The following is a 55,202-nucleotide window of genomic DNA, read 5'->3' on the forward strand; positions in this document are numbered from 1 at the left end:
CTAGTGGCCCGAACGTGCTTTTCGCGCCAACAGGAACAGCAATGGACACGACTGGCTACCTGCGAAACTGCCCATCGCGTTCTGCCGCGAGCTCCGGATCGGCGTAGGCCTCGGAGAACTCGGCGAGCACGGTGGGCAGTTCCTCGTCCCACGCCGCCCGCGCCTCGTCACGCGGCAGACCCCGTGCGTCCACGGTGAAGTAGGCCCACGCCCGCACGATCTCCGGGAACAGCGCGAGGTCCTCTTCGGACACGTGCAAGCGCGCGGCCACGTTCAGGATCAGCACCGCCGTGAGTGACGCCGGCCCGTACACGACGGGGTCCCGGTTCTGCTCGACCGCAGCCGAAGCGACGACCCTCGCGAACGCCCGCGCGGCCTCGACGTCGGCGATCCCGTGCTCTGAAGCCAGGAACGCCTCGACCACCTCGTCCGTCCTTTCCGGACTGATGGTGGCGATCTCGTACTCGTCGGGCACCAGCACGCTCACGCGCGCGTCGGCCAGGGCGATCAGCTGGACGGGGTGCCGCACGTCCTCCTCGCCCATCAGGCCCTCTTCGGCCTCCTCGTCGGGCCCGTCCGCCCAGAACTGCTCGATGTCGGGCCACACGCGGTCGTAGACGTCGCTGGCGCTCAACGGCGTGATGGTGTCCTGGAACGCGTCGGGCGTGGAGGCGATCATGTCCTCCAGCAGCGCCACGGTGCCCTCGTCCGGCGTGTGGAACAGCTCGATGGCCGTGGCGCCGAGCACCGGCTGGCGCATGAACAGCACGGTCTCCCCGACACCGGCGCGCTCCTGGGTGAACGCGACGACCTCCACGTCTCCCAACAGGTTCGTGACGAGGAAGGCGTCGCGGAAGTCCGCAACGGTGCCGGCGACGTACCACGACGGCTCGGCGGCACCGCGTGCCGCAACGGCTTCCGCGGCCTCGAAGGCGGCCTTCCGGTGCTCCGCGGAACCCACACCGGACAGCGCCCGCAACGCGGTGAGCGCCGCCGGGTCGTCCATCGCGGCGAGCGCGTCGACCAACGGCGCGTGGCCGGATCCGGCGAGCCAGAGCGTGGCGTAGAGCTCGCTCGCCCAGGCGTCCGCGAGCAGCCAGGACTCCGAACGCAGCGCGGCCGCCGACTCGAGCAACGCCCCGTACGGGGACTGCTGCTCGGGCCTGCGGCCGGGTGCCTTGCCTTGCTTCTTCTTGCGGGACTTGCTCTGCGGGCTCACCCGCAGCAATTTAGCCGAACCGGCCGGAGATGTAGTCCTCGGTCGCCTTCTGGCCGGGGTTCGAGAAGATCTTCTCGGTGTCGTCCACCTCGATCAGCTGTCCGGGCTGACCGACACCCAGCAGGTTGAAGAACGCGGTCTGGTCGGACACGCGCGCGGCCTGCTGCATGTTGTGAGTCACGATGACGATCGTGTACTCCTTCTTCAGCTCCGTGATCAGGTCCTCGATCGCCAGCGTGGAGATCGGGTCCAGGGCCGAGCAGGGCTCGTCCATGAGCAGCACGTCGGGCTGCACCGCGATGGCACGCGCGATGCACAGACGCTGCTGCTGACCACCGGAGAGGCCGCCGCCCGGCTTGTCGAGGCGGTCCTTGACCTCGTTCCAGAGGTTGGCGCCGCGCAACGAGCGCTCCGCCACCTCGTCGAGCTTCTTCCTGTCCTTCACGCCCGCGAGCCGCAGGCCCGCCACCACGTTGTCGCGAATGGACATCGTGGGGAACGGGTTCGGCCGCTGGAACACCATGCCGATGGTGCGGCGCACCTCGACCGGGTCCACAGTGGACGCGTAGATGTCCTCGCCGTCGAGCAGCACCTTGCCCTCGACGCGGGCACCGGGCGCGACCTCGTGCATGCGGTTCAGCGACCGCAGCACCGTCGACTTGCCGCAACCGGAGGGGCCGATGAACGCGGTGACGTTCTTCGGCGGCACCGCGAGCGAGACGTTCTCGACGGCGTGGAACTTGCCGTAGAAGAGGTTCAGGTCCTTGATGTCTAGTCGCTTGGCCATGTCCGCCCGCTCACTTCGTCTTCGGCGCCAGCACCCGCGAGATCACGGTCGCCAGCAGGTTGAACAGGGTGATGATCAGCACGAGCGTGATCGCCGCGCCCCACAGTCGCTCGAAGCCCGCCTGGGTCGGGTTGTTGCGCTCGTTCACCATCATCAACGGCAGCGAGGCCATCGGGCCGCTGAACAGGTTGTAGTTGATGAACGGCGCGTACGCCGCGAGCACGAGCACCGGCGCGGTCTCACCCATGACGCGGGCGAGGGCCAGCATGATGCCGGTCAGGATGCCGGAGAGCGCCGTCGGGATGACGATCTTGACGATCGTCTTCCACTTGGGGATGCCCAGCGCGTACGAGGCCTCGCGCAGCTCGTCCGGGACGATCTTGAGCATCTCCTCGGTCGTGCGCACCACGACCGGAACCATCAGCAGCACCAAGGCGATCGACACCGCGAACGCGCTGCGGCCCATGCCGGCGTAGGTGATCCACACCGTGTAGATGAACAGCGCGGCGACGATCGAGGGGACACCGGTGAGGATGTCGACCATGAACGTCGTGGCCTTCGCGAGCTTCGAACGGCCGCCGTACTCGACGAGGTAGATCGCGATCATGATGCCGATGGGCACGGAGATGATGCCGCACACCAGGCCCTGCACCAGGGTGCCGTAGATCGCGTGGTACGCACCGCCGCCCTGCTGGCGGGCGAGCAGGCCGGAAAGCGACTTCTGCCACCAGTCACCGTCGAGGATGACCGGGAAACCGCGCTGCACCACGGTGTAGAGCACCCACACCAGCGGGATGATCGCGATCAGGAAGGCACCCCACACGAGCGCGGTGGCGAAGCCGTTCTTGATCCGGCGGCTGAGGCTGACCGCCTGGAACGTCGGCGGCGTCGCGAGGCGAGTGGGGTCGGCGAGGTTCGTGCTCACTCGTACTCCTTGTGGCCGGCGACGATCGAGCGCGCGATGGCGTTCACGACGAAGGTCAGCACGAACAGCACCAGACCGGCCGCGATGTAGGCACCGGCCGAGCGCGTGTCGTTGAACTCCGGCGCGGCCAGGGCGATCTTCGAGGCGAAGGTGGCGCCACCGTCGAAGAGCGACCAGCCGAACGCGGCCGACGTGGTGCTCAGGATGATCATGACGGCGATGGTCTCGCCGAGCGCGCGGCCGAGGCCGAGCATCGAGGCGCTGACGTAGCCGGCCTTGCCGAACGGCAGGACGGTCGTGCGCACGACCTCCCACTTGGTCGCGCCGAGCGCGATGGCGCCCTCGACGTGCATCCTGGGCGTGCGGTCGAAGACCTCGCGGCTGACGGCCGTGATGATCGGCAGGATCATCACCGCGACGACGATGCCCGCGGTGAAGATGGTGCCGCCGAGCTGCACGTTCACGTTGCCCTTGGCGAAGATCGGGATCCAGCCGAGGGTGTCGATCAGCCACTCGGAGAACGGGTACAGCACCGGGCCGAGCACGAACAGGCCCCAGAGGCCGAAGACGATCGACGGCACCGCGGCGAGCAGGTCGATGACGTACGCGAACGGCCGGGCGAGGTTGCGCGGCGCGTACTGCGTGAGGAACAGCGCGATGCCCAGGGCGATCGGCATCGCGATCAGCAGCGCGACGATCGAGACGATCACCGTGACCAGCAGCAGGTCCAGGATGCCGAACCGCAGGTTCGCCGGGTCCGAGGTGTTCCACTCGCGGCTGGTCAGGAAGTTGACGTTGTCCAGCCCGAGCGACGGGATGGCCTGCAGGATCAGGAACAGGCCGATCGCGCCGATGAGGACGACGATGAAGACACCGGACCCCGTCGCCAGGCCGCGGAAGATGCGGTCACCGGGCCGGACGTGCGGTGCCTTGGGGGTTTCTGGAGCTTCCGTTGTCGGGGGAATCGGAGCCTCCGAAGCGGTGGGAGCAGCCGCTGCGCCCCGCTCGGCTCCGGGGTCACCGGAGCCGGCGGGGCGCTTGGCCACGACGGGATCGTTCATCGCGTCAGCGTTGGTCGCAAGAGTCCTTCGCAGTCTCGCATCAACCTCAGGCGATCGCCTTCACGGCGGTCAGCAGCTTGTCCTGGAACGCCTTGGGCAGCGGCACGTAACCGGCTTCGGCGAGCTGCGCCTGGCCGGTGGTGGCGGCGACGGTCAGGAACGCCTTGACGGCCTTCGCGGTGTCGGCGTCGTAGCCCTTGGAGCAGACGATCTCGTAGGTCGCGAGGAGCAGCGGGTACGCACCGGCGGCCTTGGAGCCGTAGATCGAGTCGAGGTCGAGGATCAGGTTGTTGCCCTCGCCCTTGACCTTCGCACCGTCGATCGCCTTGCCGGCCGACTCCGCGCTCAGCTCGACCGCACCGGCACCGGAGTCGATCTTGGCGATCGAGAGCTTGTTGTCCTGCGCGAACGACCACTCGACGTAGGTGATCGCACCGTCGATCGAGCCGACGGCCTGCGCGACACCGGCGGACTTCTCCTTGCCCTCGCCGACACCGCCCTTGAACTGCTTGCCGTCACCCTTGGTCCAGCCGCCGGCGACCTTCAGGTACTTCTGGAAGTTGTCGGTCGTGCCCGACTCGTCGGAGCGGTAGATGACCGCGATGTCCTTGTCCGGCAGGTTCGCGGAGCCGTTCAGCGCCTTGATGGCCGGGTCGTTCCACTTCTTGACGGCGCCGGAGAAGATCGCGGCGGTGGTCTTGGCGTCCAGGACGAGGCTGTCCACACCGGACACCTTGTAGCCGATGGCGACCGGGCCGAAGACCAGCGGGAGGTTCCACGCCGGGTTGCTCTGGCAGCGCTTGGCGGCCGCCTCGGTCTCGGCGCCCTCCTTCAGCGCGGAGTCGGAACCACCGAAGTCGACCTGACCGGCGTTGAAGTTCTTGACGCCCGCACCGGAACCGGACGGGTTGTAGGCGAGGTCGACGCCGGGGCAGGCGGCCTGGTAGGCCTGCACGAACGCGTCGACCGCGTTCTTCTGCGCGGAGGAGCCCTCAGCGTTGAGCTTGGTCTTGCCACCACACTCGACAGGCACAGAGGCAGCGTTCGAGGTGGTGTTCCCACCCGCGGCGCCCGTGTTGTTGTCACTGCCACACGCACTGAGAAGAAGCGCGCTGGCCGCGACGAGGCCGAGCACGGCGCCGTGCCGCTGGATCTTCACCTTGGTCCTCCACCTTGCGGAAGCATTCGCGGTTTCGCGACGGACGTCGCCGCTCGCTTCGGAAGGTAGGTATCCATGGTGGACAGCCCACCTAGACGAGGTGAACGGCAGGTGAACACCGAACGGGAAGTGACGGGTCACACGGCCGAAAGAGTGATGGCGTGACCAGCGCGTATGCGTTTTGTGACGGTCCGTTGACTACCGGGCGTACTGGACGTCGGCGTCCCAGAGCGTGAAGCCGAGCTTGGTGTAGACGCGCACAGCGGGTGCGTTGTCCGACTCGACGTACAGCATGACCTCCTTGACCTGCTGTTCCCGCAGGTGCTGGAGGCCGGCGAGGGTCAGCGCCTTGCCGAGGCCACCGCCCTGGGCGTCCGGGTCGACGCCCACGACGTAGACCTCACCCAGCACGGGCGTGTGCACCTTCGTCCAGTGGAAGCCGACGAGCCTCTCGTCGGCGTTGAACGCGAGGAGGAACCCCTTCGGGTCGAACCAGGGCTCTTCTTCTTTGGCGCGGACGTCCTCGATGGACATCGAGCCCTGCTCGGGGTGCCAGTCGAACGCGCGGTGGTTCACGTAGACGACCGCTGCCTCGTCCTTGCCGGGGACGAACGGCCGGATGGTGATGCCCTCGGGCAGCTCGGGCTGCGGCAGGTCGTTCTCGACGCGCAACCGCATCCGCAGCAGCTCGCGGACCTTGCGGAAGCCGAGCTTCTCCGCGAGCTTCTCGGCGTCGGGGTGGCCGCCGTGCGCCCACATCCGCAGCGACTGCTCGGGGAGCGCCTTCACCAGCGCCTCGCCGACGCCGTGGTGGCGGTGCTCCGGGTGCACGGCGAGCTCGGCGACCTTGTTGCCACCGGAGTCACCGAGCACGTCGACGTGCGCGTACCCGGCGAGCTCGCCGTCGCGGCGGGCGAGGAGGTGCCTGCTGCCGGTGGCGCCGGGGCGCATCCGCAGTCGCACGGCCTCGCCGACCGGTGCCACGCCGTCGGTGCTCTCCGCAGCCTCCAGCAGCCGCCCGACCTCGGCGGCCTGCTCGGCCGTCAGCTCCTCGTACCAGCTCAGTTCCGCCACACAGGCGAACCTACCGCGCGATCAAACGCTCATCCAGAACGCGGACAGCGTCACCCATCTCGTCGACCTCGGTCATCTCCGCCGGACGACGGGACGAACCGGGCCGCGGAGGGCGGACGAACTTGTAGCCGACGTTGCGCACGGTGCCGATCAACGCCTCGTGCTCGGGGCCGAGCTTGGCGCGCAGCCGTCGCACGTGGACGTCGACGGTGCGGGTGCCACCGAAGAAGTCGTAGCCCCAGACCTCCTGCAGCAGCTGCGCACGGGTGAACACCCGGCCCGCGTGCTGCGCGAGGTACTTGAGCAGCTCGAACTCCTTGTAGGTGAGGTCGAGCGGGCGGCCCTTGAGGCGCGCGGTGTAGGTGGCCTCGTCGATCACGAGGTCGCCGAGCTGCAGCGCGCCGTCGCCACCGGGCTGGGCGGCACCGCGGCGCGACCGGACCAGGCGGAGACGGGCGTCGATCTCGGCGGGGCCCGAGTTCGGCAGCAGGATCTCGTCGACCGACCAGTCGGAGTTGACGGCCACCAGACCGCCCTCGGTGACGATCGCCACCACGGGCACGTCCACGCCTGACGAGTCGAGCAGGCGGCACAGCGAGCGGGCGCCGACGAGGTCGGTGCGCGCGTCGACCAGCACGATGTCGTGAGGTCCGGCTTCGAGGAGTGCGGAGACCTCCGGCCGCAACGGCCGCACGGCGTGCGGGAGCAGAGCCAGCGCCGGAAGCACAGCCTCCGAGTCAGGGTCTGTCGTCAGCAGAAGCACGTCGATGCTCATCGCGGCGCCCTCCTAATCGGCCGTGGTCAGGTCACCTCGACCAGACCAGCGGCGTACGGTGACCGGGCCCCGTTGCCTGCGGATGACGGAGACAATACCGGTGCACCCCCAGAAAGTCCCAGGTCAAGAAGCCGTGCTCACACTTGTTTCCACAAGCGTCACGCCTGTTACATCCATGTCACACGACGGCGTACGCCTGCACGGTGTCCACTACAAGGGTGAAAGCGACCTCGCTTTCGTTGTGGGACATGGGTTCACGAACCACGTGCGCAAGCCGTACGTCGCACGTCTGCTGGCCCGTTTGGCCACGCACGCCGGTGTGGTCGCGTTCGACTTCCGCGGCCACGGACGGTCGGAAGGACGCTCGACGGTCGGCGCGGACGAGGTCCACGACATCGAGGCGGCCGTGCTCAAGGCACGCGAGCTCGGGTACTCGAAGGTCGCCACGGTCGGGTTCTCGATGGGCGCCTCGGTGGTCCTGCGGCACGCCGCACTGGGCGAGACCAGGCCTGATGCCGTCGTCTCCGTCAGCTCGCCCGCCAGGTGGTGGTCGCGAGAGACCGCACCGATGCGAAGGGTGCACTGGTTGCTGGAGCAGCCGCACGGGAAGCTGGCGGCGCGGGCGATCGGGGTTCGGCTCGGCGACAGCTGGGTACAAGCGCCGGAGAGTCCCTTGGAGGTCGTGGCGCGCATCGCTCCCACCCGGCTGCTGATCGTGCATGGTGACCTGGATCACTATTTCGGGGTGGAACACGCCATGTCACTGCACCGCGCGTCCTTGGGACATGCCGAGATGTGGATCGAGAGCGGCATGCGGCACGCGGAATCGGCCGCGACCGAAGACCTGGTAGACCGGATGGCGGCATGGGTCGCCGACGAAGCCGAGGACGAGGAATGACTGCGCACACCCCTGCACGGCCGCGAAAGAAGAAGTCCCGGCGCGGGAAGTTCCTCGTCATCATCCTGCTCGTGCTGGGCGTGCTGCTGGTGGCGGCCGACTTCGCGCTGGCCGCGGCGGGCGAGTACCAGATCGCGCAGCGGATGCGGGAGAAGCTGCAGCTCGACGAGGACCCGTCGGTGCGGATCAACGGGTTCCCGTTCATCCTCCAGGCGTTGCGGGGTGACTACAAGCACGTCGAGATCCGCGCGTACGGCGTGCCGATCAAGGACGAGCAGCAGGGCGTCGACCTGCGCGACCTCGACATCGAGGCCGACCTCCGGCACACCCACGTCGAGCTCGCGGACCTGTTGGCGGGCAACGTCTCCAAGGCCACCATCGACCAGGTGGACGGCAGCATCAAGATCAAGGCGCTGGACCTGAACAGGCTCGCGAACCAGGTCACGCCGTTCGACAAGCTCTCGATCGAGCCGGACAACCGCGCGGCCGCCACGCAGACGCCGACCCCGGACCCCAAGGCGCCCAAGACGACCGCCGCGATCAAGCTCTCCGGCCAGACCAACGTGGCCGGCAAGGTCGTCACGCTCACCGCGTACGGCCAGATCGCGCTCGTCAGCGGTGCCATCCAGATCAACATCGACGACATCGAGCTGGACGACAACTCGCTCAAGCAGATCATTCCCCAGCTGCGCCAGGCACTCGCGATCAAGATCGACCCCGGCACGCTGCCGTTCGGCGCGAAGCCCACCGCCGTTGAGGTGGAGAGCGGTGCGTTCAAGCTCAGCGGCCTGATCACGGATGTACCGTTGGTCCAACGATGACTGGTGTGTGGGCGCTGCTGGGCGCGCTGGCCGTGGCCGGCGCGATCGGCGTGCTGCTCAAGGTCCGCGAGGGCCGAATTTCTCGTCGTTCGTCCGTCGACCTGCCGGCCCCCGTGCGCGACCTGCTCGTGCCGGGGGTGACGCTGGTCCAGCTCTCCACCACGTTCTGCGCGCCGTGCCGGCACGCGAAGGTGATCCTGCGCGATCTCGCCGACAGGACCGAGGGCCTGTCGCACGCCGAACTCGACGTGACCAACCTGCCGGACGTCGCCGCTGCGCTCGGTGTGATGCGCACCCCCACCACGTTGGCCCTGACGGCCGAGGGCGTGGAGGTGTTGCGAGTCGGTGGCGTGCCGAAACGCGACTCGTTGCTCGCCGCGCTGCAACCACATTTGCCCTAATCCGGTCGAGTGAACCTGCGTTGTTCCACCAGATGGACATACCTCCCGGACCGAGGGATTGAGGGCTACCCTCGCTGGCATGACCATGCTGCTCACGAAGCGACGCGCGGTTGACCTGTGCCGCGTGCGCAGCAGCCTGTGTCGCACGACGAGCTGATTGGGCCGCTTGACGCCCAGCAGCCACCTCTGACGGACTGAATTTCTCCTCGTCCGAATGCCCGGAGGTCGTCGTGCCCAAAGATGCCCCAGTAGACCCGCGCGGACCGCGCTTCACCGCCTGGATGACCACAGTCGTCCTGGCCGTCGTGTTGCTCACCGGCTGGTGGCGGCTCCTCGCCGCCCAGACGGTTCTGTTCGCGATGTGCGCGTTCATCTCGCTCAAGCTCAACCCGTGGGGTCACGTCTACCGCTACGCGATCCAGCCGAAAATCACCCCGACCACCGAACGCGAAGAGGCGGCACCGCTGCGCTTCGCCCAGGGCGTCGGCTTCGTCTTCGCGCTGATCGGCACCCTCGGTTACGCCACGGGCCTCACCACTCTCGGCATGGCGGCAACCGCCCTCGCACTGGTGGCAGCGCTGCTCAACGCCGCGCTGGGCCTGTGCCTCGGGTGCGAGATGTACCTGCTGCTGCGCCGGTACGCACCCGCCCTAGCACGTCCGCAATCGCAATAAAGCCACGCACTACCAACAGGAGCAACTTCCCATGAGCCGTGAGAACGTGCTGGTCTCGGCCGCCTGGTCCGAGGAGAACCTCCAGACGCCCGGCGTCGTCTTCGCGGAGGTCGACGAGGACACCACCGCGTACGACGGCGGGCACATCCCCGGAGCCGTGCGCATCGACTGGAAGACCGAACTCCAGGACCAGGTCCGCCGCGACTTCGTCGACCGCGAGGGCTTCGAGAAGCTGCTCTCGGCCAAGGGCATCTCCAACGACGACACCGTCATCCTCTACGGCGGCAACAACAACTGGTTCGCCGCCTACGCGTACTGGTACTTCAAGCTGTACGGCCACAACGACGTCAAGCTCCTGGACGGCGGCCGCAAGAAGTGGGAGCTCGACGGCCGCCCCCTGGACAAGGAGAAGGTCACCCGCCCCGCGACCTCCTACAAGGCGCAGGAGCAGGACCTCTCGATCCGCGCGTTCCGCGACGAGGTCGTCGATGCCATCGGCAACAAGAACCTCGTCGACGTCCGCTCCCCCGACGAGTTCTCCGGCAAGCTCCTCGCCCCGGCCCACCTCCCGCAGGAGCAGGCTCAGCGCGCCGGCCACATCCCGTCCGCGGTGAACGTCCCGTGGTCGAAGGCTGCCAACGAGGACGGCACCTTCAAGTCCGAGGACGAACTCCGCGAGATCTACGCCGAGGCGGGCTTCGACGGCTCCCGCAAGACCATCGCGTACTGCCGCATCGGCGAGCGCTCCTCGCACACCTGGTTCGCCCTGCGCGAGCTGCTCGGCCACGAAGACGTCAAGAACTACGACGGTTCTTGGACGGAGTACGGCTCGCTCGTCGGCGTGCCGATCGAACTCGGTTCCGGCAAGGAGGCCTGATCATCATGAGCAACGGCTGCGGCGCACCCGCCCAGGGCGGTTCGGTGGACGTCAACACCACGGAAACGGTCCTGGAAGGCAAGGTCCTCTCAGAGGGCACCCCGGTGGGCGGCGCCTTCGTCCGCCTCCTCGACGCGACCGGCGAGTTCACGGCCGAGGTCGTCTCCTCCCCGGAAGGCGACTTCCGCTTCTTCGCGGCCCCCGGCTCCTGGACCGTCCGCGCACTCCACCGCACGGGCAACGGCCAGGCCGACGTGTCGGCCACGGGCCCCGGCGTGCACGCGGTGGAGATCGCGGTCGCCTGACACTCTCGGTTGGTATGACGAAGGCCCCGGCGGTGCACACCGCCGGGGCCTTCCACGTGCGGGGGCGCGCGGGGCTGCAGGGGAGGGACGGGCCGGAGCTGGGGCTGGGGCCAACCACCCGCTCAAGGCCGAGGCCGCAGGCGAGGCGACGCGAAGGCGAGCAGCCCTTGCTTGAAACGAAGGTTCCGGCGAACCGCACCGACCCACGCAACGCACAGCCGCCGTGAGCAACAGGCGTGCCATCAACCCGCGCATGGCGCTGGCCGGTCTTTGATCAATTGGCGGGGTAAGGGCAGAGCCCCAATCTTTGAACAGGAACGCGACACGGCAAGGCGACCACCGCACCCCAGGCCGTGACCACGACACCGACACAAGAGCGGTGACCAACGCACCCCCGGTGTCCTCCACCACCACAACCCTGCACGTCAGCCCCCGCGAGATATCCTGACCCCCGTGGCACACATTTTCACAGGACTCCTGGTACTAGTGACGATCGCCGTGATGTGGTTCGCCGGCTACGTCGTCTACCGCCTCTACTCAGACCAGCGATGACCACGAGCAACGCCGTCCCCGGCAGCGGCGACGAGGCCATCCGCCTGGCCGAGGAACGAGCAGCGGCGACCAGGGAACGCAACCTCCCCCAGTTCACCGACATGCCCATCCCGGGCGACACGGCGAACCTGCGGGAAGGCGCGAACCTCAACGACGCCCTCCTCGCCGTCCTCCCGCTGGTCGGCGTCTGGCGAGGCGAGGGAGAGATCGTCTACCCGACGATCGAGGGCCCGTTCCGCTTCGGCCAGCAGATCACGTTCGCCCACGACGGCCGCCCGTTCCTCGTCTACGAGGCCAGGTCCTGGCTGCTCAACGAGGCCGGCGAAGTGATCCGCCCGGCCGCCCGCGAGCAGGGCTTCTGGCGCCCGCAGCCGGACGACAGCATCGAGCTGCTGCTCACCCACAACACGGGCATCGTCGAGTTGTACTACGGCAAGGTGCGCACGCAGACCTCCTGGGAGTTCGAGACGGACGCGGTCATCCGCACCGCCACCGCCAAGGACGTCAAGGCCGCTCAGCGCCTGTACGGCATCGTCAACAACGGCGACCTCGCGTACGTCGAGGAGCGCGCCATGGTCGGCCAGGAGATGCAGCCGCACGCGTCGGCGCACCTCAAGCGCGTCGTCGGCTAGCTCGGTCGCGGGGATCGTTCAACGATCCAACACCCGGATCGCAGGATCGTGGGATCGTTGAACAATCCAACACGCAGATCGCTGGATCGTCGGATCGTTGAACGATTCGACACGCCCGTCACCGCCGGTACGCGCAGGTCGTGGGGCAAGATCGTTGAACGATCCAGCGCTGGTCACCACCACGGGCGCCCAGGGCCCGCCGATCGGCTCGACGCTCGTCGCCGCCACCGGCGACCAAGGGGCGTTGGTCGACTCCAGCCCTGCTCGCCGCCACAGCGCGCCTCGAGGGTGTCCAGCGATCCGATGCGGGCGTGTCGGATTGCGGGATTGTTGAACGATCTGCGCGTGGGATTGTTCAACAATCCCACGATTCCCCGTAGCATGTGCCCATGTTGCTCCGGCCCTGCGGAACCGACGCCCTCCTCGTCGAGGTCGACTCACTGACCGAGGTCGCGGCCGTTCGCGCAGCCCTCCAAGGGCTCGACGGCATCGAGGAGCTGGTCCCCGCCGCCAGGACCGTGCTGGTCAAGGGCGCGCTCCACCAGGTCAGGGAAACGCTGAAGACCGTCGACCTCACCAAGGCACCCGCCACGCACCCCAGAGAGATCACCATCCCGGTCACCTACGACGGCCCCGACCTCGACCTGGTCGCGGAAACCGCCGGAGTCAGCCGAGAAGAGGTGGTGAAGCTCCACACCGGAGCCACCTACGAGGTGGCGTTCTGCGGCTTCGCGCCCGGTTTCGGCTACCTCACCGGCCTCCCGCAGAACCTCCAGCAGCCGCGCCTCGACTCGCCGCGCACGAAGGTTCCCCGAGGGTCCGTCGGCATCGCGGGCGAGTTCACCGCGGCCTATCCCAGGGCGACGCCGGGCGGTTGGCGGTTGATCGGGCGCACCGAGATCACGCTGTTCGACCCCGAGGCCGAGACCCCCGTGCTGCTCCAGCCCGGCGACCAGGTCAGGTTCGTGATCGCATGAGCCGCAGCGTCACGATCATCCGGACCGGACCGCAGGCGCTCGTCCAGGACCTGGGCAGGCCCGGGAACGCGCACCTGGGCGTGCCGCCGTCGGGCGCGGTCGACGCGCACTCGCTGAAGCTCGCCAACCGGCTTGTCGGCAACGACGAGACCGCGGCCGGGCTGGAGGTCCTGCTGGGCGGCCTCACGGCCCGAGCCAACGCCAGTTGCACGGTTGCCGTCACCGGACCCGCCGTCGAGGTTCGGATCGATGGCAGGCTCGTCGACTCGCACCAACCCGTGCACCTCGCAGCGAACGCGACCCTCGAGATCGGCACCCCGCAGAACGGGCTGCGCACCTACGTCGCGTTCTCCGGCGGTGTCGACGTCGCGAAGGAGCTGGACAGCCGGTCCACCGACCTGCTGTCCGGAATCGGTCCAGACCCGTTGCGGGACAACGACGTCATCGAGCTCGGGGCCCCGAATCCCGCCACCGGCGCAGACGTCGTGCCACCGGTCCAGGTCCTGCAAACGTTGGTCATCCCGATCAGGCTCGGCCCTCGCGACGACTGGTTCGAGGACGCCGAAACCCAGCTGCGGCAAGGGTCCTGGACGGTCTCGGACCGCGGCAACCGGGTCGGCGCGAGGCTCCACGGCACGAAGCTGAATCGTCGTGACGGGGAGATTCCCAGCGAAGGGATGATCACCGGCGCGGTTCAGGTGCCGCCAGACGGGCAGCCCGTGGTCTTCCTCAACGACCACCCGACGACTGGCGGCTATCCCGTCATCGGTGTGGTCGACTGCGATCACCTGCGGTTTCTCGGCCAGGCACGGCCGGGGACGACGGTGCGGTTCCGTCCGATCGACTGAGGACCACGGCGTTGACGTAAGTGGTCCAGACCAAATACCGTAACAGCCAGGCCGCCGCGGAACCTCTACCAACCTGGAGTTCCGCATGCGCCGAATCCCTGCCCTGCTGGTAGTTCTGGTCGCTGTGCTGGCACTGGCGGTCCCTGCCAGAGCCGCCACCGGCATCACCGCGACCTTCTCCCGCACCGGTACGAGCGCCAAGTTCGTGGTCGCCAACGCGAGCACGGCCGCGCTCAACGGGTGGTCGATCAAGTTCGACCTGCCCGCCGGTGTCACGGTCAGCAACGTCCAGAACGCCACCACCACCCAGAACGGCACGCGAGTGACGCTCACGCCTGCCTTCTACATCAACAACATCCCCGCCGGACGCAACACCGAGCCGTACAGCCCGACGTTCTCCCTCAGCTCGGCCGCCGACCCGACCGCCTGCACGATCAACAACATGGCGTGCGACGGCTCCGGTGACCCGGCGCCGCCCGCGAGCGGGGTCACCGCCGACTACTCGGTCGCCGGCGGCACGGCGAAGTTCATCGTGCGCAACAACACCACCGCGGCCATCTCCGACTGGTCGATCGTCTTCACGCTCCCCGCGGGCGTGACGGTCAGCAACGGCCAGAACGGCACGGTTTCCCAGTCCGGCAACACGGTCACGCTCACTCCCGTCTACTACAACAAGAACGTCGCGGCGGGCGGCAGCACCGAGCCGTACAGCCCGACGTTCTCCATCAGCTCCAACGTCGAGCCGGCCACCTGCCGCATCAACAACGCGAACTGCAGCGGTGCCCCGGACACTCCGCCAAGCGCGCCAACGGGCCTGACCTCGCCGAGCAAGACCACGCGCACGGTGACGTTGCAGTGGAACGCCTCCACCGCGGGTTCGCTGCCGATCGCGGGTTACGACGTCTACAACGGCTCGACCCTCGCGACGAGCAGCAGCACGACGTCGGCGATCGTCACCGGCCTGAACCCGAACACCGCGTACTCCTTCACCGTCAAAGCCAAGGACTCCAAGGGAACCCAGAGCACCCCGAGCCCAGCGCTGAGCGTCACGACCAACAACCCCGCCAACGACACCACCCCGCCGACAACACCGGGCAGCCTGCGTTCGACCGCCAAGGACGCGGGCAGCATCACGTTGGCGTGGAACGCTTCCACGGACACCAGCGGCGTCGCGAACTACGACGTCTACCAGGGCTCGAGCGTGAAGATGACGGTCTCCGGCACCACGGCCACCGTCAGCGGCCTCGCGCCGTCGACCAGCTACACCTTCACCGTCCGGGCCCGCGACACCTACGACAACGTGTCCGGGGCGAGCAACGCGGTCACCGCGACCACTAGTGACATCGTCGGTGGGTACGCCCGTGTCGGGTACTTCGTGCAGTGGGGCATCTACGGCCGTCAGTACTTCGTGAAGGACATGGACGCCGCCAAGCTGACGCACGTCAACTACGCGTTCGGCAACATCGACCCGGTCAACCTGACGTGTCTGCACGGCGTCACGAAGGGCACCACGCCGAACCCGCAGGACCCGAGCCAGGGTGACGGTGCGGGCGACGCGGAAGCCGACTACAGCAGGCCCATGAGCGCGGCGCAGTCGGTCGACGGCGTCGCGGACTCCGGCTGGGAACCGTTGCGCGGCAACTACAACCAGCTCCGCAAGCTCAAGGTCAAGTACCCGAACCTCAAGGTGCTGATCTCGCTCGGCGGCTGGACGTACTCGAAGTACTTCTCCGACGTCGCGGCGACCGACGCCTCACGCAAGAAGTTCGTGTCGTCCTGCATCGACGTCTACCTCAAGGGCAACCTGCCGACCTACAACGGCGCCGGCGGACCCGGCACCGCCGCGGGCATCTTCGACGGCTTCGACCTCGACTGGGAGTGGCCGGGCGCGGAAGGCCACGCGGGCAACCACTTCGGGCCGCAGGACAAGGTCAACAACAGTCTGTTGATCGAGGAGTTCCGCCGCCAGATCGACGCCTACGGTGCCACCACGGGCAAGCGCTACCAGCTCACCGCGTTCACGCCCGCCGATCCCGCCAAGATCGCGGCTGGCTGGGAGCTCGGGCGGGTCGCGCAGTCCATGGACATCTTCAACGTCCAGGGCTACGACTTCCACGGCTCCGGCAGCGACAACTCGTGGGAGCCGAACAGGACCGGCCACCAGGGCAACCTCTACCCCGACCCGGACGACCCGTACCCGTTCCACTTCGACGTGGCGAGCACGGTGCAGGCCTACCTCGACGCCGGGGTGCCGTCACGCAAGATCACGCTCGGGCTCGCGTTCTACGGCCGCGGCTGGCAGAACGTGGTCGACGGCGGCAAGAAGGGCGAGTGGCAGCAGGCGGGTGGAGCGGCGCCGGGCCAGTTCGCGGAAGAAGCGGGCACGCGCGGGTACGCCAACCTCGTCGCCTCCGTGCCGAACTGCACCGTCCACCACGACGAAGTCGCCGTGGCGACGTCCTGCTACACCGGCAACCAGTGGTGGACGTTCGACGACGCCTGGTCGATCCAGAAGAAGACCGCGTGGCTGAAGTCGAAGAACCTGCTGGGCGCGATGTTCTGGGAGATGTCCGGTGACCGCGGCCCGTTGATGGCCGCGGTCGACGCCGGACTCCGGTAACGATGAACGGCGCTTTTGTGCACCTGAGGTGGACAAAAGCGCCGTTCATCGAGATCAGTACTCGGACTCGTAGAGGCCCTGGAGTTCGGTCAGCAGGGTGGACGAGTCGGGGAGTTGTTTGCCGTCGAGGGTGGTGACGCGCGTGATCTTGCGGACGCTGGACGCGAGGAACACGCCCTCGGCGTCGTAGAGCTCGCCGGTCTGGATCGGCTCCACGAGCACGGTCCAGCCGGCGCGCTCGGCGGCGCGGAACAACGCGTACTGCGTGGTGCCGGGCAGGATGCCGAGCTTCGACGGCGGCGTCACCAGCGTCTTGCCGCGCACCAGGATCACCGTGGAGGTCGGGCCCTCCAGCACGGAACCGTTCGAGGTCGTGAAGATCACCTCGGCGGCACCGCGGCGCTCGGCCTCGCGGATCGCGGCCATGTTGATCGCGTACGACAACGACTTCGCGCCCAGCAGCAGCCACGGCGCGCGGTCGGCGAGGTCCGGCTCGATGCCGCGGTCCAGCGTCACCGCGGAGAGGCCCTCCGCGCGCTGCTTGAGCACCTTCGCGCCGATCTCCATGCCGAGCGCGAAACCGGTGGGCGTGCCGTCGCCGCCCTCGACACCGCGGGTGTAGACGAGCTTGAGGGCGAACTCGCTGCCACCGGTCCAGTTGCCGATGACGAGCTCCACGGCGCGCTCGAACTCCGCACGCGGCGGGGGCAGCATGTCCAGCATCGCTGCGGACCGGTCGAGCCGGTCCAGGTGCGGCGTGAGTTCGCGGGGCTTCCCGTCGACCACGAGGATCGTTTCGAACACGCCGTCACCGCGCATGAGTCCGAGGTCGTCGACGCGGATCAGCGGCGAGTCGGGGTCAGCGAGGGTTCCGTCGAGCAGTGCCAGCACGCGCATGGACCGAGCCTACTAACATCGGTGGTGTGGAGACCGCAAGAGGCCTGCGCAAAACGCTGCACGACCGCGGCATGAGGATGACGCCGCAGCGTCAGCTCGTGCTGGACGCGGTCAGGTCGCTGGAGCACGCGACGCCGGAACAGATCTGCCAGCGCGTCCAGGAGACGGCGCCGACGGTCAACATCACCACGATCTACCGCACGCTCGACCTGCTCGACCGGCTCGGGCTCGTGCGGCACACGCACCTGGGTCACGGCGCGCCGAGCTACTCGGTCGACGACCACCAGCACGTGCATCTCGTGTGCCACGTGTGCGGGCGGATCGACGAGATCCCGTGTGAGCTGCTCGACCCTCTGGTCGGAACATTGCGGCAACGCGACGGGTTTGAACTCGATGCGAGCCACCTCGCGCTGTCAGGCACGTGCCGTGACTGTTTGAAGCAGGAGCAGGAGACCGAGTGACCCAAAGGGATCGAACACTGCCCGGAGCCGTCCCACCGCCCGACGATTCCACCGACGCGGGTGTCGCCTGGCACTACGGCGACCCGTTCGCGGAACAGCGCTCGGCAGCCCGGTCCGTCGTGGTTGTCGACCGCTCCAACCGCGGCATCATCGCGATCCCGGGCGAGGACCGGCTCACGTGGCTGCACCAGCTCACGAGCCAGCACTTCGAGCAGCTCGGCGAGGGCGCCGGCACCGAGGCGCTGATCCTGGACGCGCAGGGGCGCCTGGAGCACCACATGGTCGTCGCGAACGTCGGCGGCACGGTGTTCCTCGACGTCGAGAAGGCCGACGACCTGTTCGCGTACCTGAAGAAGATGGTCTTCTGGTCGAAGGTCGAGCCGCGGGACGCCACGGGCGAGTTCGCGCTGCTGTCGATCATCGGACCGGACACGCCCGCCCTGCTGGAGAAGCTGAACGTCCCATTGCCGGCGAACGTCGAGGCGCTGGGCGAGGGCTTCGTGCGCAGGCGGTCGTGGCCCCAGAACTCGGTCGACCTGCTCGTGCCGCGCGCCGAGCTCGCCGGCTGGTGGCAGCGGATCACGGACGCGGGCGCACGTCCCGCCGGCAGCTTCGCGTACGAGGCGCTGCGGGTCGAGGCGCTGCGAGCGCGCCAGGGCGTCGACACCGACGAGCGCACGATCCCGCACGAGGTCAACCTGATCGAGAGCGCGGTGCACCTGAACAAGGGCTGCTACCGCGGCCAGGAGACGGTCGCGAAGGTCCACAACGTGGGACGCCCGCCGCGCCGGATGCTCCTACTCCACCTGGATGGTTCTGCGGACGCCCAGCCGGAGACCGGTGACCCGGTCACCCTCGACGGACGGACCGTCGGCCGGGTGGGCAGCGTGGCACTGCACCACGAGCTGGGACCCGTCGCGTTGGCGCTGGTCAAACGATCTGTTCCGATCGAGTCGAACCTGGTCGCGGGTGCTCCCGAACGCGAGGTCCAGGCGCGGATCGACCCGGACTCGGTGCCGCCGGACACCCCGGGTCTGGGCCGGGAAGCCGTTCGCAACCTGCGGGGCTGACACCCTAGAGTCCCGGGACATGTCCCAGGGCACGCTCATCACCGTCGCTCCCACCGGAGCGGAACACGCGAAGGCCGACGTCCCGCAGCTTCCAGTGACCCTGGAAGAGCTGGTCGCGACGGCGCAGAGCTGCGAGCAGGTCGGCGCGGCCATGATCCACGTCCACATCCGCGGCGAGGACACCAAGCCGTCGCTGGACCTCGGCCGTCTGAAGGCCACCGTCGAGGCACTGCGTTCCGAGACGAACCTCGTCGTGCAGCTCTCCACCGGCGGGTCGGTGCACGACCCGGAGGAGCACCGGCTGCGCGTGCTCGAGGCGATGCCGGACTCGGCGTCCTGCACGATGGGCACCGTCAACTTCGGCGACGACGTGTTCATGAACCGCTGGGAGTTCATCGTCGCGCTGCACAAGGGCATGCAGGAACGCGGGATCGTCCCGGAGTACGAGATCTTCGACATCGGCCAGCTCGCGTCGTTGAAGCGCCTGCTGGACCAGCACGGCCTGCCCGCGGGCGGTCACGTGCACGTCGACTTCGTGATGGGCGTGCCCGGCGGCATGCCCGGCGACGCGGCGACGCTGGTCGCCGCAGTGAACGCTCTGCCGGACGGGGCAACGTTTTCCGCCACCGGCATCGGTCGCACCACCATTCCGGTGATGTTCACCGCACTGGGTGCGGGTGGTCACCTCAGAGTGGGTATGGAAGACACGATCAGCTACTCGCGGGGCGTGCCGGTGCGGGACAACGCACAGTTGGTGGCACGCGCGGCGGGCTTGGCCAAGATCGCGCAACGACCTGCTTTGTCACCAGATGAGACGCGAAAGCTCTTGGGCGTGCACATTTGAGACAAGTTTGGTGCATGGGATGTGTTGGCGGGTGAGGAGGATCTACCGCAGGATGGACACGTGATCGAGGTGCGTCCTGGCGGGCGCCGCCGAATCGACAGGGTGCTCGCCCCCGACTACACAGAGGGCGTCGAGCAGCGCCCGCTCGTCGAGGTGCGCGAACTCCGCGACGAGGCAGCGCAGGAAGAGACCGACCTGTCCTACCTGCGGCGGCTGTTGCACGCGCGGATCGACATCGTGCGCGCGGAGCAGGAGCGCCGCAGTTCCGGTGGCTCGGCGGTGGTCGAGCAGCTGGCCACGATCCTGTCCACGAACGCCGTTGGTCCGGCGACCGGTCTCGGCCGGTACCAGACCCATGAGCCGTCACGCGCTGATGCACATCAACGGCACGTCGAGGCGCTCATCTCCGACGTGGACCTCTCCGACGTGAGCAAGTTGTCCGACTCCAAGCTCGGCGAAGTGCTGGAGACGTTCATCGCGGAAGAGGCCTCGGTGTCGGTGCGACGGCGCGAGGTTCAGGTGGTCGTGGACAAGCTCAACGCCGAGATCGCCTCGCGCTACCAGCGTGGGAGCGCGTCCGTGGACGAGCTGCTGGCGGCCGAGCGCGGACACCACCACCGTCCCAAGAGGTAAGACAGGCGTTCCACTTTCTGAGCAACGGACCTAGCGTGCCCCCATGGGGTACCGCTGGGTCGTGCTGTGCATCGGAGCTTTGGCTCAAGGCACGAACGCGGCCGTCTTCCTCGGCCTGCCTGCGATCAGCCCTCAGCTCCAGCAGCACTTCTCTCTCTCGTTGCCCCAGGTCGGGCTGCTTCTCGGCGCCGTCAACCTCGGCACGATGATCGCCCTCGTACCGTGGGGAGTCATCGCGGACAAGCGCGGTGAACGACTCGTGATGACCATCGGTGGCCTCGGGGCCGCCGTGTGCCTGCTCTCCGTGGCGCTGGGCAACGCCTGGATCGCCGGTCTCGCTCTGCTGGGCGCCGGGCTCTTCGGGGCGAGCGTCAACGCGGCGAGCGGCCGCGCGGTGATGTCGTGGTTCAGCAGCGGGTCCCGCGGGCTCGCGATGGGCGTGCGCCAGACCGCCACGCCGCTCGGGGCAGCCCTCACGGCGGCCTTCCTGCCCGGCATCGCGATCTCGTCCGGGGTGCCGGTGGCGTTCGTGGCCCTGGCGGGCGTGACGGCGTTCGTGGCGCTCGCGGTCGCCGTGCTCGTGCGGGAACCACCCGGAGCGGTCCGGGGGAGCACCGACCACGGGCTGGTGCTCAAGGACCCCCGGTTGCTGCGGCTCTCGCTCGCCAGCGGGCTGCTCGTGGTGCCCCAGTTCACCGCGACCGCCCTGCTGGTGCCCCTCCTGCACGAGCACCGCGGCATGAGCGTGACGGCGGCCGCCGCCGTCTTCGGTGTCGCTCAGGCGCTCGGCGGGGCCGGACGGCTGGCGGTCGGCGTGTGGTCTGACCGGGTGCGCAGCAGGATCGGGCCGTTGAAGATCGTCTCGATCATCACCGCGACCGGGTTCGTGCTGGTCGCCGTGCTGGACCAGGCACCGCTGCCGCTGCTCGTGGCGGTCCTGGTGCCGGCGAGCGTGTTCGCGTTGTGCTGGAACGGCCTGGCCGTCACCGAGGCGGGCGAGCTCGCGCCGGACGGCCGCAGCGCCACCGCGATCGCGATGCAGAACTCCGCGAACTACCTCAGCGCGGCGATCACGCCGTTCGTGGCGAGTTTCGTCGCGGTGCACGTGGCGTGGCCCGCGGCGATGGCGCTGGCAGCCGCCGCGGCCGTGACCGCGCGGGTGCTGCTTCAGCCGTGGCGTTCCCTGCGGGCCAGTTCGCCCCAGAACTCGCGCAGCGTCTCGTAGCGCAGCGCGACCTCCTCGGCGTCACCGGTCTCCAGGGCGTCGACGATGGCGTTCACGTCGGCCGCGGAGGTGTCCTCCAGCAGGTCCTTGTCCTCCAGCAGCTGCACCAGGCCGCCGTAGTCGAGCTCGACGGCCGAGTGCGGGTGAAAGTGCTCCAGCCAACGACCCGTGTCGGCGAGGACCGTTGCGGGCCCGTCCTCGCCCAGCGCGCCCTTCACGACCTTGAGGGCCCTCGCCACCCTCCGCCGGGCGTCCGCCATCGCCACGCGCCACGACACCTGCCGTTCCGGGTCGTCCTGGGCGCTGGCCAGCACCACGCGGCGCTGCGCCGGGTCGACGAGGGCGAACCACGGCAGCGGCACCGTCCAGGTCGTGGAGATCACGTGGACCGCTCCCGCCGCGAGTTCGGCCATCACGGCGGACGCGCGCGCTCGGACCGTTTCCGGGGCGACGTTGAGCGCCGCGTCCTGGAGGATCGGTGGTGCGGAGGCCAGGAAGCCCACCAGAGCGGCGGCCGAGCGGGCCCTGAGGTCCAGTGGGCAGACGAGTGGCCCCGGACCGACACGGGCGGCGTCAGAGGTCGGAACCTCGGCCGGACTGATCGTCATCACGTCGAACGACTCGCCCGGGAGCAGCTTTTGTCTCAACTGTGATCGCAACCACAGCTCCCGTTCCCGGTCACCCACCTCCGCGCGGGGGATCGCGCCCGTTTCCAGGGCTTTTGTCACCTTGTCCGCTAGCGGTGCGTCCAATACCGATAACGGTTCGTACACCCTCAGGTAGGCGACGAACGGTCTGGGCACCTGTGCATCCTTCCACGCGGGGGCGGCCATGAGATTTGGCGGTACGTGTCACGCCTACCGCGTCGCGAGGAACCCCATCGGCACGGTACGGTAGTTACCAGGAACTAGTTGTCGAGACGAGTGGGGCCGCCGTTCCCCCGGCCGCCCCCGTCCCTGTGCGAGGGGGTCGAGCCATGGGGCGCGGCCGAGCGAAGGCCAAGCAGACGAAGGTCGCCAGGGAGCTCAAATACAGCTCTCATGAGACCGACTTCGCTGCTCTGCAGCGCGAGCTGTCTGGTGGCGAAACGTCGCCGAACGGACGTGGTGGCGAGGAGAGCCACGACGATCCGTACGACGACTACGACGACTACCGTCGCTGAATTCAGCCTGAAGAGTTCAAGGGCTGGGCAACCGGATCACCGGTACCCAGCCCTTGAACTCTGAGGGCTGCTTCAGAACGCCCTGGCGTACTGCCTCGGTGCCCGAACCTCCACACCCAGTTCTTGTGCCGCGCGCAGCGGCCAGTACGGGTCGCGGAGCAGTTCGCGCGCGAGCAGGACCAGGTCGGCGGAACCGTCCGCAATCACTTGTTCGGCCTGACTCGCCTCGGTGATCAGGCCGACCGCACCCGTGGGCACGTCTGCCTTGTGTCGCACCGCCTCGGCGAGCGGCACCTGGTAGCCGGGCCCGATCGGGATGTCCGCCTGCGCGGCGTTGCCCCCGCTGGACACGTCGATCAGGTCCGCACCCGCGGCCTTGAGCGCCAGTGCCAGCACGACGCTGTCGTCGACGGTCCAGCCTTCCTCCACCCAGTCGGTGCCGGAGATCCTCACGATCACGGGCACCGCGGGGCCGACCGCTGCCCTCACGGCGGCGGTGACCTCGACGGGGACGGCGATGCGTTCCTCGATGCTGCCCTCGTTCGTGAGCGGCGAGTAGTACTCGTGGAGCAGGTAGCCGTGGGCGGCGTGGATCTCGATGACCTCGAAGCCGGCCTCGACCGCCCGCAGGGCACCTTCGACGAACGCCTTGACGACGCCGCCGTGGCTCTCGAGCTTCTCCGGCGTGTTCAGGCCGGGGAACGGCTCGGTCGTGGGCGCGACCGGCACCCAGTCGCCGAACGCCTTGCGCCCGGCGTGCGCGAGCTGGACACCGGGGACCGAACCCTGGTCCTTGATGAACGTCGTGATCCGCTTCCAGGCCGCGACCTGCTCGTCGTTCCAGATGCCGACGTCCTGCGCGGAGATCCGGCCGCGCGGCTCGACCGCGGTCGCCTCGGCGATGACGAGACCGGCGCCGCCGACCGCACGCGAACCCAGGTGGACGAGGTGCCAGTCGTCCGGCAGGCCATCGGTGGCCGAGTACTGGCACATCGGGCTCACCGCGATGCGGTTGGGCAGCGTGACCTCGCGCAGGGTCAGCGGGGAGAAGAGCAAGCTCACGGGGGACTCCCTTGAACGGTTCGTAGGTCTACGAAGGTTCAAGGAGGCGCGCCGGACGCGTTGTTCCCCGTGGCGAGGTCGTCTCAGTCACTGGGCGGGGACTCGGCCCTCCGGTAGCTGTAGAAGATGAACCCGTCGTGGTACTTGCCGATCCGGTCGTACAGCGCGCGGGCCGGGGCGTCCTCCAGCGTGTTCCAGTACAGACGGCCGAAGCCGTGCTCCTCCGCGTCCCGCGCGACCCAGTTGATCACCGATGTCGCGACGCCCTGGCGCCGGACCCCGGCGTCGACGAACAGGTCGGCGAGGTAGCACCGGCCCGCCGTCCCCCAGACGCTCGCGTGGAACACGTAATGCGCGATCCCGACCATCGCGCCGTCCAGCCACGCGGCGATCCCGCGCGTCTGCCCGCCGTCGAGCAGACGCCACCAGGTCCGTTCGTAGTCCTCGTCGGTGCGCGAGGTGTCGAAGTACGCGTCCTTGCCGCGGGCCAGCACTTCCCAGCGGTCGCGGTCTGCCTCGGTCAGAAAGTCGATCTCCACCACGCCGCCATCGTGCCGGGTTCAGCCCAGGTAGCGCACCTGCTTCGCCTTGCCCTCCAGCACCTCGTCACGAGCGGCAGTGATCTCCGCCCGGTGCGACACCTCGGGCACGCCGACCTCCCACCACGCGCCGGCCTCGGTCCACGACGACGGGTGCGTGCGGATCACGACGACGGCAGGGCGTTTCTCGCCGGCCGCCACCTCGCGCGCCTTGCGGTAGGCGCCTTCGAGGTCGCCCAGCGACTCCGCGGGGAACACCGCGCAGCCCATCGCCGCCGCGTGGGCCGCGAAGTCCGTGCGCGGGGGTTCGGTGTGACCGGTCGTGCAGTCCGGGTAGAGGTTGTTGAAGCCCGCGCCGCCCTGGCCGGTCTGCAGGCGGTGGATCACCGCGTAGCCGTCGTTGTCGCAGACGACCGCGACGAAGCCGTGGCCCGCGAAGGCCGCGGAGAAGAGCTCGGAGTTCAGCATCAGGTACGAGCCGTCGCCGAGCAGCGTGGTGACGACGCCGTCGGTGTGGGCGATGGCGGCACCCCAGGCGCCGGCCAGTTCGTAGCCCATGCAGGAGAAGCCGTACTCGACGTCCATGGTGGACTCGCCGGTGGCGCGCCAGCCGCCGATCAGCTCGCCGGGCAGGCCGCCGGACGCCGTCATCACGTAGTCGGTGGGGCCGCTGACGTCGTTCACGACGCCGACGACCTGGGCGTACGTCGGGAGGCCCTCGCCGGGCGCGCGCAGGGCGGTGATGTGCTGGTCCCACTTGGTGCGCTCGGTCAGCGCGCGGCGAGCCCAGTCCGCCGGGGCCTGCCACGAGCCGAGCACGTCCGTCAGTTCGCGCAGGCCCTCGTCGGCGTCCGCGACCAGGGCGAACGAGCCGTGCTTCACGGCGTCGAAGCGGGCCGCGTTCAGCGAGATCATCCGCGCGTCGGGCGAGAAGACGGTCCAGGACGCCGTGGTGAAGTCCTGCAGCCGGGTGCCGACGGCGATGACCAGGTCGGCTTCGCCCGCGAGGACGTTGGCCGAGGTGGAGCCGGTGATGCCCAGCGGGCCGGCGTGCAACGGGTGCTCGTGCGGGACGAGCGTGCGGCCCGCGGTGGTCTCGACGATCGGGATGTTGTGCTGCTCAGCGAACCGCAGCGCGCGGCCCGCGGCACCGGAGTAGCGGACGCCACCGCCCAGCACGAGCAACGGGCGGGACGCACTGCGCACCGCACTGGCCGCCTCCGCCAGCGAGTGCAGGTCCGGCCGCTGGCGCAACGGGCGGTGCACCACCGGCTCGAACAACGCCGAGGGGAAGTCGTAGGACTCGGCCTGGACGTCCTGCGGCAAAGCCAGGGTCACCGGTCCGCAGTCGGCCGGGTCGGTGAGGACCCGCGCCACCTGCGGCAACGTCGACAACAGCTGCTCGGGGCGGGTGATGCGGTCGAAGTAGCGGCTGACCGCGCGGAACGCGTCGTTGACCGTCGTCGTCGGGTCGTGGAAGTGCTCGACCTGCTGGAGCACGGGGTCCGGGGCGCGGCCGGTGAAGGTGTCGCCGGGCAGCAGCAGGAGAGGCAACCGGTTGGCGTGCGCGACACCGGCGGCGGTGACCATGTTCAGCGCGCCGGGGCCGATCGACGACGTGGCGACGCCGACCTGGCGGCGGTGCGAGGCCTTGCCGATGCCGACCGCGGCGAGCGCCATGCCCTGCTCGTTGTGCCCGCGCCACACCGGGACCCGGTCGCGGACCTCCTCCAGCGCGTTGCCGAGGCCGAGCACGTTGCCGTGGCCGAAGATCGCGAACACGCCGGGGAACAGCGGCGCGTGCGAGCCGTCGAAGAGTTCGGTGCGCTGGGCCAGCATCCACCTGACCAGCGCCTGTGCGGTCGTCAGCTTCACTTCACTCGCCCCTCTGCGGTCGTGACCGGGCAACGCGGGTCCAACTCCTGCGTCGCCCAGCTGTCGCGGACCCAGGTGTGCGCCGGGTCGTCGCAGAACGCCATCGAACGCTCTGAGCCCGGTCCGGCGAGAACGTTCAGGTAGTACATGGGATAGCCCGGCGCCGCGACGCACGGACCGTGGTAGCCGCGCGGGATCAGGAAGACGTCACCGTCCCGCACGGTCACGTCCTCGTCGATCGTGCCGTCGTCGGTGTACGTGCGGTGGAAACCGAAGCCGGTGCGCGACGGCGTGACCTGGTCGCGGTCGGCGATCCGGAAGTAGTAGATCTCCTCGTTGTCCACCTCGCACGGCTCCGACGAGTCGTGCTTGTGCGGCGGGTACGAGGACCAGTTGCCGTCCGGGGTGATCAGCTCGCACGCGTTGAGCTTGTCCGCGTGGTCCCACACGCCCGGCACGCCGAAGTTCGTGACCTGACGGGTGGCGTTGCCGGAGCCGCGCACCTCGACGGGAACGCCGTCGGCCGGGCCGTACCTGGGCGCCAGGCGGTTCTCGCAGCGCGCCATCGGCAGAGCGACCTCACATCCGTCCACAGAGGACAGAACAACCGACGCGTCCCGTGGCACGTAGGCGAAGTCCGTGACGCGGGTGAAGACCGAGTCACGGCCCTGCAGCTCGTACCGTTCACCGTCGACCTCGACCGCGAGGGACCCGGCCAGCGGCAGCACGAACGCCTCGAACTCGCCGGTCTCGACCGTGCGCGACCCGCCGGCCTCGATCCGCAGCACGCGCAGGCCGGTGTAGGCCCAGCCCGCGTCCTCCGGTGTCAACGAGATGACGTCGCCGGAGGTCGAGAGCGTCCCGTGTGGACGGTGCAGGGTCATACCGTGACTCCCTTTGCGGTGCGCAGGATTTCGGCGGCAGCGGCAACGGCGGCGGCGACATCACCGTCCGGCGGGTAGAGCAACGCACGACCGACGACCAGACCGCGCACGGTCGGGTGGCGCAGCGAACGGCCCCACGACGCGAGGTCGTCCTCCGGGTTCGCCGACGGCACACCGCCGAGCACCAGCGCGGGCAGCGCCGTGGTGTCCAGCACGACCTCCGGCTCGTCCGGCGCGGGCAGCTTCAGCCACGTGTAAGCCGACGTCGAACCCAGTCCTGCGGCAACGGCCGAAGCACGGGAGAGCGCCGCGGAGTTCTTCTGCAGCACCAGCTTGTCGTTGTGATCACGCTTGTACGGCAACGGTTCGACCATCGCCATCAGGCCGTGCTCCGCCAGTTCGGTGACGGCCCGCGCGCAGCCTTCCAGCGTGGGGATCGTGCCGGGGTCCGAGTCGACCAGGCGCAGCAGCATCTTGCCGCCGTCGAGACCGAACGTCGCGATGGACGCCGCGTCGTAGGCGGTGAACCTGTCGTCGATCTCCCAGTCCGCACCGGCCAGGCCGCCGCGGTTCATCGAGCCGATGACCACGCGTTCGTTCAGGCCGTCCAGCAGCAGCAGGTCCTCGATCACGTCCGGTGTGCCGAGCACGCCGTCGACCTCCGGGTTCGCCAGCGCCGTCAGCAACCGGGCGAGCAGCGACCGCCGGTCGGCCATCGCCAGCGGGTCGCCGCCGACACCCAGCGCGCCACGCGCCGGGTGGTCCGCCGCGACCAGGAACAGCGTGGACTTGCCGTTCAGCAACGACGTCCGCCGCCTGCGCGCCTGGTACGCGCGCCGGACCGCACCGGGGTCGGTGGCACGGGTCTCCAGCAGCGATGCCCACTGCTCGTCGGTGATCACAGGAGTTCCTCGATCTCTTTCTGGTCGGGCATCGCGTCGGCGCAGGCGAGCCGGGACGCGACGATCGCGCCGGCCGCGTTGGCGTAGCGCGCGATCTTCACCGGATCCCAGCCCGACAACAGGCCGTGCACCAGCGATCCGCCGAACGCGTCACCGGCACCGAGCCCGCAGACGACCTCGACCGGGTTCGGCTCGACGGTCCACCGCCCGTCGGGGGTGGCCACGAGAACGCCCTCGGCGCCCTTCTTGACCAGTGCCAGGGAGATTCCGCGGTCCAGCAACCGGTCAGCGGCGTCGTCCGGATCCGACGTGCCGACGGCGACCTCGACCTCGGTCCGGTTGCCGACCGCGACCGTGACGTGGTCGAGCATCCAGTTGATCTCGGCGTGCGCGGTCTTCACGTCCGGCCAGAACATCGGCCGGTAGTCCAGGTCCAGCACCGTGTGCTTCTTGCGCCCGCGGTTGGCCAGCATCATCCGCTGGGTCCCACGGGCGGGCTCCGCGGAAACACCTGTTCCCGTGACCCACAACAACGGGACCTCACGGGTGAGAGCCCACGGCACGTCTTCTTCGCCGAGCGTCAGGTCCGGCGCGGTCGGCAGCCGGTAGAACAGCAGCGGCGGGTCCGCGGGCGGGTTGAGCTCGCAGAACACCACCGGTGTCAGCAGGTCCGGCGAGGTGCCGACGTGTTCCGACGACACCCCGAAGCCTTCGAGCGCCTGCCGGACGTAGGTGCCGAACCCGTCCGGCCCGACCTTCGTCAAAACGCCCGCGCGACGACCGAGCCGCGCGGCGGCGACCGCGACGTTGGTCGCGGTGCCGCCGAGCGACTTGGCGAAGGTGCTGACCTCGGCCAGCGGCACCCCGGACTGCTCCGGGTAGAGGTCGACACCGACCCGGCCGACGGTCAACACTTCCAGCGACGTCACGCCTCGACACCTCGCAGCTCGTGAGCCAGCGCTTCCAGTTCCGCGCCACCGGCCATCTGCTTCGTCAGTTCGCCGATGTCGATCTCGGACTTCTCGTAGCTGCCCAGCGCGCGACCACGCTTGAGCAGCAGGAAACGGTTGCCGACCGGGTACGCGTGGTGCGGGTTGTGCGTGATCAGCACGACGCCGAGGCCACGATCACGGGCCTGGGCCACGTACTTCAGCACCACACCGGCCTGCTTCACGCCGAGTGCCGCGGTCGGCTCGTCGAGGATCAGAACCTTGGCGCCGAAGTACACGGCACGCGCGATGGCGACGCACTGCCGTTCGCCACCGGACAGCGTGCCGACGGGCTGTTCCACGTCCCGCAGGTCGATGCCCATGTCGGACAACGCCTTCTTGGTGATCTCCCGGCCCTTCCTGCGGTCCAGGAACCCGAACTTCGTCGTGGGCTCCGAACCCAGGAAGAAGTTGCGCCACACCGACATCAGCGGCACGACCGCGAGGTCCTGGTACACGGTCGCGATGCCGTGGTCCAGCGCCTCGCGCGGTGACGAGAACCTGATCTCCTCGCCCTCGACCCTGAACGTGCCCTGGTCGTGCTGGTGCACACCGGCCAGGATCTTGATCAACGTCGACTTGCCGGCGCCGTTGTCGCCGAGCACGCAGGTGACCTCACCGGCGTTGACCACAGTGGACACGTCGCTCAACGCGATGACGCTGCCGTAGGTCTTGCCGATGTTCTCGACCTCGATGAGTGACGTCATCGCTTCACCCTTTCCGCCCGGCGGCGAAGCATGTTGTTCACCAGCACGGCCGCCAGCAGCATCACGCCGAGGAACAGCTGGAACCAGTCGCTGTTCCAGCCCGCGTACACGATGCCCTGCCGCGCCATGCCGAAGATCAGCGCGCCGATCGCCGCGCCCACCGCGGAACCGAAGCCACCGGTGAGCAGGCAGCCGCCGATCACCGCCGCGATGATGTACTGGAACTCCAGGCCGATGCCCTGGTTCGCCTGCACGCTCGCGTACCGCAGGATGTTGATCGAACCGACCAGCCACGCGGCGAACGCCGTCGTCATGAACAGCAGGATCTTCGACCGCACGACCGGCACACCGACCGCACGCGACGACTGCGCGGCACCACCGATCGCGAAGATCCAGTTGCCGAACTTGGTGCGCACCAGGACGGTCGAGGCGATGACGGTGAACAGCACCCACCAGATGATCGACACGTAGAAGCTCTGCCCGCCGATCTGGAACGTCGACGCGAACAGGAACCCGGCCGACTCGTAGCCGACGGTCTCCCGCATGCCCGACACCTGCACGCTGCCGGTCACGAGCCGGGTGACACCGAGGTTGAGGCCCTGCAACGCGAGGAAGCTGCCCAGCGTCACGATGAAGCTCGGCAGGCCCGTGCGCATCACGAGCCAGCCGTTCAACGCGCCCACCGCCAACGCGAAGGCGAGCGACACGAGCAACGCCAGCCAGACGTTGAGTCCCAGCTGGGTGGCGAGGAGAGCCGTGACGAGCGCGGTGGACGCCGTCATGACGCCGGCGGACAGGTCGAACTCGCCGCCGATCATGAGCAACGCCACGGCGACCGCCATGATGCCGAGCATGGAGGCGTCGTCGAGCCAGGTGGCCGCGCCACCCAGGCTGAGGAACTGCTCGGTGACCACGGAGAAGAACAGGAACACGAGCAGTGCGCCGAGCATGGCGCCGATCTCCGGACGCACGACCAGCTGGTCGAGCAGCCTCGGCTTGCTGAGCCGTTCGTCGGCAGCCGGTGGAGCCTTGGCTGTCACGGTCATCTCCTCGCCCCCTCCTTACCTCTTGCCGTTCTTGGCGTACTCCGCGACCTTGTCCACGTTGGACTTGTCGACGAAGCCGGGACCGGTGAGGACGGGCTTGCCGCCACCGAGGGTGTTGGCGTTGTCCTTGAAGAGCTTCAGCATCACGATCGGCAGGTAGCCCTGCTCGTACTGCTGCTGGTCGACGGCGAACAGCACGTCGCCCGCCTTGATCGAGTTGACCACGTCCGCGTTCAGGTCGAACGTCGCGACCTGCGCCTTCGAGCTCGCGCCCTTGATCGCGGACGCCGCGTTCACGGCGACCTGCGGGTTCAGCGCCAGCACGCCGTCGACGGCCGTGTCGGACTGCAGCTTGGCCTTGATGCGGGCCTCGATGTCGGTCGGGTTCGAGATGTCGACCTGGAGGTTCTCCACCGCGCCGCCGAAGCCGGTGCGGGCACCGTCGCAGCGCTGGTTGAGGCCCGTGTTGCCGGCCTCGTGGATCACGCACAGCAGCTTGGTCTTGCCCGCGGCCTTGAGCTTCTTGCCGGCTTCCTCACCGGCGATCGACTCCTCCTGGCCGACGTGCGCCATCGCACCGAACTCCGCGCTCTTCGCGCTGCCGGAGTTGATCGTGATGACCGGGATGCCCGCCTTGACGGCGTTCTCGATGGAGGTCTTCAACGCGTCCGGGTTCGCCATCGACACGACGATGCCGCCGACCTTCTGCGTCACGGCGTTGTCGATCAGCTTCGCCTGGGCGCCGGGATCGCCGTCGGAGTTGTACGTGACGCCGACGCCGAGCTGCTTGCCCGCGTCCTCCGCGCCGACCTTCACCACGCTCCAGAACGCGTCACCCGCGGTGCCGTGCGTGATGACGGCGACCTTGAGGTCACCGGTCGCCGGCGCGCTGTTGTTCTGCGTGTTCTGGGTGTTGGAACCCGTGGGACCGCTGCACGCGGCGAGTAGAGCAACACCGGCGAGAGCAACGCCCGCACGGATGACCAAGCGAGACTTCATCGTCTCCAGTCCCTTCAGAGGATCTTTCCGAGGTGCGCGAGGCTGCGCGCGGTGTCCTTCAGTGGCTTGTCCACTGGACTTCCGTCCTTGAGCCGCGTGTCCTGCTCAAGCACGAACCATCCGGTGTAGCCCGCCTCTTGAACGAGCTTCACCAGCGCTTCCACGTCCACGTCGCCGTCCCCGAGCGGCACGTAGATGCCCTGTTCCACGGCATCGGTGTAACTGAGCTCGCCGCTGCGCACCTTCGCCGCGATCTCGTCACGCACGTCCTTGAGGTGCACGTGACCGATCCGGTCCGGGTAGCGGCGCGCCAGCTCGACCGGGTCCGTGCCACCGATGAGGAGGTGGCCGGTGTCCAGGCAGAGCTGGAGATCGGAGTCCGCGAGGAACCTGTCGACCTCCGCCTCCCGCTCGACGTGGGTGCCCACGTGCGGGTGCAGCACGGTCTGCAAGCCGTGCCCGGCGGCGATCTCCCGGATCTTCGCGCAGGTGTCGACGAGGGTGTTCCACTCGTCGTCGGTGAGCTGCGGTCGTTCGTCGTAGCCGTCGAGGCCGGTGGCGGCGGCGAGCACGAGCACCTCGGCACCGCCCGCCTTCAGGATTGCGGCCACGCGGTCGGCTTCGTCCAGAGTGGACTGGACGTCGGTGTGCAGCGTGACGGCGAGGAAGCCGCCGACCAGCGAGAGTTCGAACTCGGTGAGCAGCGCCCTCAACGCACCGGGGTCGGCGGGCAGGTAGTCGGGCGGACCGAGCTCGGTGGCTTGCAGGCCCAGCTCGTTCATCTCGGTGAGAACGGTCGTGGCCGGCAGGACGTTGCCCCAGCCAGGTACCTCGCACACGCCCCAGGAGATGGGTGCCCCAGCGATCTTGGCCATGCTCAGTTCCCCTCGATCTTCACCGGTGCGCCGGTGCGGCGCGACTGCTCACACGCTTCAGCCAGGCGAAGGCTGATCAAACTCTCCCGCGCCGGTGACGGGTTCGCGACTTCGCCCGCAACGACCTGCGTGAACAGGTTCATCTCGTTGACGTACGCGCGGTGGAAGCGCTCCGGGAAACCGGGGTAGGCGTCCGGTCCGGCCACGTGACCGCCGGGCTCCAGCGAGTTCAGCGGGGTCTTCGGGTCGACGCCGGCGACCAGCGAGTCCTTGCTGCCCAGCACCTCGATGCGGTGGTCGTAGCCGACCGGGTCGTGCCGTCCGCCGGCCAGCGTGGCGTGCGCGCCGCCCGCGAACTTGAGCATCACGACGGCGTTGTCCACGTCGTCGGCGTCGGCGAACGCCTGGTGCACCAGCACCGAGCCGGACGCGTAGACCTCGACGACCGGTTCGCCGACGAGCCACGGCACGCAGTCCAGGTCGTGGATCAGCAGGTCGCGGAAGATGCCACCGGACGCGGGCAGGTAGGAGAAGTCCGGCGGGTTCGCGTCGTTGCCGACGGCCCTGACCAGGTAGATGTCGCCGACCTCGCCCGCGCGGATCCGGCGGTTCAGCTCGTAGATGGCCGGGTCGAACCGGCGCTGGAAGCCCACGAGCACCTCGACGCCCGACTTCTCGACGTCCTCGACCAGCGAGGTCATCTCGGCGAGGTCGCTCGCGATGGGCTTCTCGCACAGCGTGGGGACACCTTTGGCGATCGCCGCCCGCAGCATCTCCGGGTGGGTGTTCGTCGGGGTCGCGAGCAGGACACCGTCGACGTTGCCGAGCAACGTGTCGAGGTCGTCCACCGCCTTGGTCCCGCTCAGGTCAGCCGACGCCTGCGCGGCACGACCGGGCACCGGGTCGAAGAGGAGCACCTCGTCGACTCGATCCAGCGCGGCGAGGTTGGTCGCGTGCATGGTGCCGATCCTGCCGACACCCGCTACTCCGATCCGCATCGCAGGTTTCCCCTGTTCATCGCCGTGATGTGTTAGAGCGCTCTATTGGTTGGAGCGCTCTAATGCTGTAGCTTCCGTCACACGGGTGTCAAGGGTGTGTTTCCCGCCCGTGACGTGAGGGGAGGTGGTTACCAGTGGTCAGACCCACGATGGAGGACGTCGCATTGCGTGCGGGCGTCTCGCGAGCACTGGTGTCACTCGTGATGCGCAACTCACCCAAGGTGAGCGAGGCGCGACGCAGTGCTGTCCTGAAGGCCGCGGAGGAGCTGGGGTACTCGCCGCACGCCATGGCACGCTCGCTGGCGTCGCGCACGTCGACGGTGCTCGGCGTGATGGTGTCCGACCTGCACAACGCGTTCTTCGCCGAGGTCGTGGACGGCATCGACGAGGTCGCGCGCGAGCAGGGGTTCGACATCATCATCAACACCGGTGGCCGCTCACCCGCCCGCGAGCGCCGCGCGCTGGAGTCGCTGCTCTCCTTCCGTCCCGCCGGACTCATCCTCCTGTCGCCCGTCGTGCCCGCGACCGCGATCTCCAAGGCCGCCGAACAACTTCCGATCGTGCTCGTGGCCCGGTCGTCCCGCGTGTCCACTGTGGACACGGTGAACGACGACGGCGAGCAGGGCGCACGACTGGCGGTCGACCACCTGGTGTCGTTGGGGCACAAGCGCATCGCCCACCTGGACGGTGGCGAGGGCACTCAGGCCGGACCTCGTCGCCGTGGCTACGTGACCGCGATGGAGGCGCACGGGCTGACGCCTCAGGTCGTGCCGTCGGAGTACACCGACGCGGCGGGCGCGCGAGCCATCCGCGGGTTGATCGACGACGGCGCGTTGCCCACGGCCATCCTGTCCTGCAACGACTTCAACGCCGTCGGCGCGATCTCGGCGTTGGAGGACGCCGGACTGCGCGTGCCACAGGACGTTTCCGTTGTGGGGTACGACAACACCTCACTGGCGGCACTCCGTCACGTCTCCCTGACCACGATCGACCAGCCCCGTGCCGAGTTCGGCCGGTTGGCGGCGGACGCCCTGCTGCAACGGGTCCGCGAACAGCGCACCGAACCCGTGCGCCACCTCCTCAATCCCTCTCTCGTAGTCCGCAACACGACTGCTCCACCAGCGACTTCGCGTCGGTCGTCCGGTGCCCCCTTCCTGTCAACCGCCGAAGGCGATTCGGCAGGAAGCGGGAGCCGGACGGCCGACTTCCAGGCGAAGTCGCCGGAGCGGCGCAGCCGCGACCATTGAACGGAGTCCGCGTTGAGCACCATCCCCCACTGGATCGACGGCGCCCGCACCACGGGGGTGTCGTCCCGCACGTCCGACGTCTTCAACCCGGCCACCGGCGAGGTCGCAGCACAGGTCGTGCTGGCCGAACAGGCCGACGTCGACCTCGCGGTCTCGTCCTCGCTGAAGGCCGCCCAGTCCTGGTCCGAGTCGTCGCTGTCGACCCGCAGCAGGATCCTCTTCGAGTACCGCCACCTGCTGCACACGCACCGCGACGAGCTGGCCGCGATCATCACGTCCGAGCACGGCAAGGTGCTGTCCGACGCGGCCGGTGAGGTGCAGCGCGGGCTCGAGGTCGTCGAGTTCGCGTGCGGCATCCCGCAGCTGCTCAAGGGCGAGCACTCCGAACAGGTCTCGCGCGGTGTCGACGCGTACTCGTTGCGCCAGCCGCTCGGCGTGGTCGCGGGCATCACCCCGTTCAACTTCCCCGTGATGGTGCCGATGTGGATGTTCCCCATCGCCATCGCGACCGGGAACACCTTCGTGCTCAAGCCTTCCGAGCGCGACCCGTCCGCCTCGATCCGCCTCGCCGAGCTGTTCGCGGAGGCCGGTCTGCCCGACGGCGTGCTGAACGTGTTGCAGGGTGACGCCTTCGCGGTGAACGCGCTGCTCGACCACCCGGACGTCGCGGCGGCGTCGTTCGTCGGCTCCACCCCGATCGCGCGACACGTCTACTCGCGCGGCACCGCGGCCGGCAAGCGCGTGCAGGCGCTGGGCGGCGCCAAGAACCACATGGTCGTGCTGCCCGACGCCGACCTCGACGTGGCCGCCGACGCCGCCGTTTCCGCCGGTTACGGCTCCGCGGGCGAGCGCTGCATGGCGATCTCGGTCGTCGTGGCGGTCGGCGAGACCGGTGACGCCCTGGTCGAGAAGATCGCCGAGCGGACCCGCGACCTGCACCCGTCGGTGCTGCCCGGCACGGACCCGTCCGCCCAGATGGGACCGCTCGTCACCGGCGTGCACCGGGACAAGGTGAAGTCCTACGTGGACGCGGGAGAGGCAGCAGGCGCGTCGCTGGTCGTCGATGGACGTGGGCACGCGCCCGAAGGCCACGAGAACGGGTTCTGGCTCGCCCCAACGCTCTTCGACCACGTCACGCCCGACATGACGATCTACACCGACGAGATCTTCGGCCCGGTGCTGTCGGTCGTCCGCGCGGACACGTTCGAGGACGCCGTGGAACTGGTGAACGCCAACCCCTACGGCAACGGCACCGCGATCTACACCGGCGACGGGCTCGCGGCCCGCGAGTACCAGCGGCGCGTGCACGTCGGCATGGTCGGCATCAACGTGCCGATCCCCGTACCGATGGCCTACTACTCGTTCGGCGGCTGGAAGGACTCGTTGTTCGGCGACACGCACGTGCACGGCGCCGAGGGCGTGAAGTTCTACACGCGCGCCAAGGCCGTCACGGCGCGGTGGCCGCAGCAACACGGCGTGAACCTGGGCTTTCCCACGCACGGCTGACCGGTTCAGCCTCGACGGCCGTCCCTTGCCGGGGCGGCCGTTTCTATTTGGTACGAACCAATTACCAGTTCGCTGATCATGGAATATCGCGACACGGATCACCGTTCGGCAACGGTGCTGGACAGGTCGGTATTATCGGCGCTCCCAAAAACTGCGCAGGAGGACCGAACACGATGTCGCTCAGCGAGGACGACAGTCCGTTCGCGACGGCATGCCGCGCGACCGAACGTGCCGAATTCATCCGCTCGCTGAACCAGCTGCGCGAGTCGCGAGGACTCTCGTACAAACAGGTCTCCGACAACACCGGCGAGCTCATGCTGCCGAAGAGCACCGCCCACGCCCTGTGCACGTTCCGGTTCCCGAAGCGGGAGGACCAGCTGCGCGCATTCCTGACCGGTTGCGGAGAGCCGGCCGAGACGCTGGAGGGCTGGGTGGAGCAGTGGAGACGCGTGGCGGCCTCCCGCGCCAACGGGAGACCGCACCCCGCTGTCCAGCTGGTCCAGAGCTCGGCCAGGGGTAGCTCAAGCCTAACTGTCGACAGCTCCGACCGGCCAGACCGTTGGACGGCATTGGACGTGGCCAATACGACCAATTGAGCACTCCGTGGTCAGCGGCTTCACGAAAGGTGACAAAAGCTGGACAGTTGGACTTCGCTGGACGGATTGAGACGTTGTTGCACATGACGTGAAAAACGTGGACGGCGATTCAGTTGGCAGTCACCCGTTCGAGTGACAGGATCGTGGTCGAGCCGTTATGTCGCAGAGTCCGCGGCTACGCCAATAGTCCGCGCTGACGCTTTCCGCGCCCACGGCTTTTCGCCGCACCCAGCTGGTCCACCCCCAACCAGGAGTTCGCATGACCACCCCGCCGCATTCACGCAGGCGTTGCTCGTCATCCGGCCCGAGCACCGTCCTGCTCGTGGTGACCGCGTTCGTCTTCACCGGATGGATGCTGACGCAGGGCCACTCGCCGGTCGCCGCCGTGGCGACCACGGGAGCCGTGATGGCCGTGACCACGACGCTGAGCAGGAGCCGCCTGATCGGGATCCGGCCGTTCAGCGCGAGGTTCGGCGTGCTGCCGCCGTCCGACCCGCCGATGATCTGGCAGGACACCGAGCGATGACCTGTCCCGACGGCGACCCGCTCGAGCGCCTCAACCGGCTGTGGTCGCAGCTCATGCTCGCGCTGTCCAGATCGGGACGGCGAACGGAAGCGCTCGCCGCTTACCGGGAGGTCCGCGTGATCCTGCGGACCGAGCTGGGCATCGACCCGGACCCGGCGCTGCCGCTCATCGCGACCTCGACCGCCGAGCTGCGCGCCGCGACGGAGGCCGAGTTCATCGACCTGCTGCGGCTGGTCCAGGTGCGGTCGGGGCTGACGTTGCCGGAGATCTCCAGACGGGCGGGCCAGGTGCTGCCGCGCAGCCAGGTCTACTCGTTGCTCAAGCGCCGCAAGCTGCCGACGAAGCCCGAGCAGGTGCGGGCGTTCGTGACGATCTGCGGACTGCCCGAGCCGCAGGTGGCCCGCGTGATGGAGCTGTGGGCGACGTTGCGCGAGCAGACGGAGCTGGCTCTCAGCACCCCGACCGACGAAAAACCGTTCGCCATCCTCATCGTGCGCAGCGCTTAGACGCACGCGGGGCCCTTCCGTACTCCAGGAGAGTACGAAAGCGCCCCGCGTACTCTTCTCAGGCGTCGATTTTCTCGCGCTCGGGAGTGGGAGCGGCAGGAGGCGTTGGGCTGGGGAGGAAGCGGCGGATCAGCGGGAAGAACACGATCAGCAGCACGATCACGTACACGACGATCGCCATCGGGCTGTTGACCAGACCGGTCAGCGAGCCGTCGGAGAGCTGCAGCGAACGGCGCATCTGCTGTTCCGCGGCCGGGCCGAGGATCACGCCGATGATCGCGGGCAGCACCGGGAGGCCGTAGCGGCGCATCGCGAAGCCCAGCACACCGATCACGAACATCAGCAGCAGGTCGAAGATGTCCGCGTTCACCGCGTACGCACCGACCGACGCGAAGAACAGGATGCCCGCGTAGAGGTACGGCCGCGGGATCCGCAGCAGCTTCGCCCACAACGGCGCCAGCGGCAGGTTCAGCACCAGCAGCAGCGTCAGGCCGATGAACAGCGACGCGATCAACGCCCACACCAGGCCGGCCTCGCGCTGGAACAGCAGCGGGCCCGGCTGGATGCCGTACGTCTGGAACGCCGCGAGCATGACGGCCGCGGTCGCCGTCGTCGGCAGGCCCAGGGTCAGCATCGTGACCAGGGTGCCCGCGGCGGACGCGGAAGCCGTGGACTCCGGGCCCGCGACGCCCTCGATCGCGCCCTTGCCGAACTCGTCCTTGTGCTTGGAGAGCCGCTTCTCCGTCACGTACGACAGGAACGTCGGGATCTCCGCGCCACCGGCCGGGATCGCGCCGAACGGGAAGCCGATCGCCGGCCCGCGCAGCCACGGCTTCCAGGTGCGCTTCAGGTCGGCCTTCGACAGCCACGGACGGCCGACGGGAATCGGCACGAAAGGCTTGCGGCGCAGGTGGGCCGCGACCCACAGGGCCTCACCGACCGCGAACAGCGCCACCGCGACGACGATCACGTCGATGCCGTCGGCCAGGTGCAGCGAGCCGAACGTGAGGCGCTGCTGGCCGGTCATCTCGTCGAGGCCGACCAGCCCGATCGTCAGGCCGATGAGCAACGACGCCACGCCGCGCACTCGCGACGAACCCAGCACCGACGTCACGGCGATGAACGCCAGCACCATGATCGCGAACAGGTCCGGCGCACCGATGTCGACGGCGTGCTTGGCCACGAACGGCGCCAGCAGCACGATCAGCATCGTGCCGATGATGCCGCCGGTGAAGTGGCCGATGGCGGCGGCGGCAAGCGCTTGCGCACCACGTCCCTTGCGGGCCATGGGATTGCCTTCGAACGCGGTGACGACAGCGGCGCTCTCGCCCGGTGTGTTCAGCAGGATCGACGTCGTCGAACCACCGAACATGCCGCCGTAGTAGATGCCCGCGAACATGATGAACGCGCCGGTCGGCTCCATGCCGTAGGTGACGGGCAGCAGCAGTGCCACCGCCATCGCCGGGCCGATGCCCGGCAGGACGCCGATCGCGGTGCCGAGCAGCACGCCGATCGCGGCGAACAGCAGATGTGTCGGCGTCAGCGCGGTCGCGAAGCCGTCGAGCAGTTGTTCCACCTAGAACACCTCCATCAACGGGCCACCGGGGAGCGGGACGCCGAGCAGGTTGTTGAACACCGCGAACGTGAGGATCGACAGGCCGGCCGCGATCAGCGGGTCGCGGACGTACGCCCTGCTGCCGAGCGCGTAGGCGGCGCCCCAGAACAGGATCGCGCCGGAGATCGGGAACCCGACGACGCCGATCAGCGCGGCGTTCGCGAGGAAGGCACCGCACAGCAGCAGAACCGTGCGCCAGTCGGCCGGTTCGGACAGGTCGACGTCCTCGCCGCCCTCGGCCTCGCCGCGGCCGCCGCGCAGCACGTCGCGGGCGAGCATCACGGCGACGACCAGCAGCAGCGACCCGACCAGGATCGGCACCGCCTTCGGGCCGACCGGGCCGCGCTGCGCGAAGTCCGTGGGGATGCGCACGGCGTCGGTCAGCACCAGCACGCCGAGCACGACCAGCAGGGCGCAGATGCCCAGCTCAGAGCGTTCCCGCAACCACGCTTTCGTCGCTGTCATGCCAGCCCCAAGTCCTTGAGCACCGTTGCCACCCGCTTGTTCTCGTTTTCCAGGAAGGTCCTGAACTCGTCTCCCGGTGCGAAGGCGTCCGTCCAGCCGTTGCGCTGCAACGCTTCCGCCCACTGCGACGTCTTGTGGAGCCGCGCGAACACGTCGACCAGCTTGTCGCGGTCGTTCTGCGTGATGCCGGGCGGCGCGACGATCCCGCGCCAGTTGGTGAACTCGACGTCCACACCGGACTCCTTGAGCGTCGGCGCGTCGATGCCCTGGATGCGGTCCTTGCTCGTCACCGCGAGCACCCGCAACGTGCCGGCCTGGATCTGGTCGCGGTACTCGCCGACGCCGGAGACCCCGAACGCGACCTTGCCGCCCAGCACGCTCGCCAGCAGCTCGCCACCGCCGTCGAACGGGATGTAGTTGACCGTCTTGGGCGGCAGGCCCACGGCCTTCGCGATCAGCATCGGCGCCAGGTGGTCGGGCCCGCCCGGTGCCGAACCGCCGCCGACGGTCACGGTGCCGGGGTTGGCCTTCCACGCGTCCACGAGTTGTTGCATCGACGTGTACGGCGAGTCCTTCGCGACCACGACGATGTCCGGTTCCTCGATCAGCTTCGCGATCGGGGTGGTGTCGAGCAGCGAGTTCGGCGACTTGTTCGTGTACACCGCACCCACGACGCCCAGGCCCATCGACATGATCAGCTTGCCGTTGCCGCGCTCGCCGACCGTGCGCCCGAGCCCGACCGTGCCGCCCGCGCCGGGGAGGTTGAACACCTCGGCGTTGCGCAGCAGGTCAGCGTCCTCCATGGCCTTCGCCGCCGTGCGCGCCGTGATGTCGTACCCGCCGCCCGGCTGGTTCGGCACGAGCACGCGCAACGACCGCACCTGGCTGGTCTCGCCGCTGTCCGCACCCGGCGTCAGCAGCGGTGGCACCAGCAGGACGGCGAGCAACGCCGTCGCCACCGCCACCCACACCTTCACCGACACTGTGATCCCCGCCTCTCATCCGCGTGGTTCGACATGTTGCTCTGGTGTAAACCTTGATGTCGCTCTTGCGCTTCTAAGGTTTCTTTCGGTCTTTCTGGTCACGGGAGGTCACATGCGCCGCAGACGTTCCCTGGCCAGCCAGCTTCTCGCATGGCAACTCGTAGTGGTCACCTTGCTACTGTGCGCGGTGGGCGCGCTGACTGTCGTCCAGACGGGCAGCAACTTTCGCTCCAACGAGGAACGCCGGATGCTGTCGGTCGCCGAGACCGTGGCCGCGAACTCGCTGGTCCAGGAGCAGATGGGCAACTGGCGACTGCTCGCCGCGCCCGCCGAGACGGCCCGCAGCCTGTCCGGGGCCTCCTACGTGCTGATCCTCAACGACAAGCGGCTCGTGATCGCCTCGCCGGTCCCCGACCAGATCGGGTCCACTCTGGACACCAGGACCACCGCGCTCGAGGGCAGGTCGTGGACGGGGACGGTCGGCGACTCGATCGAGGCGCACGTGCCGGTGTTCGACCCGGTCAGCCGTCGCGTGAACGGCATGGTGATCGCGGGCGCGCAGGACCAAGGGGTCTTCGCCGGTGTGCTGCAGCAGCCCGTCGACCTGCTGCGCTACCTGGCGATCGCGCTGCTCATCGGCGTCACCGGGTCGTTGCTGCTGGCGCGCCGGGTGAAGAACCAGACGCTCGGGCTGGAGCCGCACGAGATCACCGCGCTGGTCGAGAACCGCGAGGCGTTGCTGCACGGCATCCGCGAGGGTGTCGTCGGCCTCGACGGGCAGAACCGGATCACGCTGGTCAACGACCACGCGCGCGACCTGCTGGCGTTGCCGGAGGACGCGGTCGGCCGCTCGGTCGAGGAGCTGGAGCTCAACGACCGCCTGCGCGACGTGCTGACCGGCCGCGCGACCGGCGTCGACCAGCTGGTGCTGCGCCAGGGCGTCGTGCTGACGTTGAACCGGATGCCGATCGCGGGCGGCGAGGGCGCGGTCGTGACGTTGCGGGACCGCACGGAACTCCTGGCGCTGCAACACGAACTCGACGCGTCACAGCACGCCACGGACACGTTGCGGGCCCAGGCGCACGAGTTCGCGAACCGGCTGCACACGATCGCCGGGCTGATCGCGCTCAAGGAGTACGACGAGGTCACCAACTACATTCACCAGATCAGCTCGGCGCAGGACCAGTGGCGGGCCGAGGTCAGCTCGTCGATCGGCGACCCCGCAGTGGCCGCGCTGCTGATCGCGAAGGCGTCGCTCGCGGCCGAACGCGGCACGGCCCTGCGGATGGGACCGGACAGCGTGCTCGGACGCGTCGACGAGGCGTTGTCGGCGGATCTGGTGATGGTGCTGGGCAATCTCGTCGACAACGCGTTGGACGCGCTGAGCTCGCTCAGCGCGTCGAACGGAGCAGGCAAGTGGATCGAGGTGGGTGTGATGCAGTTGGACGACGAGGTCCAGGTCGTGGTGCGCGACTCCGGTCCCGGTGTGGCACCGGAGCTCGCGGAAGAGGTGTTCCGGCACGGGTTCACGACCAAGGCGGCATCGCACGGTGAACGCGGCCTCGGCCTCGCGTTGATCAGACGGGCCTGTCTGCGCCGCGGCGGTTCGGTGAGCGTGTCGGGCTCGGTCTTCACCGCAAGGCTGCCCTGGTGATCCGCGTGCTGGTCGTCGACGACGACTTCATGGTGGCCAAGGTGCACAGCGGTTACGTCGCCCGCACCGACGGGTTCGAGGTCGTCGGGGTCGCGCACACCGGCGGCGACGCGTTGCGGTTGGTGGCGTCGCTGAAGCCGGACTTGGTGCTGCTCGACATCTACCTGCCGGACCAGAGCGGGCTCGAAGTGCTGAAGTCGTTGCGCGCCAACGAGGACGTGGACGTCATCGTGATCACGGCCGCGACCGACGTGGACACCGTGCGCAGTGCGATGCGCGGTGGCGTGCTGCACTACCTGATCAAGCCGTTCGACTACTCCGCGCTGCGCGACCAGCTCGCGCACTTCGCGTCGTTGCAGGAGAAGCTGCACCGGCTCGACTCGGCGGGGCAGGCGGACGTGGACCAGGTGTTCGGGGCGCGTCCGTCGTCAAAACCGTTGCTGCCCAAGGGGTTGACGCCGGAGACCGCACGGCTCGTGGAGGGCGCGCTGCGGTCGCATCCGGACGGCCTCTCGGCTTCGGAGTGCGCGTCGTCGACCGGCGTCGCGAGGGTGAGTGCGCGGCGGTACCTGGAGCACTTCGTGGCCAACGGACGGGCCGAGGTGCGGTTGCGGTACGGCGGAACCGGTCGCCCGGAACGGATCTACGCGCTAGTCCCAGGAGCCTGAACGACCGCGCTTGGTCTCGGCGCGGCGCTTCTTTCCGGCGATGCGACGTTCCTTCGAGCCCTTCGTGGGCTTGGTCGGCTTGCGCATCGGAGGCGGCGGCGCGGCGGCCGCACGAAGGATCGCGGCGAGCCGTTCCCGTGCGGCGGCGCGGTTCTGCAGCTGCGCGCGGTGCTCGGAGGCCGCGATCGTGAGCACGCCGTCGACCAGCCTGTTCTCCAGGCGGTCGAGCATCCGGCGCTTGAGGTGCTCGGGCACTGACGGCGAGGCAGCCAGGTCGAACGAGAGCTCCACGCGGCTGTCCGCCGTGTTCACTCCCTGCCCGCCCGGCCCACCTGACCTGGAAAAACGTTCGCGCAACTCAGACGCTGGAATCACCAGCGTCCGAGTCACGGTCACGTCGTTCATGCCCCCAAGGCTACGAGGTGATCCCCGGGATTGTCGCGATCTTTATCAGCTCCTCGCGGTCGAGGGCGAGGGTCGGCCGCGACGCCGCTCCGCTGTAGCCGGGGTTGCCCCACGTGCCGTCGTCGAAGACGCCCATGTTGTCGCTGGTGACGGTGACGACCGTGTTGTCGGGGTGCAGGGCGGTGACGTACGTCCTCAGCAGGTCAGGCCGGCCGGGGAACTTGACCTGGTTGATGCCGATCTTGATGCCGTTGCGCTCCACGATCTCGCAGGACGGATCATCGCCGCAGTCGCCGACACCACCTGCGGGGGCGGGCCCGATCGCGATCGTGACACCGCCGACGCCCTGCGCGTCGATCAGCCTGGCCACCGCCCGCCGCAGGTTGTCGGGGGTGTTGGTGTTGGTGCGCGTGAAGAACACGAACGCCTTGGCGTTGATCTCGGGGACGTCGTCGGCGGTCACGCCCGCAGGCAGCTGGTAGGACCTGCGGAACAACTCGGTGAGCTGCGCGTTGCGCTGGGCCACGGGATCCAGCGCGTACCCTCCCGTACTGGTCGCCGTCGGCCGCGGCAGCGCCAGGTAGCCGGCCGTGCCCAGTCCCGCCAGCAGCACGAACGCCATCGCCGTCGCGATCGCCGTGCGCCTGCGGGCGAGCCTCGACTTGCCCTTCCTGATCACCTCGGACGTGTGGATCCGCGACTCCGGCTCGTCCACCAGCAGGTCGCGCAACGCGGCGAGGCCCTTGGCCGCCTGACTCTTCACCGTGCCCTCCGTCCTGCCGAGAATGCGGGCGGTCTCGGTGATGCTCAGGTCCTCCCAGTACCGCAGCACGACGACGGCGCGTTGCCCCGGTGGCAACGCGTCCAGCGCCAGCTTGAGGTCGAGGTCGGACGAGTGGTCGGCGACAGGGCTCTCGGGCACGGCGTCGACGGTCCGTTCGCGGTGGAAGAAGCCGCGGCGGCCGTCGTCGATGGCGGTGCGCACGAGAACCTTGCGCGCGTAGGCGTCCACGCTGTCCCTGCGGACGCGCGACCAGGCCCCGTAGAGCTTGATCAGCGCCGTTTGGACGATGTCCTCGGCGCGGTGCCAGTCGCCGCACAGCAGGAACGCCGTGCGGCGCATGACGAGAGCCCGTGCGTCGACGTACTCCCCGAACTCGCGGTCGCGGTCCAAGTGCCCCTCCTCGGTCGCCGCTTAGTACGCGGCGACCGGGTCAGGAGGTTGCCTCAGAAACGCGGGTGGTCGCCGACGAGCGCGGCGCCGCCCTCCTCGGACTTGGTGACCTCGCCGAGCACCCACGCCGGGACGTGGCGGGCGGTGAGCACGGCCAGGGCGCGGTCGACGTCCTCCGGCGCGACGACGGCGACCATGCCGACGCCCATGTTGAACGCCTTCTCCATCTCCTCGCGCTCCACGCGGCCGCGCTGGGCGATGAGCTGGAAGACCGGCGCGGGCGTCCAGGTGCCGCGGTCGAGCTTGGCGTGCAGGCCCTCCGGCAGGACGCGGGCCAGGTTCGCGGCCAGGCCGCCACCGGTGACGTGCGAGAACCCGCGGACCTCGGTCTCGGCGATCAGCGCGAGGCAGTCCTTGGCGTAGATCTTGGTCGGCTCCAGCATCTCCTCGCCGAGGGTGCGGCCGAACTCCTCGACGTGACCCTCGAGCGGCATGCGCGCGATCTCCAGGAGCACGTGCCTCGCGAGCGAGTAGCCGTTGGAGTGCAGGCCGGACGAGCCCATCGCGATCACGACGTCGCCGTCGCGGACCCGCTCCGGGCCGAGCAGCTTGGAGTGCTCGACCACGCCGACGCCGGTGCCGGAGATGTCGTAGTCGTCGTCGCCCATCAGGCCGGGGTGCTCGGCCGTCTCGCCGCCGAGCAGCGCGCAGCCGGCCTGGACACAGCCCTCGGCGATGCCCTTGACCAGCGCCGCGATCCTGTCGGGGACGACCTTGCCGACCGCGATGTAGTCCTGCACGAACAGCGGCTCGGCACCGCAGACGACCAGGTCGTCCACGATCATGGCGACGAGGTCGATGCCGACGGTGTCGTGCTTGTCGAGCGCCTGCGCGACCGCGATCTTGGTGCCGACGCCGTCCGTGGAGGAGGCGAGGACCGGCTCCTTCCAGCGGTCGAGCTTGAGCTGGAACAGGCCCGCGAACCCACCGATCCCGCCGAGGACCTCGGGACGGTGCGCCTTGGCCGCCCACGGCTTGAGCTTCTCCACCGCCTCGTCACCTGCGGCGATACTGACTCCGGCGGAGGCGTAGGTGGCCTTGGCGCTGTCGGTCACGTCAACTTCTTCCACTTGGATCTTGGGAGCTCAGGGACGACGCAGGGCGTCTTCGGCACCATAGCCGTTGGCCAGGACGGGAGCGGCCGAGCCCGACACGCCCTTGAGGCCTTCGAGCAGGTGCTTGCCGATGAGCGCGTCCTGCGGCAGTTCGATGGGGTACTCGCCGTCGAAGCACGCCGCGCACAGCCGCGTCTTGGGCTGCTCGGTGGCCGCGACGAGCTGCTCGAGCGACACGTACCCGAGCGAGTCGGCACCGACAGACCGCCGGATGCCGTCGTCGTCCAGGCCGTTCGCGATGAGCTCGGCCCGCGAGGCGAAGTCGATGCCGTAGAAGCACGGCCACTTGACGGGCGGCGACGCGATCCGCACGTGGACCTCGAGCGCGCCGGCCTCGCGCAGCATGCGGACGAGCGCGCGCTGGGTGTTGCCGCGCACGATCGAGTCGTCCACCACCACGAGCCGCTTGCCGCGGATGACGTCCCTCAGCGGGTTCAGCTTCAGCCGGATGCCCAGCTGGCGGATGGTCTGCGACGGCTGGATGAACGTCCGGCCGACGTAGGCGTTCTTGACCAGGCCCGACCCGTACGGGATGCCGCTGGCCTGCGCGTACCCGATGGCGGCCGGCGTACCGGACTCGGGCACCGGGATGACCAGGTCGGCCTCGACCGGGTGCTCCTTGGCGAGCCGGCGCCCGATCTCGACGCGCGTGGCGTGAACGCCGCGACCGGAGATCGTCGTGTCCGGACGGGCCAGGTAGACGTACTCGAAGATGCAGCCCTTGGGCTCGGGCGTCGCAAACCGGCTGCTGCGGAGCCCGTCCTCGTCGATCGCGATGAGCTCACCGGGCTCGACCTCGCGCACGAAGCTCGCACCCACGATGTCCAGCGCGGCGGTCTCGCTCGCCACGACCCAGCCCCGTTCGAGGCGGCCGAGCACCAGTGGCCGCACCCCGTGCGGGTCACGCGCCGCGTAGAGGGTGGACTCGTCGCTGAAGGTCAGGCAGTACGCGCCCTTGACCGTCGGAAGGAGCTCCAGCGCGGCCTGCTCGATGCCCTTGTCGGCCGCCGCGTGAGCGAGCAGGCCGCAGAGGATGTCCGAGTCGGTCGTCGCACCGTTGCGCTCGACGATGCCGAGCGCCTTGGCCTTCTCCAGCAGCTCGGCGGTGTTCACCAGGTTGCCGTTGTGACCGAGGCTCAGGCCACTGCCGGCGGCCGTGGTGCGGAACGTGGGCTGCGCGTTCTCCCAGGTCGTGGACCCGGTGGTGGAGTAACGGCAGTGCCCGACGGCCACGTGGCCCTTCAAGCTCTGGAGCACCTGCTCGTCGAAGACCTGGCTGACGAGCCCGAGGTCCTTGAAGACGACGACCTGCGCCCCGTCACCGACAGAGATGCCCGCCGCCTCCTGGCCGCGGTGCTGCAGGGCGTAGAGCCCGTAGTAGGTCAGCTTCGAGACGTCTTCACCGGGAGCCCAGACGCCGAAGACGCCGCACTCCTCACGGGGTTCCTGTTCGGGCTGGGAATGGTCGGCGACCACCGAGTGGCTCCCTCACGAGTGGGGCTGGCTGCATCCCGAGTGTAAGTGGAGCAGGGGGCCAACCACCCCCTCCGAACCCCTGGTGGGGTGACCAAACTCATGCCTTCCGGCACTGAAACAGCTCGGTCTGGATCGAGTTGGTCTGAAGGATGCCGATCGAACGTTGTTTTGCGAGGCAGGTCACCTCGTCGCCGACCTTCACGTCACCGTCGATCTCGGCGGGCTCCACGGCCGTGCCGGTGAAGTTCTGACGGTCGTACGCGCTCTCCGGCAACTCGCCGACCGGGTCCAGCCAGACCCGCACGCGGGGCGGGAGGTAGGAGGGCACAGCGTCGTCTTCGTCGATCTTGGTCACCTTCAGGCGGATCTCCGCCTCCCAGGTGCCGGAACAGCCGACGAGCGCGAGACAGCCCACCAGAACAAGAACGATCTTGCGCATCAAGCCTTCTCACACCACGACAGGTCGGTCTTGATCACACTGGTGATCTGGAAGCGGTCCACGACCTGCGGGCTCACCGTGTCCGGCTCCAGGGCGTCGTCCGGCGCCTCGCCGACCAGCTCGAGCCGCAGCTTCGCGTACTTGCGGTCGTACTTCGGCGCGACCTCGTAGATCTTGTCGACCTTGAACCGGACCTTCTCGTGCCACTCGGCCGCACCACAGCCGCTCAGCACGAGACAGCCCACGAGCACCACAACGATCTTGCGCATCAAGCCTTCTTGCACTCGTCCAGGTAGGTCTGGACGTTCGAGTCCCCGATCGCGCTCCCCTTCTCCTGCCTCGTCGAGCAGACGATCTCGTCGCCGACGACGGCACCCCCGCTGACCTTGCTGGGTTGGAGGAACCGGGGGCTCAGCGAGTCCGATCCCAGAGAACCCCTCGGGGCGTCACCCACCAGCTCGAGCTTGAACATCTCGGTCGGAGTGCTGTTGTCCACCGAGAGGATCTTGTAGCGAACTTCTCCCTGCCAGCTCGCTGCACATCCCGTGAGCAGCAGGCAGCCGAGCAGTGCCGCGGCGAGCTTGCGCATCAGTGCCCCCGTCCGACCTGGAGGACGTCCAGCACGCGCCGGTCGCCGGTCATCTCCTTGAGGTTCATCCGGTTCCAGAGCCAGAAGTAGACGAGCTCGGCCTCACCGATAACCTGCGCGTCGCCGTCCTCTCCAGGAGCGGCGGCACGAACCTCGGGGACCTCACCCGCGACCAGGGAGATCAACCACGACTCCGGCACGTCGGTGGGCCGCACCACGGCGGTGCCGGACACCGTGCTGGGCACGTCGCCGTCGAGCTTGGCCGCGACGATCGTGGTGAGCACCTCGTCCACACCGTCGGCGCAGAGGTCGGCGTCCGTGGCGACGAGCTGCCGGACGACCGTCTGCGCGTCGAACCGGCGCAGCGTCGTCTCGTGGGCGATCCGGCGGTGCCACACCCAGGCGAGGTCCGGCGCTGACGGCGAGAACGTCCACACGGGGCGGTTGCCGGGCACGGCGGTGAGGATCTCTGCGGCAGCAGTGAGCTGGAGGTCGAGGTACTCGAGCGGCGAAAGACCGGTCTGCGGGGCCGGCGGCTGCATCGGGTTGCGGCTGCCTGTGCGCAGGTAGGCGGTGGAGGTCTCGAGGAAGCGCGCGACGTGCACGACGAGGTCCTGAACGGTCCATCCGGGACGCGTCGGCACCGCTGCGGCGGGATCCGCGTCTGCCACTGCCTTGCGGAACATCTCAGCCTGCTCGATGAACACAGCGGTCCACCGCTGGGCCGTCCACCCTGTCTGCACCATGAGCGACATCGTGCCCGAAACGGTCCACGCATGAGTGGGGAACCGGCCATGATGCTTCTGCGTCGCATGGATCAAAGACCAACCAGGGGGTGGCGATGTTCGGCGTTGAGCCCGACCTGCTGCACACCGCGTCCAAGGAGTTCGGCAACGGCTCCGAAGCGGTGCGTGAGGCGGCGGAGATGATCTCGATGCTCAAACTCGATGCCGGAGCGCTCGGCGAGGTCGACGCGGCCGCGGAGTTCGCGGACGCGCTGTCGAAGTTCGTCGGTACGCACTCCCAGGACCTCCAGCGCGGTTCCGCCTGGATCAGCGACGCCGCAGAGGGCCTCAAGTCCAACGCCGACACCTATCAGCGCACCGAGGACGACCACACGTCGATGCTCACGAAGCTCATGCAGGGACTCGGGGACGGCAAATGAGCTACACGGATCCGGAGAACCTGTACGGCAAGCTCGCGTCCGGTGACGCCGGTCGAATCGCCGCCGCCGCCGACCCCATCACGGGTGCGATCAGCGCTGTCGGTCGTGCGGGCGAGTCCGTCGCCAAGGGCGGCAAGAGCGCGGCGAGCACCTGGGTCGGAAACGCCGCCACGAAGTTCACCGCACGCGCGGAACTGTCCGTGAACGCGGCCAAGGCCTCCGTTGAACGACTCGGTGCCGGCGTCGACATCGTCCAAGCCGCATCGCGCGCGTACGGCCAGATGCGCACGGCCGCGGATCAGGCGATCAACGTGTGGCGCAGCCGTCCGCCGGGCATGGACGAGGAACAGACCCGCGCCCTCGCCAACCAGGTCAACGACTCCCTGAACAAGGTGAAGTCGGGCTACGACAACGTCCTGCGCTCCTACGCGGGTGCACTCACCAAGATCCCGCCGGGCTTCGAGGAGTCCGCACGCACGGACGGCGGCTGGGACCGCGCGGCGCAGCGTGCGGGCGCTGGTGGGGCATTGCCACCGGTGCCGCCTCCGGGAAGCGACCCCAAGGTGGTCGCGGACTGGTGGAAGTCGCTCAGCAAGGAGCAACAGGACGCGCTGCAAGCCACCAAGTACCAGGAGCTCGGCCAGCTGCGCGGCCTGCCGGCCGATGTGCTGGACAAGGCCAACCGCCGACGCATCGACGAGGACGCCGGCCGGTTCGAGCAGCAGCAGAAGCAGTTGCGGCAGGAGCTCGCCGACCGCGCGCGCGAACTGGGCGTGGACCCGAACTCGCCGGAAGGCCAGCGGGCACTGCGCAACGACCCGCAGGGCTCGCAGCTGATGTCGCAGTACGACGAGGCCACCCGCCGTCACAACAACGCAGTTCAGGCGCAGGGTGCCGTGGCTGAGGCCAGCAGGCTGGGCGACGAGAGCGGCAAGAAGCCGTACGTCCTGTACTGGAGTCCTGATGGTCCCGGCGCCAAGGAAGGCGCCATGGCGATCGCGTACGGCAACCCGGACACCGCGAAGAACCTCGCTGTCTGTGTTCCGGGCACGACCTCCAACATCGGCAGCTTCAGCCAGTCGCAGGCCGCGAACCTCAGTCAGGCCATGGGGCCGGACGGTGCGGCGATCCAGTGGCTCGGGTACGACGCTCCGGCCGCGGCGCTCGGCCAGGTCAACGACCCGGCGCAGGCGATCGAGGGTGGCCAGATCCTCGCGAAGGACGTCGAGGGTTACCGCGTCGCCAACCCCAACGCGCACGTCACCGTCATCGGGCACAGCTACGGCAGCACGGTCGTCGGCTACTCGGCGATGGACAACGGTCTGAAGGCCGACGACATCGCGTTCGTCGGCTCTCCCGGTGTCGGTGCGTCCAACGTGAACCAGCTGGGGCCGGGCGCTGGGCACGTGTACGTCGGTGGCACCGAGCACGATCCGGTCATCCAGGGCACGAGTGGCGACTGGTTCACCAAGGACGGGTCGTCGACCGGGCCGTACGACGCCTCGTTCGGCGCGAAGCAGTTCGGCACCTCCGGCGAGTCCTGGGTCGGGCACGCGCACTCCGCCTACTACGACAAGGGTTCCGAGTCGTTGGGCAACCTGGCCAAGATCGCGACCGGGCACGGCGGTGACGTCACCGAGCAGCGGTGGCAGGACTCGCCCACGCCGGTCGAGGTGCCGGGTTCCGACCTGCCCGGTGTGGGCCCGGTCATCGACTGGGGTGTCAACACCGGCAAGGAGGTCGTCGACATGGGCGAGGACGTCTGGCGCGGTGGCGGCCAGGTCGTCGACGACATCTCCCAGGGCAACTGGGGAGACGCCGGTCGCCACGCGGTGGGCACCGCGGGCGAGGTGGCGAGCGATGCCGCCGACGTCGTCGTCGACACGCTGGGCAACGTCGGTGAGCTGGGCCGGGACGCCGTCGAGGGTGTCGGCGGCGCGGTGAAGAAGATCGGCTCCTGGTTCTAGAAACGCACCACCGGCAGCAGGTGGGAGAGGTCGGCTCGGGTCCCGGACGCGGTGACCCGAGCACCGTCCAGGGCGTCGGTCCACGCCAGGTCGCCGGTCGCCAGTTCCAGCCATGTGCGCGGGTCGGTCTCCACCACGTTCGGGGGTGTGCCTCGGGTGTGGCGCGGGCCCTCGACGCACTGCACCGCGGCGAACGGAGGGACGCGGACCTCGACGCTGCGGCCGGGGGCGAGGGTTTCCAGGGTGCGCAGGCTCAGGCGGACCGCGGCGGCCAGCACTGGGCGTTCTGGCTGGTCAGCTTCGCCTCGCAGCCACGGGAGCACGGCCTGCACGGCGGCTCGCATCTCGGCTGGGTCGACGGCTTTGGCTGGCACGTCGCCCACATTAGCGAAGGTGCAGCGGTGCTCTCCCGGCTGTTGGTATATGTGGGCGCGTGATCAGGAACTTCGCCGTCGTCGGTCCGGGGCAGGCGACCAGGGAGCGGTTGACGGCGGCACTCGCGGCCGCACCGGACATGGCCGTCTACCGGATCGGGCGGGGTGCGGACCCGTTGCCCGTCTCGGCGACGTTCGACCCCGCTGACCAGCCAGGGTGCCGGAGTCTGCTCGACTGGTTCGAGCGAGGTGCGCCGTCCGGGGCCGTGCTGCTGGTGGACGACTGGGCGTTGTGCTTCGAGCAGGACCCCGAGCTGGTCAGGACCGTCGAGTGGGTCGCGGCGTTCGGGCCCGCGCGGGGCGTGCAGGTCGTCGTCACGGCGCGGAAGTGGGCGGATCTGCCCGAACGGTTGCGGCGGCACCTGCACGGCGAGCCGACGGACTTCCTCGCGCTGCACGGGATCCAGGCCGATCTCAGCGACATGTGGCAGCGCGACGACTTCAGGGCGGCCGCCGGGGTCGACGACCGCGGCTGGCCGGTGCACCTCCAGCTCGAGATCGGTGGCGCCGTGCACCGCGGAAGCGCGGACCAGCTGCTGAGCGCGCTGCTCGGGCTGATGGCCACGCACTCGGCCGAGCACCTGCAGTTCCTCTTCGTCGACGGCACCGGCAGCGGGATCTTCGAACCGCTGAGCTTCGCGTCGCAGGTCGCGTACACGTTGACGCCCGCCGCGGACGACGCGACGGTACTGCGGTTGCTGGACGCGCTGGCGGGCGAACTCGGCCGGCGCCAGGAGATCCTGCACAAGGCCGGCAACTTCAGGAACCTCGCCGACTACCGCGAGGCCGTGCGCAACGGTGCTCCGCTCGACCCGATCGCCGACCTGCTGATCTGCGTCGACGGCGCAGCGGCCTTGTTCGAACGGGAACCGTTGTTCCACGAGCACGTGGTGATGATGATGCGCGCCGGACGGACGCTGGGCCTGCACGTCCTGTACTCCGGCGGCGTACCGGAAACCCCTTACGAGCTACCGGAATGGCCGCTCGCCGTCCCGACCTACGACCTGGTCGAGATGCTGGAGCTGCTGCCGCACGCGCCCGGCGCCGGAACCGCCCACGAGATCATGCTTCCGCCGCTCGGCCACGACGGAAAGCCGCTGACGCTCGACATGCTGCCGCCGGGCGCGCTCGGCGTGGTCGACAAGCCCTACGAGCACCGCAGGGACGTCCTCGTCCCGGCCTTCACGACGGAACTGCGGCACGGCGCCATCGTCGGCGCGCCCGGCACCGGCAAGTCCACGACGCTGCGCACGCTCGCCACGGTCCTCGGCGACCTGAGCGCCTACCAGCTGCTCGACGGGCCCGGCGAACCTCTTGACCCGCAACGGCACATCGTCGTCACCGCCCGCACGTGGGACCAGGTGCCGCCGTTCATCAGGGACAGCCTGGCGTTCGGCATCGAGCTGCGCCTGGACGACCCGAACACGTCGCTGATCAACCCCCGCAGCGCCGCGCACGTGCCCATCCTGCCGGGCATCGGGTTGTCCGTGCGCGACAAGGCCGCCGTCCAGATCGCTCTCCCGTGAACCAGCAGATCTACCGCATCGGCCGAGGCACGCCTCCTACCCCGGTCAACCGCTCGTTCGAACCCGACGACCAGCGTCGCTGCCAGAACCTGCTGGCGTGGTTCGAACGCGGCGCGGAACCCGGCGCGACGCTGCTCATCGACGACTGGAAGCTGTGCGCGGCAAGCGATCCCGGCCTCGCCGAGTCGGTCAGGTGGATCGCCGCCACGGCACGCGGCGTCGAGGTCGTCATCACCGCCGGCACACCGGACGACGTGCCGGAGCGGCTGCGACCGTTGGTACGACTGGACTTCCTGGCGATGCACGGCCTGAGCACCTTCACCAAGGCCGAAGCCTGGAAGGGCGTGTGGGACCAGGTTCCGATCGGTGCCGGCGCCGTCGTCGAGCTCACGCACCTCCCGGACGGGCAGTACCGCACAGGACGTCATCTTCACACCACCACACGGGAAACGTTCCGCAGCCTGCTGCTCGGCCTGATGACCACGCACTCGCCGAAGCTGTTCCAGGCGGTGTTCATCGACGCGCACGACTCGGACACGTTCGCCGGGCTCGACGCGGCACCACACGTGCACGCGCATCATCGAGGCGCGGCAAGCAATCCCGGGCAGATCACCGAGTGGCTGCTGGCCGAGTCGGAACGCCGCCTCGAACTGGTCGGCAACACCTGGACGATCTTCCACCACCGCGGCTTCGACCAGGTGCTCCCGCAGCTCCTGATCTGCGTCACCGGCCTGGACGAGATCCCAGGCCTCGCCGCCACCTTGGCGACCATCGCCCCGGACGTCGGCAAGTCCGGCATGCAGCTGCTGCTCGACCGCCCGCACGAACTCGCACCGCACCGGGTGCCCGAGTGCACCGTGCCCGCGGACCTCGACGACGTGGCCAGGTCGCTGCCACCACTGATGCACAAGGCCGAACCCGTGCCCGGCTTCTTCGCGCTGCACGGGGTTTCCGGCGAATTCAACCGGCAGCGCTCCTGGCGGATGCGCCCGATCCGCGAGCAGTACCGCGTCGCTCTGGGCACCGACGAGCACGCGCAGCCGATCGAGATCGACATCAAGACCGGCAGCCTGCAGGACGGGATGGGACCGCACGGCGAGGTGATCGCACCTGCCGACCGCCGCCCGGAGCTCCTCCGCGCGATGCTGCTCAGCCAGACGCTGTGGCACTCACCGGACGACCTCCAGCTGATCCTCATCGACTTCCACGGCACGGGGGTGTTCGCCGGGATCGACAACGCACCACACGTCTACGGGTACTACCGCGGCATGCGTCCGGTGATCGCCGACCGGGTCCTCGAAGCGTTGCAGGGC

The 55,202-nt window shown here is 68.9% G+C and carries 60 protein-coding genes (1 of these 60 only partly in view); 28 read left to right on the forward strand and 32 right to left on the reverse strand.

Annotated features, from left to right (window positions below; genetic code table 11):
* Positions 1-55: 55 nt before the first annotated feature.
* The 7 genes from ACFOWZ_RS12635 to ACFOWZ_RS12665 form a co-directional block, all read right to left on the reverse strand.
* Positions 56-1,219, reverse strand: coding sequence for a hypothetical protein (locus ACFOWZ_RS12635; protein ID WP_382372064.1), 1,164 nt, complete (start codon positions 1,217-1,219; stop codon positions 56-58).
* Between the two features lie 10 nt (positions 1,220-1,229).
* Positions 1,230-2,006: a phosphate ABC transporter ATP-binding protein PstB gene (pstB, locus tag ACFOWZ_RS12640; RefSeq protein ID WP_382372065.1), complete on the reverse strand. Its 777-nt coding sequence runs from the start codon at positions 2,004-2,006 to the stop codon at positions 1,230-1,232.
* Between the two features lie 10 nt (positions 2,007-2,016).
* The gene (gene pstA, locus ACFOWZ_RS12645) at positions 2,017-2,931 is read right to left on the reverse strand and encodes a phosphate ABC transporter permease PstA (protein ID WP_382372066.1); all 915 of its coding nucleotides are present in this window, start codon (positions 2,929-2,931) and stop codon (positions 2,017-2,019) included.
* The gene (gene pstC, locus ACFOWZ_RS12650; protein ID WP_382372067.1) at positions 2,928-3,992 is read right to left on the reverse strand and encodes a phosphate ABC transporter permease subunit PstC; all 1,065 of its coding nucleotides are present in this window, start codon (positions 3,990-3,992) and stop codon (positions 2,928-2,930) included. The genes pstA and pstC overlap by 4 nt, the downstream gene beginning before the upstream one ends.
* Before the next feature lie 46 nt (positions 3,993-4,038).
* The gene (gene pstS, locus ACFOWZ_RS12655; protein ID WP_382372068.1) at positions 4,039-5,151 is read right to left on the reverse strand and encodes a phosphate ABC transporter substrate-binding protein PstS; all 1,113 of its coding nucleotides are present in this window, start codon (positions 5,149-5,151) and stop codon (positions 4,039-4,041) included.
* A gap of 198 nt (positions 5,152-5,349) precedes the next feature.
* A complete protein-coding gene (gene mshD, locus ACFOWZ_RS12660; protein ID WP_382372069.1) occupies positions 5,350-6,225 on the reverse strand; it encodes a mycothiol synthase in 876 nt (291 codons plus the stop codon).
* A 10-nt stretch (positions 6,226-6,235) separates the two neighbouring features.
* Complete coding sequence (locus ACFOWZ_RS12665; RefSeq protein WP_382372070.1) at positions 6,236-7,000, reverse strand: winged helix-turn-helix transcriptional regulator; 765 nt, start codon at positions 6,998-7,000, stop codon at positions 6,236-6,238.
* A gap of 175 nt (positions 7,001-7,175) precedes the next feature.
* Here ACFOWZ_RS12665 and ACFOWZ_RS12670 point away from each other — a divergent pair, with 175 nt between their 5' ends.
* The 11 genes from ACFOWZ_RS12670 to ACFOWZ_RS12720 all read left to right on the forward strand — a co-directional run bounded on the left by ACFOWZ_RS12670 (position 7,176) and on the right by ACFOWZ_RS12720 (position 16,605).
* Positions 7,176-7,898: an alpha/beta hydrolase family protein gene (locus ACFOWZ_RS12670; protein WP_382372071.1), complete on the forward strand. Its 723-nt coding sequence runs from the start codon at positions 7,176-7,178 to the stop codon at positions 7,896-7,898.
* The gene (locus ACFOWZ_RS12675; protein ID WP_382372072.1) at positions 7,895-8,719 is read left to right on the forward strand and encodes an LmeA family phospholipid-binding protein; all 825 of its coding nucleotides are present in this window, start codon (positions 7,895-7,897) and stop codon (positions 8,717-8,719) included. The genes ACFOWZ_RS12670 and ACFOWZ_RS12675 overlap by 4 nt, the downstream gene beginning before the upstream one ends.
* Complete coding sequence (locus ACFOWZ_RS12680; protein WP_382372073.1) at positions 8,716-9,120, forward strand: thioredoxin family protein; 405 nt, start codon at positions 8,716-8,718, stop codon at positions 9,118-9,120. The genes ACFOWZ_RS12675 and ACFOWZ_RS12680 overlap by 4 nt, the downstream gene beginning before the upstream one ends.
* Before the next feature lie 85 nt (positions 9,121-9,205).
* Entirely contained in the window at positions 9,206-9,277 is a 72-nt protein-coding gene (locus ACFOWZ_RS12685) for a putative leader peptide (RefSeq protein ID WP_355300619.1), read from the forward strand.
* A gap of 73 nt (positions 9,278-9,350) precedes the next feature.
* Positions 9,351-9,794, forward strand: a complete 444-nt coding sequence (locus ACFOWZ_RS12690; protein ID WP_382372074.1) for a DUF4395 domain-containing protein — start codon at positions 9,351-9,353, stop codon at positions 9,792-9,794.
* A gap of 31 nt (positions 9,795-9,825) precedes the next feature.
* A complete protein-coding gene (locus tag ACFOWZ_RS12695) occupies positions 9,826-10,671 on the forward strand; it encodes a sulfurtransferase (protein WP_382372075.1) in 846 nt (281 codons plus the stop codon).
* A gap of 5 nt (positions 10,672-10,676) precedes the next feature.
* Positions 10,677-10,976: a DUF1416 domain-containing protein gene (locus ACFOWZ_RS12700; RefSeq protein ID WP_382372076.1), complete on the forward strand. Its 300-nt coding sequence runs from the start codon at positions 10,677-10,679 to the stop codon at positions 10,974-10,976.
* Between the two features lie 548 nt (positions 10,977-11,524).
* Positions 11,525-12,160, forward strand: a complete 636-nt coding sequence (locus ACFOWZ_RS12705; protein ID WP_030471705.1) for an FABP family protein — start codon at positions 11,525-11,527, stop codon at positions 12,158-12,160.
* Positions 12,161-12,549: 389 nt separating this feature from the next.
* On the forward strand, positions 12,550-13,137 hold the full coding sequence (gene pxpB / locus ACFOWZ_RS12710; RefSeq protein WP_382372077.1) for a 5-oxoprolinase subunit PxpB: 588 nt from the start codon (positions 12,550-12,552) through the stop codon (positions 13,135-13,137).
* On the forward strand, positions 13,134-13,985 hold the full coding sequence (locus ACFOWZ_RS12715; RefSeq protein ID WP_382372078.1) for a 5-oxoprolinase subunit C family protein: 852 nt from the start codon (positions 13,134-13,136) through the stop codon (positions 13,983-13,985). The genes pxpB and ACFOWZ_RS12715 overlap by 4 nt, the downstream gene beginning before the upstream one ends.
* An 85-nt stretch (positions 13,986-14,070) precedes the next feature.
* On the forward strand, positions 14,071-16,605 hold the full coding sequence (locus tag ACFOWZ_RS12720; protein ID WP_382372079.1) for a glycosyl hydrolase family 18 protein: 2,535 nt from the start codon (positions 14,071-14,073) through the stop codon (positions 16,603-16,605).
* A gap of 54 nt (positions 16,606-16,659) precedes the next feature.
* Here ACFOWZ_RS12720 and ACFOWZ_RS12725 read toward each other — a convergent pair whose 3' ends face one another.
* Positions 16,660-17,502 (reverse strand): aminodeoxychorismate lyase, encoded by an 843-nt coding sequence (locus tag ACFOWZ_RS12725; protein WP_382372080.1) that lies wholly within the window; start codon positions 17,500-17,502, stop codon positions 16,660-16,662.
* Positions 17,503-17,573: 71 nt separating this feature from the next.
* Between ACFOWZ_RS12725 and ACFOWZ_RS12730 the strand changes: the two genes are divergently transcribed.
* Genes ACFOWZ_RS12730 through ACFOWZ_RS12750 form a run of 5 tightly spaced genes read left to right on the forward strand, consistent with a single transcriptional unit; the run spans position 17,574 to position 21,735 of the window.
* Positions 17,574-17,963 carry a Fur family transcriptional regulator gene (locus tag ACFOWZ_RS12730; protein WP_051784393.1) on the forward strand — a complete coding sequence of 130 codons (390 nt, stop codon included), beginning with the start codon at positions 17,574-17,576 and terminating at the stop codon, positions 17,961-17,963.
* Entirely contained in the window at positions 17,960-19,033 is a 1,074-nt protein-coding gene (ygfZ, locus tag ACFOWZ_RS12735; RefSeq protein WP_382372081.1) for a CAF17-like 4Fe-4S cluster assembly/insertion protein YgfZ, read from the forward strand. The genes ACFOWZ_RS12730 and ygfZ overlap by 4 nt, the downstream gene beginning before the upstream one ends.
* A gap of 19 nt (positions 19,034-19,052) precedes the next feature.
* Positions 19,053-19,877, forward strand: a complete 825-nt coding sequence (locus ACFOWZ_RS12740) for a BKACE family enzyme (RefSeq protein WP_030471699.1) — start codon at positions 19,053-19,055, stop codon at positions 19,875-19,877.
* 60 nt (positions 19,878-19,937) lie between these two features.
* Entirely contained in the window at positions 19,938-20,510 is a 573-nt protein-coding gene (locus ACFOWZ_RS12745) for an RsiG family protein (protein WP_030471698.1), read from the forward strand.
* A 43-nt stretch (positions 20,511-20,553) separates the two neighbouring features.
* Positions 20,554-21,735 (forward strand): MFS transporter, encoded by a 1,182-nt coding sequence (locus ACFOWZ_RS12750; RefSeq protein ID WP_382372082.1) that lies wholly within the window; start codon positions 20,554-20,556, stop codon positions 21,733-21,735.
* Here the strand turns inward: ACFOWZ_RS12750 and ACFOWZ_RS12755 are convergent.
* Positions 21,678-22,538, reverse strand: a complete 861-nt coding sequence (locus ACFOWZ_RS12755) for a hypothetical protein (protein WP_382372083.1) — start codon at positions 22,536-22,538, stop codon at positions 21,678-21,680. The two genes, ACFOWZ_RS12750 and ACFOWZ_RS12755, sit on opposite strands and share 58 nt — an antisense overlap.
* Positions 22,539-22,711: 173 nt before the next feature.
* Between ACFOWZ_RS12755 and ACFOWZ_RS12760 the strand changes: the two genes are divergently transcribed.
* Positions 22,712-22,897, forward strand: a complete 186-nt coding sequence (locus ACFOWZ_RS12760) for a DUF3073 domain-containing protein (protein WP_030471695.1) — start codon at positions 22,712-22,714, stop codon at positions 22,895-22,897.
* Between the two features lie 72 nt (positions 22,898-22,969).
* Here ACFOWZ_RS12760 and ACFOWZ_RS12765 read toward each other — a convergent pair whose 3' ends face one another.
* The 11 genes from ACFOWZ_RS12765 to ACFOWZ_RS12815 form a co-directional block, all read right to left on the reverse strand.
* Complete coding sequence (locus ACFOWZ_RS12765) at positions 22,970-23,959, reverse strand: NADH:flavin oxidoreductase/NADH oxidase (RefSeq protein WP_382372084.1); 990 nt, start codon at positions 23,957-23,959, stop codon at positions 22,970-22,972.
* 83 nt (positions 23,960-24,042) lie between these two features.
* Entirely contained in the window at positions 24,043-24,501 is a 459-nt protein-coding gene (locus ACFOWZ_RS12770; protein ID WP_382372085.1) for a GNAT family N-acetyltransferase, read from the reverse strand.
* A gap of 18 nt (positions 24,502-24,519) precedes the next feature.
* On the reverse strand, positions 24,520-26,373 hold the full coding sequence (gene iolD / locus ACFOWZ_RS12775; RefSeq protein ID WP_382372086.1) for a 3D-(3,5/4)-trihydroxycyclohexane-1,2-dione acylhydrolase (decyclizing): 1,854 nt from the start codon (positions 26,371-26,373) through the stop codon (positions 24,520-24,522).
* Positions 26,370-27,257 (reverse strand): 5-deoxy-glucuronate isomerase, encoded by an 888-nt coding sequence (iolB, locus tag ACFOWZ_RS12780; protein ID WP_382372087.1) that lies wholly within the window; start codon positions 27,255-27,257, stop codon positions 26,370-26,372. The genes iolD and iolB overlap by 4 nt, the downstream gene beginning before the upstream one ends.
* Positions 27,254-28,159, reverse strand: a complete 906-nt coding sequence (locus ACFOWZ_RS12785) for a Cgl0159 family (beta/alpha)8-fold protein (RefSeq protein ID WP_382372088.1) — start codon at positions 28,157-28,159, stop codon at positions 27,254-27,256. The genes iolB and ACFOWZ_RS12785 overlap by 4 nt, the downstream gene beginning before the upstream one ends.
* Positions 28,156-29,088 (reverse strand): 5-dehydro-2-deoxygluconokinase, encoded by a 933-nt coding sequence (gene iolC, locus ACFOWZ_RS12790; protein WP_382372089.1) that lies wholly within the window; start codon positions 29,086-29,088, stop codon positions 28,156-28,158. Before iolC ends, ACFOWZ_RS12785 begins: the two co-directional genes overlap by 4 nt.
* On the reverse strand, positions 29,085-29,855 hold the full coding sequence (locus tag ACFOWZ_RS12795) for an ATP-binding cassette domain-containing protein (RefSeq protein WP_030471688.1): 771 nt from the start codon (positions 29,853-29,855) through the stop codon (positions 29,085-29,087). The genes iolC and ACFOWZ_RS12795 overlap by 4 nt, the downstream gene beginning before the upstream one ends.
* The gene (locus tag ACFOWZ_RS12800; RefSeq protein WP_030471687.1) at positions 29,852-30,901 is read right to left on the reverse strand and encodes an ABC transporter permease; all 1,050 of its coding nucleotides are present in this window, start codon (positions 30,899-30,901) and stop codon (positions 29,852-29,854) included. The genes ACFOWZ_RS12795 and ACFOWZ_RS12800 overlap by 4 nt, the downstream gene beginning before the upstream one ends.
* A 15-nt stretch (positions 30,902-30,916) precedes the next feature.
* On the reverse strand, positions 30,917-31,900 hold the full coding sequence (locus ACFOWZ_RS12805) for a sugar ABC transporter substrate-binding protein (protein WP_030471686.1): 984 nt from the start codon (positions 31,898-31,900) through the stop codon (positions 30,917-30,919).
* A 14-nt stretch (positions 31,901-31,914) separates the two neighbouring features.
* Complete coding sequence (locus ACFOWZ_RS12810; protein ID WP_382372090.1) at positions 31,915-32,775, reverse strand: TIM barrel protein; 861 nt, start codon at positions 32,773-32,775, stop codon at positions 31,915-31,917.
* 2 nt (positions 32,776-32,777) lie between these two features.
* The gene (locus ACFOWZ_RS12815; protein ID WP_382372091.1) at positions 32,778-33,773 is read right to left on the reverse strand and encodes a Gfo/Idh/MocA family protein; all 996 of its coding nucleotides are present in this window, start codon (positions 33,771-33,773) and stop codon (positions 32,778-32,780) included.
* A gap of 134 nt (positions 33,774-33,907) precedes the next feature.
* On the opposite strand from ACFOWZ_RS12815, the gene ACFOWZ_RS12820 reads away from it, so the two are divergent.
* From ACFOWZ_RS12820 to ACFOWZ_RS12840, 5 genes are all read left to right on the forward strand, one after another.
* Positions 33,908-35,020, forward strand: a complete 1,113-nt coding sequence (locus ACFOWZ_RS12820) for a LacI family DNA-binding transcriptional regulator (RefSeq protein ID WP_382372092.1) — start codon at positions 33,908-33,910, stop codon at positions 35,018-35,020.
* A 12-nt stretch (positions 35,021-35,032) separates the two neighbouring features.
* On the forward strand, positions 35,033-36,526 hold the full coding sequence (locus tag ACFOWZ_RS12825) for a CoA-acylating methylmalonate-semialdehyde dehydrogenase (protein ID WP_382372093.1): 1,494 nt from the start codon (positions 35,033-35,035) through the stop codon (positions 36,524-36,526).
* A gap of 173 nt (positions 36,527-36,699) precedes the next feature.
* Positions 36,700-37,122, forward strand: a complete 423-nt coding sequence (locus tag ACFOWZ_RS12830; protein ID WP_382372094.1) for a hypothetical protein — start codon at positions 36,700-36,702, stop codon at positions 37,120-37,122.
* A gap of 259 nt (positions 37,123-37,381) precedes the next feature.
* Positions 37,382-37,648 (forward strand): hypothetical protein, encoded by a 267-nt coding sequence (locus ACFOWZ_RS12835; protein ID WP_382372095.1) that lies wholly within the window; start codon positions 37,382-37,384, stop codon positions 37,646-37,648.
* Positions 37,645-38,154 carry a BTAD domain-containing putative transcriptional regulator gene (locus tag ACFOWZ_RS12840; protein WP_382372096.1) on the forward strand — a complete coding sequence of 170 codons (510 nt, stop codon included), beginning with the start codon at positions 37,645-37,647 and terminating at the stop codon, positions 38,152-38,154. Before ACFOWZ_RS12835 ends, ACFOWZ_RS12840 begins: the two co-directional genes overlap by 4 nt.
* A 58-nt stretch (positions 38,155-38,212) precedes the next feature.
* Here the strand turns inward: ACFOWZ_RS12840 and ACFOWZ_RS12845 are convergent, their stop codons facing one another.
* The 3 genes from ACFOWZ_RS12845 to ACFOWZ_RS12855 are packed head-to-tail and all read right to left on the reverse strand — an operon-like array spanning position 38,213 to position 41,199.
* The gene (locus tag ACFOWZ_RS12845) at positions 38,213-39,730 is read right to left on the reverse strand and encodes a tripartite tricarboxylate transporter permease (protein WP_382372097.1); all 1,518 of its coding nucleotides are present in this window, start codon (positions 39,728-39,730) and stop codon (positions 38,213-38,215) included.
* Positions 39,731-40,234 (reverse strand): tripartite tricarboxylate transporter TctB family protein, encoded by a 504-nt coding sequence (locus tag ACFOWZ_RS12850; protein ID WP_030471677.1) that lies wholly within the window; start codon positions 40,232-40,234, stop codon positions 39,731-39,733. It abuts the gene before it with no gap.
* Complete coding sequence (locus ACFOWZ_RS12855; protein WP_382372668.1) at positions 40,231-41,199, reverse strand: Bug family tripartite tricarboxylate transporter substrate binding protein; 969 nt, start codon at positions 41,197-41,199, stop codon at positions 40,231-40,233. The genes ACFOWZ_RS12850 and ACFOWZ_RS12855 overlap by 4 nt, the downstream gene beginning before the upstream one ends.
* A gap of 130 nt (positions 41,200-41,329) precedes the next feature.
* Here ACFOWZ_RS12855 and ACFOWZ_RS12860 point away from each other — a divergent pair, with 130 nt between their 5' ends.
* Together ACFOWZ_RS12860 and ACFOWZ_RS12865 are read left to right on the forward strand one after the other, a co-directional pair.
* A complete protein-coding gene (locus tag ACFOWZ_RS12860; RefSeq protein ID WP_382372098.1) occupies positions 41,330-42,871 on the forward strand; it encodes a sensor histidine kinase in 1,542 nt (513 codons plus the stop codon).
* Complete coding sequence (locus ACFOWZ_RS12865; RefSeq protein ID WP_382372099.1) at positions 42,868-43,539, forward strand: response regulator; 672 nt, start codon at positions 42,868-42,870, stop codon at positions 43,537-43,539. Before ACFOWZ_RS12860 ends, ACFOWZ_RS12865 begins: the two co-directional genes overlap by 4 nt.
* Here ACFOWZ_RS12865 and arfB read toward each other — a convergent pair.
* The 8 genes from arfB to ACFOWZ_RS12905 form a co-directional block, all read right to left on the reverse strand.
* Positions 43,522-43,944 carry an alternative ribosome rescue aminoacyl-tRNA hydrolase ArfB gene (gene arfB / locus ACFOWZ_RS12870; RefSeq protein ID WP_382372100.1) on the reverse strand — a complete coding sequence of 141 codons (423 nt, stop codon included), beginning with the start codon at positions 43,942-43,944 and terminating at the stop codon, positions 43,522-43,524. The two genes, ACFOWZ_RS12865 and arfB, sit on opposite strands and share 18 nt — an antisense overlap.
* Positions 43,945-43,954: 10 nt before the next feature.
* Positions 43,955-45,118, reverse strand: a complete 1,164-nt coding sequence (locus ACFOWZ_RS12875) for a SigE family RNA polymerase sigma factor (protein ID WP_382372101.1) — start codon at positions 45,116-45,118, stop codon at positions 43,955-43,957.
* 53 nt (positions 45,119-45,171) lie between these two features.
* Entirely contained in the window at positions 45,172-46,233 is a 1,062-nt protein-coding gene (gene purM, locus ACFOWZ_RS12880) for a phosphoribosylformylglycinamidine cyclo-ligase (protein WP_382372102.1), read from the reverse strand.
* 30 nt (positions 46,234-46,263) lie between these two features.
* Entirely contained in the window at positions 46,264-47,769 is a 1,506-nt protein-coding gene (purF, locus tag ACFOWZ_RS12885; RefSeq protein WP_382372103.1) for an amidophosphoribosyltransferase, read from the reverse strand.
* A gap of 97 nt (positions 47,770-47,866) precedes the next feature.
* Positions 47,867-48,208 (reverse strand): hypothetical protein, encoded by a 342-nt coding sequence (locus ACFOWZ_RS12890; RefSeq protein ID WP_382372104.1) that lies wholly within the window; start codon positions 48,206-48,208, stop codon positions 47,867-47,869.
* Positions 48,208-48,477, reverse strand: coding sequence for a hypothetical protein (locus ACFOWZ_RS12895; RefSeq protein ID WP_382372105.1), 270 nt, complete (start codon positions 48,475-48,477; stop codon positions 48,208-48,210). The genes ACFOWZ_RS12890 and ACFOWZ_RS12895 overlap by 1 nt, the downstream gene beginning before the upstream one ends.
* Entirely contained in the window at positions 48,477-48,797 is a 321-nt protein-coding gene (locus tag ACFOWZ_RS12900; RefSeq protein ID WP_382372106.1) for a hypothetical protein, read from the reverse strand. The genes ACFOWZ_RS12895 and ACFOWZ_RS12900 overlap by 1 nt, the downstream gene beginning before the upstream one ends.
* Positions 48,797-49,543, reverse strand: a complete 747-nt coding sequence (locus ACFOWZ_RS12905) for a maleylpyruvate isomerase N-terminal domain-containing protein (protein ID WP_382372107.1) — start codon at positions 49,541-49,543, stop codon at positions 48,797-48,799. Before ACFOWZ_RS12905 ends, ACFOWZ_RS12900 begins: the two co-directional genes overlap by 1 nt.
* Positions 49,544-49,638: 95 nt before the next feature.
* Here ACFOWZ_RS12905 and ACFOWZ_RS12910 point away from each other — a divergent pair, with 95 nt between their 5' ends.
* A complete protein-coding gene (locus ACFOWZ_RS12910; RefSeq protein ID WP_382372108.1) occupies positions 49,639-49,962 on the forward strand; it encodes a hypothetical protein in 324 nt (107 codons plus the stop codon).
* On the forward strand, positions 49,959-51,929 hold the full coding sequence (locus ACFOWZ_RS12915) for an alpha/beta hydrolase (protein ID WP_382372109.1): 1,971 nt from the start codon (positions 49,959-49,961) through the stop codon (positions 51,927-51,929). Before ACFOWZ_RS12910 ends, ACFOWZ_RS12915 begins: the two co-directional genes overlap by 4 nt.
* On the opposite strand, the gene ACFOWZ_RS12920 is transcribed toward ACFOWZ_RS12915, so the two are convergent.
* Positions 51,926-52,273: a sterol carrier family protein gene (locus ACFOWZ_RS12920; protein ID WP_030471663.1), complete on the reverse strand. Its 348-nt coding sequence runs from the start codon at positions 52,271-52,273 to the stop codon at positions 51,926-51,928. The two genes, ACFOWZ_RS12915 and ACFOWZ_RS12920, sit on opposite strands and share 4 nt — an antisense overlap.
* An 89-nt stretch (positions 52,274-52,362) precedes the next feature.
* Here ACFOWZ_RS12920 and ACFOWZ_RS12925 point away from each other — a divergent pair, with 89 nt between their 5' ends.
* Both ACFOWZ_RS12925 and ACFOWZ_RS12930 read left to right on the forward strand, forming a co-directional pair.
* Positions 52,363-53,889, forward strand: coding sequence for an FtsK/SpoIIIE domain-containing protein (locus ACFOWZ_RS12925; RefSeq protein ID WP_382372110.1), 1,527 nt, complete (start codon positions 52,363-52,365; stop codon positions 53,887-53,889).
* Positions 53,886-55,202 carry the 5' portion of an FtsK/SpoIIIE domain-containing protein gene (locus ACFOWZ_RS12930; RefSeq protein WP_382372111.1) on the forward strand. Its footprint extends 885 nt past the window's final position, so the window shows 1,317 of its 2,202 coding nt (coding positions 1-1,317); its start codon is at positions 53,886-53,888; its stop codon lies off the right edge, out of view. The genes ACFOWZ_RS12925 and ACFOWZ_RS12930 overlap by 4 nt, the downstream gene beginning before the upstream one ends.

The organism is Lentzea rhizosphaerae (assembly GCF_042649515.1).
In the GTDB taxonomy this organism is placed as follows: domain Bacteria; phylum Actinomycetota; class Actinomycetes; order Mycobacteriales; family Pseudonocardiaceae; genus Lentzea; species Lentzea aerocolonigenes.

What these genes read in the sequence shown, in the direction of transcription:
- ACFOWZ_RS12695 (WP_382372075.1), top strand. Translation starts at nt 9,826, where the DNA reads ATGAGCCGTGAGAACGTGCTGGTCTCGGCCGCCTGGTCCGAGGAGAAC.
- ACFOWZ_RS12915 (WP_382372109.1), top strand. Translation starts at nt 49,959, where the DNA reads ATGAGCTACACGGATCCGGAGAACCTGTACGGCAAGCTCGCGTCCGGT.
- ACFOWZ_RS12895 (WP_382372105.1), bottom strand. Translation starts at nt 48,477, where the DNA reads ATGCGCAAGATCGTTGTGGTGCTCGTGGGCTGTCTCGTGCTGAGCGGC.
- ACFOWZ_RS12730 (WP_051784393.1), top strand. Translation starts at nt 17,574, where the DNA reads ATGAGGATGACGCCGCAGCGTCAGCTCGTGCTGGACGCGGTCAGGTCG.
- ACFOWZ_RS12725 (WP_382372080.1), bottom strand. Translation starts at nt 17,502, where the DNA reads ATGCGCGTGCTGGCACTGCTCGACGGAACCCTCGCTGACCCCGACTCG.
- ACFOWZ_RS12800 (WP_030471687.1), bottom strand. Translation starts at nt 30,901, where the DNA reads ATGACCGTGACAGCCAAGGCTCCACCGGCTGCCGACGAACGGCTCAGC.
- iolB (WP_382372087.1), bottom strand. Translation starts at nt 27,257, where the DNA reads ATGACCCTGCACCGTCCACACGGGACGCTCTCGACCTCCGGCGACGTC.
- arfB (WP_382372100.1), bottom strand. Translation starts at nt 43,944, where the DNA reads ATGAACGACGTGACCGTGACTCGGACGCTGGTGATTCCAGCGTCTGAG.
- ACFOWZ_RS12675 (WP_382372072.1), top strand. Translation starts at nt 7,895, where the DNA reads ATGACTGCGCACACCCCTGCACGGCCGCGAAAGAAGAAGTCCCGGCGC.
- ACFOWZ_RS12840 (WP_382372096.1), top strand. Translation starts at nt 37,645, where the DNA reads ATGACCTGTCCCGACGGCGACCCGCTCGAGCGCCTCAACCGGCTGTGG.
- ACFOWZ_RS12900 (WP_382372106.1), bottom strand. Translation starts at nt 48,797, where the DNA reads ATGCGCAAGCTCGCCGCGGCACTGCTCGGCTGCCTGCTGCTCACGGGA.
- ACFOWZ_RS12830 (WP_382372094.1), top strand. Translation starts at nt 36,700, where the DNA reads ATGTCGCTCAGCGAGGACGACAGTCCGTTCGCGACGGCATGCCGCGCG.
- ACFOWZ_RS12905 (WP_382372107.1), bottom strand. Translation starts at nt 49,543, where the DNA reads ATGGTGCAGACAGGGTGGACGGCCCAGCGGTGGACCGCTGTGTTCATC.
- ACFOWZ_RS12680 (WP_382372073.1), top strand. Translation starts at nt 8,716, where the DNA reads ATGACTGGTGTGTGGGCGCTGCTGGGCGCGCTGGCCGTGGCCGGCGCG.
- ACFOWZ_RS12920 (WP_030471663.1), bottom strand. Translation starts at nt 52,273, where the DNA reads ATGCGAGCCGCCGTGCAGGCCGTGCTCCCGTGGCTGCGAGGCGAAGCT.
- pstB (WP_382372065.1), bottom strand. Translation starts at nt 2,006, where the DNA reads ATGGCCAAGCGACTAGACATCAAGGACCTGAACCTCTTCTACGGCAAG.
- pstC (WP_382372067.1), bottom strand. Translation starts at nt 3,992, where the DNA reads ATGAACGATCCCGTCGTGGCCAAGCGCCCCGCCGGCTCCGGTGACCCC.
- ACFOWZ_RS12715 (WP_382372078.1), top strand. Translation starts at nt 13,134, where the DNA reads ATGAGCCGCAGCGTCACGATCATCCGGACCGGACCGCAGGCGCTCGTC.
- ACFOWZ_RS12860 (WP_382372098.1), top strand. Translation starts at nt 41,330, where the DNA reads ATGCGCCGCAGACGTTCCCTGGCCAGCCAGCTTCTCGCATGGCAACTC.
- ACFOWZ_RS12700 (WP_382372076.1), top strand. Translation starts at nt 10,677, where the DNA reads ATGAGCAACGGCTGCGGCGCACCCGCCCAGGGCGGTTCGGTGGACGTC.
- ACFOWZ_RS12890 (WP_382372104.1), bottom strand. Translation starts at nt 48,208, where the DNA reads ATGCGCAAGATCGTTCTTGTTCTGGTGGGCTGTCTCGCGCTCGTCGGC.
- ACFOWZ_RS12815 (WP_382372091.1), bottom strand. Translation starts at nt 33,773, where the DNA reads ATGCGGATCGGAGTAGCGGGTGTCGGCAGGATCGGCACCATGCACGCG.
- ACFOWZ_RS12670 (WP_382372071.1), top strand. Translation starts at nt 7,176, where the DNA reads ATGTCACACGACGGCGTACGCCTGCACGGTGTCCACTACAAGGGTGAA.
- ACFOWZ_RS12665 (WP_382372070.1), bottom strand. Translation starts at nt 7,000, where the DNA reads ATGAGCATCGACGTGCTTCTGCTGACGACAGACCCTGACTCGGAGGCT.
- ACFOWZ_RS12705 (WP_030471705.1), top strand. Translation starts at nt 11,525, where the DNA reads ATGACCACGAGCAACGCCGTCCCCGGCAGCGGCGACGAGGCCATCCGC.
- ACFOWZ_RS12760 (WP_030471695.1), top strand. Translation starts at nt 22,712, where the DNA reads ATGGGGCGCGGCCGAGCGAAGGCCAAGCAGACGAAGGTCGCCAGGGAG.
- ACFOWZ_RS12720 (WP_382372079.1), top strand. Translation starts at nt 14,071, where the DNA reads ATGCGCCGAATCCCTGCCCTGCTGGTAGTTCTGGTCGCTGTGCTGGCA.
- ACFOWZ_RS12740 (WP_030471699.1), top strand. Translation starts at nt 19,053, where the DNA reads ATGTCCCAGGGCACGCTCATCACCGTCGCTCCCACCGGAGCGGAACAC.
- ACFOWZ_RS12910 (WP_382372108.1), top strand. Translation starts at nt 49,639, where the DNA reads ATGTTCGGCGTTGAGCCCGACCTGCTGCACACCGCGTCCAAGGAGTTC.
- ACFOWZ_RS12795 (WP_030471688.1), bottom strand. Translation starts at nt 29,855, where the DNA reads ATGACGTCACTCATCGAGGTCGAGAACATCGGCAAGACCTACGGCAGC.
- ACFOWZ_RS12750 (WP_382372082.1), top strand. Translation starts at nt 20,554, where the DNA reads ATGGGGTACCGCTGGGTCGTGCTGTGCATCGGAGCTTTGGCTCAAGGC.
- ACFOWZ_RS12850 (WP_030471677.1), bottom strand. Translation starts at nt 40,234, where the DNA reads ATGACAGCGACGAAAGCGTGGTTGCGGGAACGCTCTGAGCTGGGCATC.
- ACFOWZ_RS12805 (WP_030471686.1), bottom strand. Translation starts at nt 31,900, where the DNA reads ATGAAGTCTCGCTTGGTCATCCGTGCGGGCGTTGCTCTCGCCGGTGTT.
- ACFOWZ_RS12835 (WP_382372095.1), top strand. Translation starts at nt 37,382, where the DNA reads ATGACCACCCCGCCGCATTCACGCAGGCGTTGCTCGTCATCCGGCCCG.
- ACFOWZ_RS12810 (WP_382372090.1), bottom strand. Translation starts at nt 32,775, where the DNA reads ATGGCCAAGATCGCTGGGGCACCCATCTCCTGGGGCGTGTGCGAGGTA.
- pxpB (WP_382372077.1), top strand. Translation starts at nt 12,550, where the DNA reads ATGTTGCTCCGGCCCTGCGGAACCGACGCCCTCCTCGTCGAGGTCGAC.